General features: G+C 71.9%; 55 protein-coding genes, 2 tRNA genes and 1 pseudogene (1 of these 58 only partly in view). 35 read left to right on the top strand and 23 right to left on the bottom strand.

What is annotated here, in order from left to right; genetic code table 11:
- Positions 1–61 precede the first annotated feature (61 nt).
- Positions 62–574 carry a MarR family transcriptional regulator gene (locus AB0873_RS19025; RefSeq protein ID WP_366601001.1) on the bottom strand — a complete coding sequence of 171 codons (513 nt, stop codon included), beginning with the start codon at positions 572–574 and terminating at the stop codon, positions 62–64.
- Positions 575–675: 101 nt separating this feature from the next.
- Here AB0873_RS19025 and AB0873_RS19020 point away from each other — a divergent pair, with 101 nt between their 5' ends.
- Together AB0873_RS19020 and AB0873_RS19015 are read left to right on the top strand one after the other, a co-directional pair.
- Positions 676–1,257 (top strand): YceI family protein, encoded by a 582-nt coding sequence (locus AB0873_RS19020; protein ID WP_155329548.1) that lies wholly within the window; start codon positions 676–678, stop codon positions 1,255–1,257.
- Between the two features lie 264 nt (positions 1,258–1,521).
- Complete coding sequence (locus AB0873_RS19015) at positions 1,522–3,000, top strand: glutamate--cysteine ligase (RefSeq protein WP_366601000.1); 1,479 nt, start codon at positions 1,522–1,524, stop codon at positions 2,998–3,000.
- Positions 3,001–3,053: 53 nt separating this feature from the next.
- On the opposite strand, the gene AB0873_RS19010 is transcribed toward AB0873_RS19015, so the two are convergent.
- Positions 3,054–4,541 carry a hypothetical protein gene (locus AB0873_RS19010; protein WP_366600999.1) on the bottom strand — a complete coding sequence of 496 codons (1,488 nt, stop codon included), beginning with the start codon at positions 4,539–4,541 and terminating at the stop codon, positions 3,054–3,056.
- Positions 4,542–4,681: 140 nt separating this feature from the next.
- Between AB0873_RS19010 and AB0873_RS19005 the strand changes: the two genes are divergently transcribed.
- Complete coding sequence (locus AB0873_RS19005) at positions 4,682–5,329, top strand: PASTA domain-containing protein (protein ID WP_366600998.1); 648 nt, start codon at positions 4,682–4,684, stop codon at positions 5,327–5,329.
- Between the two features lie 225 nt (positions 5,330–5,554).
- On the top strand, positions 5,555–6,181 hold the full coding sequence (locus AB0873_RS19000) for a PASTA domain-containing protein (RefSeq protein ID WP_366601026.1): 627 nt from the start codon (positions 5,555–5,557) through the stop codon (positions 6,179–6,181).
- An 11-nt stretch (positions 6,182–6,192) separates the two neighbouring features.
- Here AB0873_RS19000 and AB0873_RS18995 read toward each other — a convergent pair whose 3' ends face one another.
- Both AB0873_RS18995 and AB0873_RS18990 read right to left on the bottom strand, forming a co-directional pair.
- Entirely contained in the window at positions 6,193–6,609 is a 417-nt protein-coding gene (locus tag AB0873_RS18995; protein ID WP_366600997.1) for a hypothetical protein, read from the bottom strand.
- A 101-nt stretch (positions 6,610–6,710) separates the two neighbouring features.
- Positions 6,711–6,998, bottom strand: a complete 288-nt coding sequence (locus AB0873_RS18990) for a hypothetical protein (protein WP_155329544.1) — start codon at positions 6,996–6,998, stop codon at positions 6,711–6,713.
- Positions 6,999–7,691: 693 nt separating this feature from the next.
- Here AB0873_RS18990 and AB0873_RS18985 point away from each other — a divergent pair.
- The 3 genes from AB0873_RS18985 (at position 7,692) to AB0873_RS18975 (ending at position 9,363) form a co-directional block, all read left to right on the top strand.
- Positions 7,692–8,573 (top strand): helix-turn-helix transcriptional regulator, encoded by an 882-nt coding sequence (locus AB0873_RS18985; RefSeq protein WP_366600996.1) that lies wholly within the window; start codon positions 7,692–7,694, stop codon positions 8,571–8,573.
- Positions 8,543–8,764: a DUF397 domain-containing protein gene (locus AB0873_RS18980; protein WP_366600995.1), complete on the top strand. Its 222-nt coding sequence runs from the start codon at positions 8,543–8,545 to the stop codon at positions 8,762–8,764. The genes AB0873_RS18985 and AB0873_RS18980 overlap by 31 nt, the downstream gene beginning before the upstream one ends.
- A 197-nt stretch (positions 8,765–8,961) precedes the next feature.
- Positions 8,962–9,363: a hypothetical protein gene (locus AB0873_RS18975; protein ID WP_155329541.1), complete on the top strand. Its 402-nt coding sequence runs from the start codon at positions 8,962–8,964 to the stop codon at positions 9,361–9,363.
- Here AB0873_RS18975 and AB0873_RS18970 read toward each other — a convergent pair.
- Complete coding sequence (locus AB0873_RS18970; RefSeq protein WP_366600994.1) at positions 9,331–9,933, bottom strand: hypothetical protein; 603 nt, start codon at positions 9,931–9,933, stop codon at positions 9,331–9,333. The genes AB0873_RS18975 and AB0873_RS18970 overlap by 33 nt on opposite strands.
- A gap of 219 nt (positions 9,934–10,152) precedes the next feature.
- Here AB0873_RS18970 and AB0873_RS18965 point away from each other — a divergent pair, with 219 nt between their 5' ends.
- Positions 10,153–12,024: a S8 family serine peptidase gene (locus tag AB0873_RS18965; RefSeq protein ID WP_366600993.1), complete on the top strand. Its 1,872-nt coding sequence runs from the start codon at positions 10,153–10,155 to the stop codon at positions 12,022–12,024.
- Positions 12,025–12,096: 72 nt separating this feature from the next.
- On the opposite strand, the gene AB0873_RS18960 is transcribed toward AB0873_RS18965, so the two are convergent.
- From AB0873_RS18960 to AB0873_RS18950, 3 genes are all read right to left on the bottom strand, one after another.
- Entirely contained in the window at positions 12,097–12,903 is an 807-nt protein-coding gene (locus tag AB0873_RS18960) for a WecB/TagA/CpsF family glycosyltransferase (RefSeq protein ID WP_366600992.1), read from the bottom strand.
- Entirely contained in the window at positions 12,900–13,973 is a 1,074-nt protein-coding gene (locus AB0873_RS18955) for an NAD-dependent epimerase/dehydratase family protein (RefSeq protein ID WP_155329537.1), read from the bottom strand. The genes AB0873_RS18960 and AB0873_RS18955 overlap by 4 nt, the downstream gene beginning before the upstream one ends.
- Positions 13,974–14,078: 105 nt before the next feature.
- Positions 14,079–14,164, bottom strand: a tRNA-Leu gene (locus tag AB0873_RS18950).
- A gap of 222 nt (positions 14,165–14,386) precedes the next feature.
- On the opposite strand from AB0873_RS18950, the gene AB0873_RS18945 reads away from it, so the two are divergent.
- From AB0873_RS18945 to AB0873_RS18935, 3 genes are read left to right on the top strand one after another with little or no spacing between them, the layout of a single operon-like run.
- A complete protein-coding gene (locus AB0873_RS18945) occupies positions 14,387–15,175 on the top strand; it encodes a DUF3662 and FHA domain-containing protein (RefSeq protein WP_155329536.1) in 789 nt (262 codons plus the stop codon).
- A 6-nt stretch (positions 15,176–15,181) separates the two neighbouring features.
- The gene (locus AB0873_RS18940; protein ID WP_155329535.1) at positions 15,182–15,667 is read left to right on the top strand and encodes an FHA domain-containing protein; all 486 of its coding nucleotides are present in this window, start codon (positions 15,182–15,184) and stop codon (positions 15,665–15,667) included.
- Positions 15,664–17,100: a PP2C family serine/threonine-protein phosphatase gene (locus AB0873_RS18935; RefSeq protein ID WP_366600991.1), complete on the top strand. Its 1,437-nt coding sequence runs from the start codon at positions 15,664–15,666 to the stop codon at positions 17,098–17,100. Before AB0873_RS18940 ends, AB0873_RS18935 begins: the two co-directional genes overlap by 4 nt.
- Positions 17,101–17,141: 41 nt before the next feature.
- On the opposite strand, the pseudogene AB0873_RS18930 reads toward AB0873_RS18935, so the two are convergent.
- Positions 17,142–17,246: pseudogene (locus AB0873_RS18930) on the bottom strand (IS5/IS1182 family transposase); the annotation flags it as partial.
- Here AB0873_RS18930 and AB0873_RS18925 point away from each other — a divergent pair.
- The 5 genes from AB0873_RS18925 (at position 17,240) to AB0873_RS18905 (ending at position 24,079) form a co-directional block, all read left to right on the top strand.
- Positions 17,240–18,616 carry an FtsW/RodA/SpoVE family cell cycle protein gene (locus tag AB0873_RS18925; RefSeq protein ID WP_230689145.1) on the top strand — a complete coding sequence of 459 codons (1,377 nt, stop codon included), beginning with the start codon at positions 17,240–17,242 and terminating at the stop codon, positions 18,614–18,616. The pseudogene AB0873_RS18930 and the gene AB0873_RS18925 sit on opposite strands and share 7 nt — an antisense overlap.
- On the top strand, positions 18,613–20,118 hold the full coding sequence (locus AB0873_RS18920) for a penicillin-binding transpeptidase domain-containing protein (RefSeq protein ID WP_366600990.1): 1,506 nt from the start codon (positions 18,613–18,615) through the stop codon (positions 20,116–20,118). Before AB0873_RS18925 ends, AB0873_RS18920 begins: the two co-directional genes overlap by 4 nt.
- 1 nt (position 20,119) lies before the next feature.
- Positions 20,120–21,499: a protein kinase gene (locus AB0873_RS18915; RefSeq protein WP_366600989.1), complete on the top strand. Its 1,380-nt coding sequence runs from the start codon at positions 20,120–20,122 to the stop codon at positions 21,497–21,499.
- The gene (pknB, locus tag AB0873_RS18910) at positions 21,496–23,316 is read left to right on the top strand and encodes a Stk1 family PASTA domain-containing Ser/Thr kinase (protein WP_366600988.1); all 1,821 of its coding nucleotides are present in this window, start codon (positions 21,496–21,498) and stop codon (positions 23,314–23,316) included. The genes AB0873_RS18915 and pknB overlap by 4 nt, the downstream gene beginning before the upstream one ends.
- A 67-nt stretch (positions 23,317–23,383) precedes the next feature.
- A complete protein-coding gene (locus AB0873_RS18905; RefSeq protein ID WP_366600987.1) occupies positions 23,384–24,079 on the top strand; it encodes an ElyC/SanA/YdcF family protein in 696 nt (231 codons plus the stop codon).
- A gap of 7 nt (positions 24,080–24,086) precedes the next feature.
- On the opposite strand, the gene AB0873_RS18900 is transcribed toward AB0873_RS18905, so the two are convergent.
- Genes AB0873_RS18900 through AB0873_RS18885 form a run of 4 tightly spaced genes read right to left on the bottom strand, consistent with a single transcriptional unit; the run spans position 24,087 to position 27,493 of the window.
- Positions 24,087–24,737: an aminodeoxychorismate/anthranilate synthase component II gene (locus AB0873_RS18900; RefSeq protein WP_155329529.1), complete on the bottom strand. Its 651-nt coding sequence runs from the start codon at positions 24,735–24,737 to the stop codon at positions 24,087–24,089.
- A 3-nt stretch (positions 24,738–24,740) separates the two neighbouring features.
- On the bottom strand, positions 24,741–25,016 hold the full coding sequence (locus tag AB0873_RS18895) for a hypothetical protein (RefSeq protein WP_366600986.1): 276 nt from the start codon (positions 25,014–25,016) through the stop codon (positions 24,741–24,743).
- Between the two features lie 6 nt (positions 25,017–25,022).
- On the bottom strand, positions 25,023–26,693 hold the full coding sequence (locus tag AB0873_RS18890) for a class E sortase (RefSeq protein WP_366600985.1): 1,671 nt from the start codon (positions 26,691–26,693) through the stop codon (positions 25,023–25,025).
- Positions 26,690–27,493: a DUF881 domain-containing protein gene (locus AB0873_RS18885; RefSeq protein WP_366600984.1), complete on the bottom strand. Its 804-nt coding sequence runs from the start codon at positions 27,491–27,493 to the stop codon at positions 26,690–26,692. The genes AB0873_RS18890 and AB0873_RS18885 overlap by 4 nt, the downstream gene beginning before the upstream one ends.
- 227 nt (positions 27,494–27,720) lie before the next feature.
- Between AB0873_RS18885 and AB0873_RS18880 the strand changes: the two genes are divergently transcribed.
- From AB0873_RS18880 to AB0873_RS18870, 3 genes are all read left to right on the top strand, one after another.
- Positions 27,721–27,984, top strand: a complete 264-nt coding sequence (locus AB0873_RS18880) for a cell division protein CrgA (protein WP_155329525.1) — start codon at positions 27,721–27,723, stop codon at positions 27,982–27,984.
- A gap of 304 nt (positions 27,985–28,288) precedes the next feature.
- Positions 28,289–30,484 carry a (Fe-S)-binding protein gene (locus tag AB0873_RS18875; protein ID WP_366600983.1) on the top strand — a complete coding sequence of 732 codons (2,196 nt, stop codon included), beginning with the start codon at positions 28,289–28,291 and terminating at the stop codon, positions 30,482–30,484.
- A 323-nt stretch (positions 30,485–30,807) separates the two neighbouring features.
- Entirely contained in the window at positions 30,808–31,818 is a 1,011-nt protein-coding gene (locus tag AB0873_RS18870; RefSeq protein ID WP_366600982.1) for an NlpC/P60 family protein, read from the top strand.
- Between the two features lie 108 nt (positions 31,819–31,926).
- Here the strand turns inward: AB0873_RS18870 and dcd are convergent, their stop codons facing one another.
- Complete coding sequence (gene dcd, locus AB0873_RS18865) at positions 31,927–32,505, bottom strand: dCTP deaminase (protein WP_155329522.1); 579 nt, start codon at positions 32,503–32,505, stop codon at positions 31,927–31,929.
- A 77-nt stretch (positions 32,506–32,582) separates the two neighbouring features.
- On the opposite strand from dcd, the gene AB0873_RS18860 reads away from it, so the two are divergent.
- On the top strand, positions 32,583–33,086 hold the full coding sequence (locus tag AB0873_RS18860; RefSeq protein WP_366600981.1) for a pyridoxamine 5'-phosphate oxidase family protein: 504 nt from the start codon (positions 32,583–32,585) through the stop codon (positions 33,084–33,086).
- Positions 33,087–33,164: 78 nt separating this feature from the next.
- On the opposite strand, the gene AB0873_RS18855 is transcribed toward AB0873_RS18860, so the two are convergent.
- Positions 33,165–34,166 carry a zinc metalloprotease gene (locus AB0873_RS18855; RefSeq protein WP_155329520.1) on the bottom strand — a complete coding sequence of 334 codons (1,002 nt, stop codon included), beginning with the start codon at positions 34,164–34,166 and terminating at the stop codon, positions 33,165–33,167.
- Positions 34,167–34,438: 272 nt separating this feature from the next.
- Between AB0873_RS18855 and AB0873_RS18850 the strand changes: the two genes are divergently transcribed.
- The 3 genes from AB0873_RS18850 to AB0873_RS18840 all read left to right on the top strand — a co-directional run bounded on the left by AB0873_RS18850 (position 34,439) and on the right by AB0873_RS18840 (position 36,118).
- A tRNA-Gly gene (locus tag AB0873_RS18850) sits at positions 34,439–34,512 on the top strand.
- Between the two features lie 382 nt (positions 34,513–34,894).
- Entirely contained in the window at positions 34,895–35,236 is a 342-nt protein-coding gene (locus AB0873_RS18845) for an HIT domain-containing protein (RefSeq protein ID WP_155329519.1), read from the top strand.
- A 354-nt stretch (positions 35,237–35,590) separates the two neighbouring features.
- The gene (locus AB0873_RS18840; protein WP_366600980.1) at positions 35,591–36,118 is read left to right on the top strand and encodes a GNAT family N-acetyltransferase; all 528 of its coding nucleotides are present in this window, start codon (positions 35,591–35,593) and stop codon (positions 36,116–36,118) included.
- 177 nt (positions 36,119–36,295) lie between these two features.
- Here the strand turns inward: AB0873_RS18840 and AB0873_RS18835 are convergent, their stop codons facing one another.
- The gene (locus AB0873_RS18835; protein WP_366600979.1) at positions 36,296–37,540 is read right to left on the bottom strand and encodes a DUF6596 domain-containing protein; all 1,245 of its coding nucleotides are present in this window, start codon (positions 37,538–37,540) and stop codon (positions 36,296–36,298) included.
- A 28-nt stretch (positions 37,541–37,568) separates the two neighbouring features.
- Positions 37,569–37,949 (bottom strand): YciI family protein, encoded by a 381-nt coding sequence (locus AB0873_RS18830; RefSeq protein WP_366600978.1) that lies wholly within the window; start codon positions 37,947–37,949, stop codon positions 37,569–37,571.
- 432 nt (positions 37,950–38,381) lie between these two features.
- On the opposite strand from AB0873_RS18830, the gene AB0873_RS18825 reads away from it, so the two are divergent.
- Positions 38,382–38,546 carry a hypothetical protein gene (locus AB0873_RS18825; RefSeq protein WP_366600977.1) on the top strand — a complete coding sequence of 55 codons (165 nt, stop codon included), beginning with the start codon at positions 38,382–38,384 and terminating at the stop codon, positions 38,544–38,546.
- A 49-nt stretch (positions 38,547–38,595) separates the two neighbouring features.
- Here AB0873_RS18825 and AB0873_RS18820 read toward each other — a convergent pair whose 3' ends face one another.
- Positions 38,596–39,465, bottom strand: coding sequence for an AraC family transcriptional regulator (locus AB0873_RS18820; protein ID WP_366600976.1), 870 nt, complete (start codon positions 39,463–39,465; stop codon positions 38,596–38,598).
- Positions 39,466–39,632: 167 nt separating this feature from the next.
- Between AB0873_RS18820 and AB0873_RS18815 the strand changes: the two genes are divergently transcribed.
- Positions 39,633–40,064 carry a cell wall-binding repeat-containing protein gene (locus tag AB0873_RS18815; protein WP_366600975.1) on the top strand — a complete coding sequence of 144 codons (432 nt, stop codon included), beginning with the start codon at positions 39,633–39,635 and terminating at the stop codon, positions 40,062–40,064.
- A gap of 89 nt (positions 40,065–40,153) precedes the next feature.
- Positions 40,154–41,047, top strand: a complete 894-nt coding sequence (locus AB0873_RS18810; protein ID WP_366600974.1) for an LLM class flavin-dependent oxidoreductase — start codon at positions 40,154–40,156, stop codon at positions 41,045–41,047.
- Positions 41,048–41,055: 8 nt separating this feature from the next.
- Here AB0873_RS18810 and AB0873_RS18805 read toward each other — a convergent pair whose 3' ends face one another.
- Positions 41,056–41,487 carry an ASCH domain-containing protein gene (locus AB0873_RS18805; protein WP_366600973.1) on the bottom strand — a complete coding sequence of 144 codons (432 nt, stop codon included), beginning with the start codon at positions 41,485–41,487 and terminating at the stop codon, positions 41,056–41,058.
- Positions 41,488–41,569: 82 nt separating this feature from the next.
- Between AB0873_RS18805 and AB0873_RS18800 the strand changes: the two genes are divergently transcribed.
- Positions 41,570–41,920 carry an alpha/beta hydrolase gene (locus tag AB0873_RS18800; protein ID WP_366600972.1) on the top strand — a complete coding sequence of 117 codons (351 nt, stop codon included), beginning with the start codon at positions 41,570–41,572 and terminating at the stop codon, positions 41,918–41,920.
- Between the two features lie 93 nt (positions 41,921–42,013).
- On the opposite strand, the gene AB0873_RS18795 is transcribed toward AB0873_RS18800, so the two are convergent.
- Positions 42,014–44,008 (bottom strand): cell wall-binding repeat-containing protein, encoded by a 1,995-nt coding sequence (locus tag AB0873_RS18795; protein WP_196255798.1) that lies wholly within the window; start codon positions 44,006–44,008, stop codon positions 42,014–42,016.
- Positions 44,009–44,200: 192 nt separating this feature from the next.
- Entirely contained in the window at positions 44,201–44,752 is a 552-nt protein-coding gene (locus tag AB0873_RS18790; protein WP_366600971.1) for a phosphoribosyltransferase, read from the bottom strand.
- Positions 44,753–44,948: 196 nt separating this feature from the next.
- On the opposite strand from AB0873_RS18790, the gene AB0873_RS18785 reads away from it, so the two are divergent.
- From AB0873_RS18785 to AB0873_RS18765, 5 genes are all read left to right on the top strand, one after another.
- Positions 44,949–47,138 (top strand): N,N-dimethylformamidase beta subunit family domain-containing protein, encoded by a 2,190-nt coding sequence (locus tag AB0873_RS18785; RefSeq protein WP_366600970.1) that lies wholly within the window; start codon positions 44,949–44,951, stop codon positions 47,136–47,138.
- Between the two features lie 245 nt (positions 47,139–47,383).
- Complete coding sequence (locus AB0873_RS18780; RefSeq protein ID WP_366600969.1) at positions 47,384–48,013, top strand: septal ring lytic transglycosylase RlpA family protein; 630 nt, start codon at positions 47,384–47,386, stop codon at positions 48,011–48,013.
- A 100-nt stretch (positions 48,014–48,113) separates the two neighbouring features.
- Positions 48,114–49,241 carry a PP2C family protein-serine/threonine phosphatase gene (locus tag AB0873_RS18775; RefSeq protein WP_366600968.1) on the top strand — a complete coding sequence of 376 codons (1,128 nt, stop codon included), beginning with the start codon at positions 48,114–48,116 and terminating at the stop codon, positions 49,239–49,241.
- A gap of 165 nt (positions 49,242–49,406) precedes the next feature.
- Positions 49,407–51,263 (top strand): acyl-CoA dehydrogenase, encoded by a 1,857-nt coding sequence (locus AB0873_RS18770; protein ID WP_366600967.1) that lies wholly within the window; start codon positions 49,407–49,409, stop codon positions 51,261–51,263.
- A gap of 391 nt (positions 51,264–51,654) precedes the next feature.
- Complete coding sequence (locus tag AB0873_RS18765) at positions 51,655–51,924, top strand: DUF6458 family protein (RefSeq protein ID WP_155329506.1); 270 nt, start codon at positions 51,655–51,657, stop codon at positions 51,922–51,924.
- 61 nt (positions 51,925–51,985) lie between these two features.
- Here AB0873_RS18765 and AB0873_RS18760 read toward each other — a convergent pair whose 3' ends face one another.
- Positions 51,986–52,522 (bottom strand): histidine phosphatase family protein, encoded by a 537-nt coding sequence (locus AB0873_RS18760; RefSeq protein ID WP_155329505.1) that lies wholly within the window; start codon positions 52,520–52,522, stop codon positions 51,986–51,988.
- Between the two features lie 116 nt (positions 52,523–52,638).
- Here AB0873_RS18760 and AB0873_RS18755 point away from each other — a divergent pair, with 116 nt between their 5' ends.
- Positions 52,639–52,923, top strand: a complete 285-nt coding sequence (locus AB0873_RS18755) for a DUF6458 family protein (RefSeq protein WP_155329504.1) — start codon at positions 52,639–52,641, stop codon at positions 52,921–52,923.
- A 61-nt stretch (positions 52,924–52,984) separates the two neighbouring features.
- On the opposite strand, the gene AB0873_RS18750 is transcribed toward AB0873_RS18755, so the two are convergent.
- Positions 52,985–53,662, bottom strand: a complete 678-nt coding sequence (locus AB0873_RS18750; RefSeq protein ID WP_155329503.1) for a hemolysin III family protein — start codon at positions 53,660–53,662, stop codon at positions 52,985–52,987.
- Positions 53,663–53,771: 109 nt separating this feature from the next.
- Here AB0873_RS18750 and AB0873_RS18745 point away from each other — a divergent pair, with 109 nt between their 5' ends.
- Positions 53,772–54,434: an allophanate hydrolase subunit 1 gene (locus AB0873_RS18745; RefSeq protein WP_366600966.1), complete on the top strand. Its 663-nt coding sequence runs from the start codon at positions 53,772–53,774 to the stop codon at positions 54,432–54,434.
- Positions 54,431–54,576 carry the beginning of a biotin-dependent carboxyltransferase family protein gene (locus AB0873_RS18740; protein ID WP_366600965.1) on the top strand. 733 nt of this gene lie beyond the right edge of the window, so the window shows 146 of its 879 coding nt (coding positions 1–146); its start codon is at positions 54,431–54,433; the stop codon falls past the right edge of the window. Before AB0873_RS18745 ends, AB0873_RS18740 begins: the two co-directional genes overlap by 4 nt.

Genomic DNA, 54,576 nt, shown 5'->3' with positions numbered 1-54,576 from the left:
GCCTATCGCCCGGGTGCACGGCAGTTCTGCCGGTCTTTCTGCCGGTGGCCGGCAGAGCCGGTCAGCACCGGCCGGCGGGCGCCGTGTGTCCGGTCGGGAGCGGGTCGGTGCTGCCGGCCGTGGCGCCCGGGTGGACGGCGTCCCGCACGCGGCGCAGGCCGTCGAGGAGCGCGTTGAGCGCCTCGGGCTCGAGTTGCCCGGTGAACCACTCCTCGATGATGCGCAGGTGGCCCGGGAGCACCTCGTCCAGCCGCTTCAGGCCGGTGGCCGTGACCACCGCGTACGAGCTGCGGCGGTCGGACGGGCAGGCGCGCCGGGTGAGCAGCCCGTCCCGCTCCATCCGGTCGACCACGCGGGTGACCCCGCTCGTGGACAGGGAGGTCTGGGCGGCGAGGTCGGTCATCCGCAACTGGTTGCCCGGGGAGCGGGCGAGGCGGGTGAGCACCTCGAACTCGACCGGTGACAGGCCGTGCTCGTCGAACTGCGCGGCGAACCGGGCCGACAGCCCGGCGTGCGCCTCGACGAGCAGGCCTACAGCGGTGATCCGGGGATCGTCGAACACGCTCTGGTTCACTGGGCCATCCTAGCAGTCCTTGACACACGGAATATTGTCGCCGCTATAGTTGCTGAGACAGTCGTTGGCCTACTCAACGATTTCCCCGGAGGGAAGCACTCATGACCAGCAGCACCGAATCGGTTACCCGCGACTGGGAGGGCCTCACCATCCCCGCCGCCGGCACCTACCTGCTGGACGTCGCCCACAAGCGCGTCGGCTTCGTCGCCCGGCACATGATGGTGAGCAAGGTACGCGGTGAGTTCACCGACGCCACCGCGACCATCACCGTCGCGGAGGACCCGATGCAGTCCTCGGTCACCGCCACCATCCAGGCGGCCAGCATCGACACCGCCCAGGCCGACCGCGACGCGCACCTGCGCAGCCCGGAGTTCCTGGACGTCGAGCAGTACCCGACGGTGGAGTTCCGCAGCACCGGCGTGAAGTCCCGTCGCGGCAACGAGTTCGTCCTCTCCGGCGAGCTGACCATCCGGGGCGTGACCCGCCCGGTCGACCTGGCGGTCGAGTTCGAGGGCGTCGGCCGCAGCCCGTTCGGCCAGGACATCTTCGGCTTCTCGGCGAGCACCGAGATCGACCGCGAGGACTTCGGCCTGACCTGGAACGTCGCCCTGGAGACCGGCGGCGTGCTGGTCGGCAAGAAGATCAAGATCGAGATCGAGGGTGAGGGCGTCCGCCAGGCCTGACCGCCCCGGACGTACCCGAAAGGCCCGCGCCACGGCGCGGGCCTTTCGCGTCGGTGCGATTTGTCACGACATATTCGTGGGTCGCGGCGATGCTCAGCCGCCCAACCAGGGTAGGGATCCCCCAGGAGCACGTACGGCCGCCAGCCCCGGCGCACCGGGCGCCGGCTCAGCCTCTGGCCCGCCGCCGTGGGCGCTCTTACCGTGGATGGTTCACAATGCGCTGCGGAACAACATCGTTCCGTCGCGCCGGCGCCGGGAGGACACATGGGCAGGGACGTCGAGCAGGGCGCCTTCTCCCGGGAGGACCGGGTCCGCTACCGGCAGAAGGTACGTCGCTGCCTGGACGTCTTCGCGCTGATGCTGGACGACTTCGGGTTCGACGCCGACCGGCCGATGACCGGCCTGGAGATCGAGCTCAACCTGGTCGACTCCGCCGCCGAGCCGGCGATGCGCAACGACCAGATCCTCGCCGACATCGCCGACCCGCTCTTCCAGACCGAGCTGGGGCAGTTCAACCTGGAGCTGAACGCGCTGCCCCGGCTCATCGAGGGCACCGGGTTCGGCGACTACGAGCACGACCTGCGGAGCAGTCTCACCCGCGCCGACGAGCGGGCCGCCAAGTCGGACGCGAGGATCGTCCTGGTCGGCATCCTGCCCACGCTCACCGAGCGCCACCTCGTCGCCGACAACCTCTCCACCAACGAGCGCTACCGGGTGCTCAACGACCAGATCGTCGGGGCGCGTGGCGAGGACATCGAACTCGACATCCGGGGCGTCGAGCGGCTCCAGACGCACACCGACTCGATCGCCCCCGAGGCCGCCTGCACCAGCCTCCAGTTCCACCTCCAGGTCGCGCCGGACAGCTTCGCCGACTACTGGAACGCCTCCCAGGCGATCGCCGCCGCGCAGGTGGCGATCGGGGCGAACTCCCCGTACCTGTACGGGCGGCAGCTCTGGGCGGAGACCCGGATCGCGCTGTTCCAGCAGGCCACCGACACCCGGCCGGACGAGCTCAAGGCCCAGGGCGTACGGCCCCGGGTGTGGTTCGGCGAGCGGTGGATCACCTCGATCTTCGACCTGTTCGAGGAGAACGTCCGCTACTTCCCACCGCTGCTGCCGATCTGCGAGGACGAGGACCCGGTGGAGATCCTGCACGCCGGGGGCGTGCCGCAGCTCGGCGAACTGCGCCTGCACAACGGGACCGTCTACCGCTGGAACCGGCCGGTGTACGACATCATGGACGGCCGCCCGCACCTGCGGGTGGAGAACCGGGTGCTGCCGGCCGGCCCGACCGTGGTCGACATGCTGGCCAACGCCGCCTTCTACTTCGGCCTCGCGCGCGGGCTGGCGGAGGCGGACCGGCCGATCTGGAGCCAGCTCACGTTCAGCTCGGCGGAGGAGAACTTCCACGCGGCCGCCCGCCGGGGCATGGACGCCGTCCTGTACTGGCCCCGGCTCGGCGAGGTGCCGGTGACGAAGCTCGTCCTCGACGTCCTGCTGCCGACGGCGGCGACCGGGCTGGACCGGTTCGGTGTCGCCCCCGCCGAACGGGACCGCCTGCTCGGGGTCATCGAGCAGCGCTGCCGGACCGGCCGCAACGGCGCGGTCTGGCAGACGGAGACGGTGTGGGCGGCCGAGCGGCACCGCAACATGGGCCGGGACGCCGCCCTGCACCACATGGTGCAGCGGTACGCCGACCTCCAGCGCAGCAACGAACCCGTCCACACCTGGCCGGTCAGCTAGCACCGGGCCGCGGGCGGCCGCGGGCGTGACCTTGGCAAGGCCGACGCCGGTGGTCAGTGGTCGCGGCGGGGAGGCCGGGCACGGCGGCCAGCCGGTCGAGTCGACGTCTCGTCCGCTGTCCCGGCACCGTCGGCCGCGTCGGACGTCGCGGCGGAAACCTGCTCGGCCTCGGCTCGCTGGGTGGGCAGCCGGTCGGTGACGGTCGCCTTCTTCCCGGTCGCTCGGGCGGCTGTGGTCCGGCCGCGCCCGGTGCCGCCCGTGGCATCACCGGCCGACATCGACCCGCCCGGTGCCGCCTCCGCGTCCCCGCCCGTGCCGCCCGCCGCCCCGCCGCCCGATGAGCCGGCCATGTCCCGGCCCCGCGTCGCGCCGACCGCCTCGGCACCGCCAGCCACTCCGGTGCCGTCGGACGCCGGCCCCCCGGCGGCCTCGTCCGGCCCCCCGCCGAACCCGGACGCGGTGCGCTGCCGGGGCACGCGTACGGCGGCACGACGACCGGCTCGCTGGCCGAGCGTGGCGACCAGGGCCGAGCCACCGAGGCCGACGATGACGGCGTACGGGGCGATGAGGTGCGCCGACACCTGCTCCGGGCCGATGGCGGTCAACCCCGGGACGGCGAGCAGGTAGGCGACCGCGACGAGCAGCGGGCCGGCCGCACCGGAGGTGGTCGTGCCGACCCCGCGGTCGGGGTCCCGCCCCGCGCGGCGCGCGGCCAGGATGCCGATGAGGAGCGCGGAGCCGAGCGACAGCAGCGCGCCCGGCCAGTAGAACCAGTCGCGGATCCAGAGCCCGTCGCCGCCCGCGCTCAACTGCCAGATGCCGAGCTGGGCGCTGGTGAGCCCGCGTCCGGCGAGGACGCCGTCGACCACGGCCACCACGGCGAGCAGCCAGAGCCAACCGACGGTGGCGATCACGTTGCCGGCGGCGGCCCGCGAGTGCAGCGCCCACCCGGCGATCGCGACTCCGACCAGCACGCCCAGCGCGGCGTAGACGGCGGCGACGTCGCGGGGCGCCGAGATGTCCGGTACCACGGCGACCCGCGCCGGTACGGCCACCAGCAGCACGGTGATCAGCGCGCCGGCCCCGGCGGCCACGGCCAGCGCGATCCAGCCCAGCGTCCCGCCGTCCGCTGCCCGCCCGGCACGGACGTCCGCCGTGCCGGTGGTGCCGGGACCGGCGGTCGGGACGGTGCCGGTGGCGGACGAACCCGCCGCCGCGGCCGCGCTGTCCGCGCCGCCGGTCGACGAGCCGCTCGCGGCGTCGGAGGAGGCGGCCCGGGAGTCCCCGGCAGTGCTGTCGGGCTCGGCCGGACCGCGCGCCCGCAGGCGCTGCGCGCAGACCGCGCCGAGCACCGTGGACGTGGCGGCGATCCAGGTTGCCCAGATCAGACTGGCCGTCCAGGCTGTCGCGGCGGCCGCCCCGTCAGGAGGCGGAGCCCAGTTGATGATGCCGAGCCCGTAGCCGAAGCCCAGCTGCGCGGCACCCGCACCGGCCGCGACGCCGAGCGCGGTCGTGATCGATCCTCCCCAGCCCCTGGCCATGCCGGGGAGCGTAACGTCCCGTGGTCGGCGCGGCGAGTGGTGACGGTCGACCGTCACGCTGCGCGGTTGGTCGGGCCGGGTACGGTCGCCGATGACCGAGAGGCCGCAGGTTTCCCGGCGGACCCGGGGAGCGGTGGGCGATGACGGACGGCAACACGAAGCCCAGCACGGGGCACGACCGGGTGACGCTGGTGCTCGGCGGTGGGTTGGCGACCGTGCTGCTCGCCGCGATCGGCGCGACGACCGGTTGGATCCTGGCCGGCGAGGACGACCGGCGGGCCACGTCGACGGCGGGTGCGAGCGCCACGCCGACCACCCGCCCGGTCACGGCCACGTCGTCACGGTCCACGCCGCCACGGTCCACCCCGTCGCGTCCGGTCGCCACCGGGCCGACCGTGCCGAACCTGGTCGGCCGCGACTTCGACGACGCACGGGACGACCTCGAGGAGCGGGGGCTGCGGTGGCGCCTCGTCTTCCAGGGTGGCAGCGGGCGGGCCGTGGAGCGCACCTACCCCAAGGCCGGCACGGCGGTCAGCCCGGGGCGGACGATCACCCTGTACGTGAGCGGCCCGCCGCCGGTCGTACGGGTGCCCGACGTGGTGGAGGACGACTGCGCCGAGGCGGCCGAGGAGCTCGCCGGAGAGGGGTTCCGCGTCGTGTACACGCTGCGCCGCAGTGGCCCGGTGCGCAAGCAGGAGCCGCCCGGCGACAGCCAGGCTCCGTGGGGCGACCCGGTCGCCCTGTGGTGCGGTGATCCCGCCGACGGCAAGCCGTCGCCGAACCCGTGACGCGCTGATCCCGGCCGATTCCCCTCCGTCCAGCTAGGTTGACGTCAGGCCGCGAGCGGAGGACGTGCGATGAGCGACGATCGTCAGGAGCCACCCGCCGGAGAGCACGACGACCGGACCCGGCCGCTGCCCCCGACCGGTGGCGAGCCCGCCGACCGTACCCAGCGGTTGCCGCGACCGGAGGACCGGCGACCGCTGGGGGCGTCCGGCGACGAGACCCGGCCGATGCCCGCCGACCGCACCGCGCCGATGGACCGCACCGCGCCGATACCGCCGGAGGCGCGTGGCCCGGCGGCGTGGTCGGGGCGGGCCGGGGTACCACCGCCGCGGCCCACCGAGTACCGGGAGACCACCGAGTGGTACGCCGAGGACCAGGGGGGCCGCCGCTGGTGGCTGCCGATCCTGTGGGGCGTGCTCGTCCTGCTCCTGCTCGGCGCGCTCGGCGCCGGCCTGTGGTTCGCCCTGGCCGCCGACGACGACGAGCCGATCGGTCCCGAGCCCTCGCCCTCGGTGTCGGTGACCCGGGCCTCTCCCACGACGGCCGCGCCGACGACCTCGGCCGCGCCGACGACCGCCTCCCCGTCGCCGTCGCCGACCGAGGCGGGTGAGGTGCGCATGCCGCCGGTGGTCAACCTGCCGCTGGCGACCGCCCGCGCCATCCTCGACCGCGCCGGGGTGGATTACCGCATCGAGTACCGGACGTCCGACCGGCCCGCCGGGACGGTGCTGGACACCGAGCCGGACGCGGGCGACCTGGTGGGGGAGGACGAGGAGGTCACCCTGGTGGTGTCCCGACCCGAGCCGTCACCGACCACCGCCACGCCGAGCCCGGAGCCGACGCCCACCGCCTGAGCGGACGCCGCTCACCACATTCGGCGTCTCGTGCCGACCAGGCCCAGCCCGGCGAGCGAGATGGCCAGTCCGAAGATCCCGGACCAGAACAGGGAGCGCCGGACGTCGTCCGGTGAGTGCGACGCCGCCTGGGCGCCACCCCCGCCGGCGGCCGGCCCGGCTTCGGCCGGCGGAACCTCGGTGGGTACGCCGAGATCCCCGACGGGGGCGTCGGGATCCGGGTCGCCCCCGAATCCGTGGACCGGCTCCTCCTCGACCACGGTGATCTCCGGGGCGGGGACCGGCGTGGTCAGTCGGGTGGAGGAGAGGGCGGGGTCGCGTACCACGACCACGAGGGTGGTTGCGGCGCCGACGAGCGCCAGGAGTCCGAAGGCGTAGGCGATACGGGAGCGGTGCCGCCGCACGGCGGGCTGATTGACCATGGCCATCCCAGGTTCGGGGTCCTGGTCGCGCGGGGTGGAGCCGCCGGGGTGGGCGTACCGCTGATTCTATGGCCGCGGCACGCCCTCCGGCGGCGGATCGCGGGAGGTCAGCCCACCCGGACGGGGGTACGGGTGACCGGCCGGCGCACCGTCCGAACGGTGTGCGGCCGGTGCTGGGGAGCGGCCTGGACCTGGTGCAGGCCGTCCCGCTGGACGAAGATCGATCGCCGGCTGACCGCGTCCCCCGATGCGTTCAACTCGTAGCCTTCGAGCCAGAGCCAACCGTCGTAGGTCGGCCAGTCGAGGACCCGGATCACCCGGAAGGTGATGGGCCGGAGGAACTGGACACTCGCCGCGCGAGTCACGTGCAGTACGTCACCGGAGCGGGGAAGCACATGGGCTCCTGGGAGGGAAGGCCGGCGGACGGGCCGGCGGGAGCTTGATCGGGGGACGTCTCTGGTCCGGCCTCGGGGTCGTGCCCTCGGGGAACCGGTGGTGCTGGTGGTGGTCGGGCCGTACCCGCTGGTGGCGCGCCGCCACCCGACCAACACCCGGCTGCTCCGGGTCTCGCTCCCGCCGCCGCAGCCTTCGGGCGTGCAGCGGTGGGGTCCTCATCCCGGGGCAGGTCTGGTTGCCGTGGCGCGGGTGCGCCCACCGCCTCGCGTCCCACTGGTGGTGATCTCACCACGGCGGGGGATCGGACGGAGACGGTGAGTGACCCGTGCCATACGGACAGAGTGCATCAGCGGCGTGCGACATGCAAGTTGCACGTCGACTTTGCCGATACGCGAGCGGCTCGCGCAATGCAACGCTTGAAGCCGTTCGCATTCGGACGGCACACTGAGGACCGGTTTCGCCCGTCGCGGCCGGTCGACGACCGGCACCACCCCACCCCGCCGCGAACGCCCGTCCTTCGGCGCTCCTGCCGGCGCGACGACACGGGTGGGCGGTGTGTCGAGGTGGAGGGGGACGGGGTTGGCCAGCAGCCGGCGGTCCGACCAGCAACCGAGGTGTCGCCGTGAGTGCGAGGAGTGAGCCGGGTCGCCGCCCCGCGGTCCCCGGTCGTGGCGTGAGCGCGGGGTGGTGCCATGACTGAGCGGCGGAGCCCGACGATCCGTCGCCGACGGCTCGGCGCGGAGCTGCGCCGGCAGCGCGAGGCGGCGGGCATCACCATCGAGGCGGTCGCGGAGCAGCTCGAATGCTCGGCGTCCAAGGTCTCGCGCATCGAGACGGGCCACACCACGGCGACGCCGCGTGACGTCCGGGACATGCTCCGGATCTACGGCGTGGTGGGCGCCGAGAGCGACGAGCTGGTGCAGATCGCCCGGGAGGCCCGGCAGAAGGGCTGGTGGCATCCGTACAGCACGGTGCTGGTCGGGGCGTACGTCGGGCTGGAGGCGGCCGCCAGCTCCATCCGGGCGTACGAGCAGCAGGTCGTGCCCGGGCTGCTGGAGACCGAGGAGTACGCGAGCGCGATGATCCGCGCCGCCCGACCCGACTTCACGCCGGAACAGGTCGCACAACGTGTCCGTGTCCGGCTGGGTCGACAGTCGTTGCTGACTCAGGATGATCCGGTCGATCTGTGGGTGGTGCTCGATGAGGCGGTGGTGAGCCGGCCGGTTGGCGGGGACGCAGTGATGCGTGACCAGCTCAAACGGCTGGTGGAAGTGGCCGAGCTGCCGAACGTGACGTTGCAGATCCTGCCTTTCGAGGTGGGGGCGCACGCCGGCATGGACGGCACCTTCACGATCCTGAGCTTCCCCGAGCCCGGTGATCCGGATGTCGTGTACGCGGAGAACGCCACGGGTGGGCTCTTCCTCGAGAAGAGCGACGAACTGCAGAAGTACAGCTTCATCTTCGATCACATCCGCGCGGCGGCCATTCGTCCGGAGGAGTCCATCGCACACATCGCGAAACTGGTAGAGGAGCCGCTGTGGAAATGGCGACCAAGGAGTTCCCCGTGGACCTGACGCAGGCCACCTGGTTCAAGAGCTCGAAGAGCGGGCCGAACTGCGACAACTGCGTGGAGGTGGCGTACGTGACGGGGGCGGTCGGCGTGCGGGACTCGAAGGACAAGTCGGGTCCGGCCCTGATCTTCAGCCCGGGTGGGTGGCGTTCCTTCGTCACCGGCGCCCGGGGTGGCGGCTTCCACCGGGACTGACCGACGACCCTGTGTCCCCGTCCGGCGCGGACCGGACGGGGACATCGGCATGCCCTGACCCGCCGCCGGTGGGCGGCGCCGTGCACGACCGCGCGTGTCCCCGTCGCCACATCGGTCCCGTCTCGTTGAACCGGTCGGTACGGCGTTGGTCGACAACCGCCGCACGGATCGGCGACCGAGCGAGGCAGGCGAGACGGATGACGACGATCGGGTCAGAGAACCTCACCAACGGACCGGGCAAGCCGGAGCGGTTCGGGGGCAAGTACCGGGGGGCGCGCCGGGACACCGTGCTGACCGAGGTCGTGTCGTCGGACGCCGAGGTCGGTGAGCGGGAGGCGCCCGCTCCGGAGCCCGCCGGCCCGCCGCTCACCCTGCCCTCGCTGGACCCGAACCCGCTGACCGAGCCGTCCTACCCGCCCGGCGGCTGGCGGCCGGAATCCCACGAGTCGCTCGTCGACCACCCGCTGCTGCGTGGCCTGCTGATGGAGTTGCCGCCGAAGGGCAGCGTGCCCCCGCCGGGCTGGCTGGACCGCTGGTTCGAGGCGACCCGGGCCATCCTCGAACTGCTATACGTGCAGGGCTCCGGCCGGTCGCGCTGACCCGGGCCGGGCCGGGGGCGTCGCCCGCTCCACCAGGCGGTTGTGGCGCAGGGCGTGACGGACGCCGATCACGACGACGCCGAGCGCGCCGACGGTGATCGCGGGACCGGTCGCGCCGTCGCCGGTGAGCACGCCGGGAGCGAGCGCGGCGGCCAGCGCCGGGAGGATCGCCAGGCCGGTGAGCTGCACCGGGAGCCCGACCAGCGGATGAGCCGCGGCGGCGCGCAGGCCGTGCGGGGCGGGGGTGGCCGGCGCCGCCGCGAAGGCACCGGCGCCCGCCCACAGGCGGCGGACGCGGCGGACGGCGCAGGCCGCGACCGCGATCGCCGGGACCACGGCGAGGCCCAGCCCGGCGGCGGCCCGGTCGGCCGGGGACGAGCCGCCGCCGGAGAGGCCGACGACCAGCACGGTCGCCGTGAGGACGAGGCCGGTCGCGGTCAGGGCGAGCACCCGGCCGGCCTGCCGGCGCAGGTCGCGGGCGTACGTCGCCCCGGGCAGCCGGTCCGCGAGCCAGCCGGCGGCCAACCACACCACGGCGAGCGGAAGCAGGACGACGAGCTGACTCTCCATGGTGCACAGCCTTGCCCGATCCGGCGTCGCGCGGATCCGGGCCGGTCCCCCGTTGACCCCGTAACCCGGCCCCGTAGGGGTCATCCTGCCGGTGTTATGGACAACTCGACATGTTCAGTTCGCGGTTCATCGCGCTCTACCCTCAGCTCGATCGGCGGTCATCGATTCACTCGCCACGAGCGGGTGGACGGTCGACGGCCGTTCGGAGGGAGGTAGGAGATGGGTATCCCACGCAGGTCCGTCCTGGTCGGGGTGGCCGCGCTGGCCATGGTGGCCACCGCGACACCGGCTCTCGCCGCCGAGCCGGTGGGTACGGTCCTCAGCGCCGGCGGCGCCACCGCCGTCCGGGACAGCTACATCGTCGTCTTCAAGGACAGCGCGGTGAGCCGGGCGGCCGTCGGGTCGTCGCTGAACCGGCTGGTCGGCAAGCACGGCGGCACCGTGGCCCGGACGTACAGCGCGGCCCTGCGCGGTGCCGAGCTGCGGATGAGCGCGCAGGCGGCCGCCCGGATGGCCGCCGACCCGGCGGTGGCGTACGTCGAGCAGAACCACACCGTGACGATCGCCGGTACCCAGACGAACCCCCCGTCCTGGGGCCTCGACCGGATCGACCAGCGGAACCTGCCGCTGAACAGCTCGTACACGTACCCGAACACGGCGGGCAACGTGACGTCGTACGTCATCGACACCGGCATCCGGACGACGCACTCCGACTTCGGCGGCCGGGCGACCTGGGGCACCAACACCGCCGACAGCAACAACACCGACTGCAACGGCCACGGCACGCACGTCGCCGGCACCGTCGGCGGTACGGCGTACGGCGTCGCCAAGGCCACCCGACTGGTGGCCGTCAAGGTGCTCAACTGCCAGGGCAGCGGCACCAACGCCGGAGTCGTCGCCGGCATCGACTGGGTCACCGCGAACGCGGTCAAGCCCGCCGTCGCCAACATGAGCCTGGGTGGCGGGGCGAACACGTCCGTCGACAACGCCGTGATCAACTCGATCAACTCCGGCATCACGTACGCGGTGGCCGCCGGCAACGGCGACTTCCTCGGCAACCGGCAGAACGCCTGCAACTACTCCCCGGCCCGCGCCGCGCCGGCGATCACCGTCGGTGCCACCCAGAACAACGACGCCGCCGCCAGCTTCTCCAACTTCGGCACCTGCGTGGACATCCTGGCGCCGGGCGTGAGCATCACGTCCGCCTGGCACACCAACGACACCGCGACGAACACGATCAGCGGCACCTCGATGGCGTCGCCGCACGTCGCCGGCGCCGCGGCGCTGGTGCTCTCGGCCAACCCGTCGTGGACCCCGCAGCAGGTCCGGGACTACCTGGTCACCAACGCCACCCCGAACGTGGTCACGAACCCGGGCACCGGCACCCCGAACCGGCTGCTCTACGTGGTCAACGGCGACACCCCGCCGCCGCCCAACGACTTCTCGGTCTCGGTGTCGCCGACCTCCGGCTCCACCGCGCCCGGCGGCTCCGTCACCGCGACCGTGGCCACCGCCACCACCAACGGTTCCGCCCAGTCGGTGAGCCTCTCGGCCAGCGGTCTGCCGTCCGGCGCCACCGCCACGTTCAACCCGGCGACGGTCACCTCGGGCGGGTCGTCGACGCTGACCATCAGCACCTCGGCCAGCACCCCGGCCGGCACGTACCCGGTGACCGTGACCGGCACGGCCGCCTCCGGCACCCGGACCGCGACGTACACGCTGACGGTCACCGGCACCGGCGGCGGTTGCTCCGGCACGAACGGCAGCGACGTGGCGATCCCGGACACCGGCGCGACGGTGGCCAGCACGATCACGATCTCGGGCTGCAACCGGAACGCCTCGGCGACGTCGACGGTCGCGGTGAACATCGTGCACACCTACCGCGGTGACCTGGTCATCGACCTGGTCGCCCCGGACGGCTCGTCCTACCGGCTGAAGAACAGCAGCTTCTGGGACGGCACGGACAACGTCAACGCCACCTACACCGTGAACCTGTCGAGCGAGGCGGCGAACGGCACCTGGCGACTCCAGGTGCGGGACGTCTACTCCGGCGACACCGGCTACATCAACACCTGGACGCTGACCCTCTGAGACCTGGTTCCCACGGGCCGAGGCCCCTTCCGGAGCACCGGGAGGGGCCTCGTGCCGTCCGGGGACGGCTGGTCAGACCGCGAAACCGGCGGGGCGCTTGGTGGCGGGGGCGGGTGGCTCCGCCTTCCACACCCCGGTCTTCTGCGCGGCCAGCCGGGCGAGGTACACCGGGTTGAGGATCACGTACCGGCGCCAGAGGCGCTTCGGCTCCAGGCCGAGCCGCCAGAACCATTCGAGGCCGGCCCGCTGCATCCACGGCGGCGGCTGCTTGAGCAGGCCGGCGTGGTAGTCGAAGGCCGCTCCGACCGCCATCAGCGGCATGTCGAGCAGCGGCCGCATCGCGTACGCGAAGACCTCCTGGCGGGGGCAGCCAAGCCCGACCAGGACGAGCCGGGCCCCGCTGGACTTGATGCGGTCGGCGATCTCGGCGTCCTCGCCGGGCTGGACGGCGCGGAACTTGGACGGCTCCACCCCGGCAATCTTCAGGGCCGGGAACATCCGCTCCAGCGCCGGGATCAACCTGGCGAGGGTCTCCTCGGTGGACCCGTACAGGTAGACCGGCAGCCCCTCCTCGGCGAAGCGGCGGAGCACGTGCAGGGTCAGCGTCGGGCCGTAGACCCGCTCGGTCAGGCCCGCGCCGTGCAGCAGGTTGAGCGCCCAGCGCACCGGCTGCCCGTCGGGGGTGACCAGGTCGAACGAATTGAGCCGGGCGTTGTGCGCGGGGTCGAGCACCCCGGTCATCACGCCGTGCACCGCGAGGGCGGTGAGTGCCAGCGGCCGGCGCTCGTGCGCCGCCGCGACGACCGCCTCGGTCGCCTCGGCGTAGTCGGTGGCGTCGACCAGGACACCGAGGACGTTCCGCTTGCCGCGACCACTCATGCCTGGGGCACCCACTTGTCCACGTTGGCCTCGTAGATCTCACGGAGGATCATCGGCACGTCGTAGCTGATCTTCCAGTTCGGGTAGTGCTCCTCGAACCGGGCCATGCTGCTGACGTACCACTGGTGGTCGCCGGTCCGGGCCTTCTCGACATAGTTGATCCGCGCCTCGCGGCCGGCGATCTCCTCGGCGATCCGGAACGCCTCGATGTGCGAGGTGTTCGAGTGCCGGCCGCCACCCAGGTTGTAGACCTGAGCCGACCGCGGCTCGCGGAAGAACGCCTCGAAGGCGGTCAGCACGTCACGGGAGTGGATGGCGTCCCGAACCATCTTTCCCTTGTAGCCGAAGAGGTTGTACGTCCGGCCCTCCATGACGCAGCGCATCAGATAGGCCAGGAAGCCGTGCAGCTCGGCTGCCGAGTGGGCGGGACCGGTCAGGGTGCCGCCCCGGAAGCAGGCGGTCTTCATGTCGAAGTACCGGCCGTACTCCTGGACCATCACGTCGGCGGCCACCTTCGAGGCTCCGAAGATCGAGTGCAGCGACTCGTCGATCGACATGTCCTCGGGGATGCCCTCGTAGTACGGATGGTCCGTGGGCAGCTCGTACCGGGTCTCCAACTCGACCAGTGGCAGGCTGTTCGGACGATCGCCGTACACCTTGTTGGTCGAGCAGTGGATGAAGGCCGCGTCGATCGCGTACTGGCGGGTGTTCTCCAGGACGTTGAGGGTGCCGCCGGCGTTCACGTCGAAGTCCGTGAACGGCTCCTTGGCGGCCCAGTCGTGGCTCGGCTGCGCGGCGCTGTGGATCACGACCGCGATGTCGGAGCCGTACTTCTTGAAGATCTTCTCCAGGCCGGCACGGTCCCGGATGTCCACCGAGTAGTGGGTGTAGGCGTCGCCCAGGTCGGCGGTGAGGCGGGCCAGACTCCAGGACGTCGAACCATCCTTGCCGAAGAAGTACTGCCGCATGTCGTTGTCGATACCGACCACGTCGAGCCCGAGGCCGGCGAAGTGCCGGACCGCCTCGGAGCCGATCAGCCCGCCCGACCCGGTCACGAACGCGACACTCACACGACACCCCATCGTCCGTCGGTGGCAGAAACCATCGGAGCATAGCGTGACGTACGACATGCCCCGATACGCCACGAGGGCCCCGCTAGCGCGGAGCCCTCGTCATGGTGGGGAAGGGGGGAGTTGAACCCCCACGCCCTTTCGGGCACACGGACCTGAACCGTGCGCGTCTGCCATTCCGCCACTTCCCCGTGGCTTCGACCCGGAACACTGTACTGCGTCCGACCCACCGTCTCCAGCGGGCCCGGCCATCCTACGCGGCTCCCGGTCGTTGCCGCGAACCGTTACCCTGTGTGGCGGTTACCGTTCGCGGCGGACGAAAGACTAGCACGACGAAATCGGCCCGGCCGAACGGGCCGCCGCCATCCGGCCGAGCGGCGTGTGAGCTGCGCGCGCGCCGGCCGGATACCATCATGTCCTCGGGACCCGAGGAGGAGCCGGTGAGCGTGCTGCAACGCTTCGAGAAGCGTCTGGAAGGCCTGGTCGAAGGGGCCTTTGCCAAGGTCTTCAAAGGGGTGGTCCACCCCGTGGAGATCCTCAACGCCATGCAGCGGGAGGCCGAGGCGCACAAGGCGATCCTGGCCGGTGGGCGCACGTTGGTGCCCAACCGCTACGTGATCGATCTCTCGCCGTACGACCACAGCCGTCTGGCGCCGTACGCCGCCGCGCTGGCCCAGGAGCTGGCCCAGTCGCAGGCGGAGTTCATCGGCGAGCAGGCGTGGACGGTCTACGGCGACGTGATCGTCGAGATCGAACGGGGTGAGGGCCTCGACACCGGCATGTTCCGGGTCACCGCCGAGGTCTACACCGGCGGCGAGGTCGCCCCGGCGCCCGCCCCGGGCTACGACGCCGGCCCGCCGGCGTACCCCGCGTACGACCAGGGCGGCGGCTACGGCCAGCCGCCCGGCCACGGCGGCGGCCGCAACGTGCGGCTCGTCTCCGGTGACGGGCGCACCTACCCGCTCCAGATGGGCTCGACCGTCATCGGCCGCGGCGACCAGGCCAACCTGCGCCTGCCCGATGTCGGCATCTCCCGCCGGCACGCCCGGCTCGACTTCGACGGCGGTCAGGTCGTGCTGACCGACCTCGGCTCGACCAACGGCACGATGGTCAACGGCCAGCGGGTCTCCGCCGTCGCCCTCAACCCCGGTGACATGATCCAGCTCGGCACCACGACGCTGACCTTCCGCGTGGACGGCTGATCCGCCTTGCCGGAACTCGTCATCACCGTCGCCCGGTTCGGGTTCCTGATCCTGCTGTGGATCTTCGTGTTCACGGTGGTCGGAGTGATCCGCCGCGACCTCTTCGCGGGGGCCCGGTCGGGCCGGCTGGTGGCGGCGCCCCGCGGCGTCGGCGCCTCCCTGGGGCAGCCGTCGAAGCCGGCCAAGGTGAAGCGGGGACGGGCGGCGCACCAGCTGGTGGTGACCGCCGGCCAGCTGGCCGGCACCCGCATCACGCTCGGCGAAGCGCAGATCACCATCGGTCGCGCCGAGGACTCCACCCTCGTCATCACCGACGACTACGCCTCCGCGCGACACGCCCGGCTGGTGCCGCGCGACGGGCAGTGGTTCGTCGAGGACCTGGGTTCGACTAACGGCACGTACCTGGATCGCGCTAAGGTCACCGGACCAACCCCCGTCCCCCTCGGCGTGCCGATCCGGATCGGCCGCACTTCACTCGAATTACGGCCATGACTCTGACCCTGCGCTATGCGGCCCACAGTGACCGCGGTCTGATCCGAGACGGTAACCAGGATTCCGTCTACGCCGGGCCGCGGCTGCTCGCCGTGGCCGACGGCATGGGCGGCATGGCTGCCGGTGACGTCGCCAGCAACATCGTCATCGGTGCCATGGCGCCACTCGACGAGGACGTCCCCGGTGACGCCCTGGTCGACGCGCTCCGCTCGGCCGTCAACAACGCCACCCAGCAGCTCCGCGAGACCGTGGACGCCAACCCCCAGCTGGAGGGTATGGGCACCACGCTCACCGCGATCCTCTTCTCCGGCAGCAAGCTGGGCATGGTGCACATCGGTGACTCGCGGGCGTACCTGCTGCGCCAGGGCGAGTTCGCCCAGATCACCAAGGACGACACGTACGTCCAGATGCTCGTCGACGAGGGCCGGATCAGCGCCGAGGAGGCGAGCAGCCACCCGCAGCGGTCGCTGCTGACCCGGGCACTCGACGGCCGGGACATCGACGCGGAGTACTCGGTCCGTCAGGTGCTTCCCGCCGACCGCTACCTGATCTGCAGCGACGGTCTGTCCGGCGTGGTCAGCGCGGACACCATCGCCGAGACCATGCGCGAGTACACCGATCCGCAGCAGTGCGTCGAGCGGCTGGTGCAGCTCGCGCTGCGCGGCGGCGGCCCCGACAACATCACCGTGATCATCGCCGACGCGACCGACCAGGACATCGTCGAGGCGAGCCCGATCGTCGGCGGTGCCGCTTCCCGGGACCGGGGCATGGCCACGTCCGCCGACGTCTCCACGCCGGCGGCCCGCGCCTCGGCGCTCTCCGCACCACGGCCGGCCGCGCCGGAGGAGCCGGCGGCCAGCGCCGACGACGAGCCGGAGCGCCGCCGGCACCGGCCGGTGCGCGCCGCGGCGATGACGCTGGCGCTGCTCGTCCTGCTGGGCGGGGCGGTGTTCGGCGGGTGGAGCTACACGCAGCGGCAGTACTACGTGGGGGCCACCGAGGAGGGCCAGGTCGCCGTCTTCCGCGGCATCCAGGGTCAGATCGCCGGCATGGACCTCTCCACCGTGCACTCCACCAGCCCGGCCGACCTGGAGGACCTGACGCTCGCCGCGCAGGAGCAGGTCAAGCAGGGCATCCCGGCGAAGAGTGAGCCGGACGCGGAGCGCCGCCTGGCCGAGCTGACCGCCGACACGCCGACGAACCCCAACCTGAAGCCGACCTGCCCGCCGAGCCCGACCCCGAGTGCGGTCGCCGTCACGGCCACCCCGACGCCGACCGTGGCGCCGGGAACGGCCACGCCCACCGCCAGCGCGGCGCCGACCACGCCGGCCGCGACCGGGCTGCCGGCGGCCCCGACCACCACGCCCGACGCCCTGCCCTCGGACCCGGTCACGCCGACCGTCGACCCGGCCGCCTGCCGGTCGCCCGAGTGAGCGTCGGCTCGACCCGTCAGGACGTTCCGTGACCGCAGCGGCCACCCCGGCATCCCCGCCCGCCACCGCGGGCGGGCAGCCCGGTGTACGCCTGGCCCGGTCCCGGCGCAACGCCGAGCTGTCCCTGCTGCTGGTCGCGATGGTGCTGGTCGCCGCGTACGCGGCGATGGTCGAGGCGAACGTGCTCGAAACCGTCACCCCGGACTTCTGGGTGCCGGCCGCCGCGCTCAGCGCGGTCTTCCTCGCGCTGCACGTGGCGATCCGGTTCCTGGCCCCCTTCGCCGACCCGGCCCTGCTCCCGGCGGTCGCACTGCTCAACGGTCTCGGAGTCGGGTTCCTCCGCCGGCTCGACCTGGCCCGGGCCACCCCCGCCGAGCGGGCCGACCTGGCGATCTTCGCCGGTACCGGGGGCCGGCAGCTCGCCTGGACGCTGGCCTCGGTGGTCCTCGCCGCCGGGCTGCTCCTCGTGGTCCGCGACCACCGCTCGATCTCCCGCTACGCGTACACCCTGGGGCTCGCCGGCATCGTGCTGGTGATGATCCCGGCGGTGCTGCCGTCGAGCATCTCGGAGATCAACGGCGCCAAGCTCTGGGTCCGCGTCGGCGGCTTCTCCATCCAGCCCGGCGAGTTCGCCAAGCTGGCCCTGCTCGCCTTCTTCGCGTACTACCTGGTCCGTAAGCGGGAGGTGCTCTCGCTGGCCAGCCGCCGGATCCTCGGCGTCGACTTCCCGCGCGGACGGGACCTGGGCCCGGTCGTGGTGGTCTGGCTGATCAGCCTCCTGGTCCTCGTCTTCGAGAAGGACCTGGGCACCTCGCTGCTGTACTTCGGCATGTTCGTGGTGACGCTGTACATCGCCACCGAGCGGGTCAGCTGGCTGCTCATCGGTCTCGTGCTCTTCTTCGGCGGCGCCTACCTGGCGTACGTGCTGGGCAGCACCGTCGGCGGACCGTTCGCCAACTTCTACCTGCGGGCCGAGATCTGGCTGGACCCGTTCGCCGACCCGTACGAGGACGGCTACCAGCTCGTGCAGGGTCTGCTCGCCCTCGGCACGGGTGGCCTCTTCGGGGCCGGGCCCGGCGGCGGCCAGCCGCTCAAGCTGCCCGAGGTGCAGAACGACTTCATCTTCGCCGGCATCGGAGAGGAGATCGGACTCTTCGGCCTCTCCGCCCTCCTGGTGATCTACCTGCTGATCGTCGAGCGGGGGCTGCGCGCCGCCCTGGCCGTGCGCGACTCGTTCGGCAAGCTGCTCGCCGGTGGCCTGGCGTTCACGCTCGGCCTGCAGGTCTTCGTGATCGTCGGCGGGATCAGCAAGTTGATCCCGCTCACCGGCCAGACCACCCCCTTCCTCTCCGCCGGTGGCTCCTCGCTGATGGCGAACTGGCTGCTCATCGCGGTCCTGCTCCGGGTCTCCGACGGCGCCCGCCGGCCGGTGACCGGCGGCGGCGGGGTGACCCGGCCGGCGGGTGGTCCGCCGGAGCAGCTGCACGGTGCCCCCACGGAGGTGATCAAGCCGTGAACGCACCCCTGCGCCGCGTCGGCGTCGTCGTGATCGTCCTGTTCGGGCTGCTCTTCGCGAACCTGAACTGGATCCAGGCCTACAAGGCGGACGAGTACCGCAACAGCGACTACAACGGTCGGGTCCAGGTCGCCGAGTACAAGCGCAAGCGCGGCAACATCGAGGCCGGCGGTACGGCGTTCGCGGTCAGCAAGGAGACCAGCGGCGAGCTGACCTACCTGCGCACGTACCCGGGCGGGGCGCAGTACGCCCACGTCCTCGGGTACAAGCCGGTCAACCTGGCCGACCGCGGCATCGAGAAGTCGGAGAACGACTTCCTCGCCGGCACCAGCGACCAGCTGATCGCCAACCGGGTCAAGGACCTGTTCACCGGCGACCAGACCGCCGGCGGCAACGTGCTCCTCACCATTTCGAAGCGGGCGCAGGACGTCGCGTTCAAGCAACTGCGCGACAACCGCAACGGCGTGACCAAGGGCGCGGCCATCGCGATCGACCCGCGTACCGGTGCGGTGCAGGCGCTGGTCTCCATGCCGAGCTTCGACCCGAACCCGCTGGCCAGCCACGACACCGACGAGGCCGCGGCCGCGTTCAACGAGCTGGAGCGGAACCCGGACGGCCCGCTGAAGAACCGGGCGCTCGGCGAGGTGCTTCCCCCGGGCTCGACCTTCAAGATCGTGGTGGCCGCCGCCGCCCTGGAGAACGGGGTCACCCAGGAGACCCAGATCCCCGCCGGGGCCAGCTACACCCCGCCCACCTCCGGCACGCCGATCCGCAACGCCGCCCAGTCGATCTGCCCCGAGTCGCAGGTCCCCCTCAAGGAGGCGGTCCGCGAGTCGTGCAACACCGGCTTCGCCCAGCTCGGCGTCCGGCTCGGTGCCGACGCCATCAAGGAGAAGGCCCGGCAGTTCGGCTTCGAGCAGGACGACCTGACCGTGGGGCGGCTCGGTGAGGGTGGCCACCCGGTCGCGGCCAGCCGGACCGGCAGCATGGAGAACGCCGACGGCGGCGACGACCCGGCGGCGCTCGCCCAGTCCTCCATCGGGCAGCGCGACGTGCGGATGACCCCGCTCCAGGGCGCCCTGATCGCGGCGACCGTGGCCAACGGCGGCAGCCAGATGCGGCCGTACCTGGTCCGCCAGCTCCTCGGCCCGGACCGCACCACCGACTACTACACCGCCCGGCCGCGCGAGCTGCGCAAGCCGGTGAGCGGCCAGGTCGCCGCCGACCTGCGCGAGATGATGGTGAGCGTCGTCGAGGACGGCACCGGCCGGAACGCGCGGATCAGCGGCTACACGGTCGGCGGCAAGACCGGCACCGCCCAGTCCGGCCCGAACACCCGCGACCACGGCTGGTTCATCGGCTTCGCGCTGGACAAGGACGGCAACCCCGTCTCGGCGGTCTGCGTCCTGCTGGAGGAGGCCGGCGACGGCGGCAGCGCCGAGGCGGCCCGGATCGGTGGCCAGATCATGCGGGCGGCGATCGCCGATCCGGGGAGCCGTTGACATGCTCAGCCCCGGGGTGAAGCTCGGCAACCGCTACCGGCTCGACGAGCGGATCGCCAGCGGCGGCATGGGCGACGTCTGGCGCGGCACCGACCAGGTGCTCGGCCGGACGGTCGCCGTGAAATGCCTGCTCCCGGCCCTGCTCGACGACCCGGACTTCGCCGAGCGGTTCCGCGGCGAGGCGCGGACGATGGCCACCATCAACCACCCCGGGGTGGTCGACGTCTACGACTTCGGCAGCGACCAGCAGATCGCCTTCCTGGTGATGGAGTACGTGGAGGGCGATGCGCTCTCGGCGACCCTCAGCCGGGTCGGGCGGCTCACCCCGGCCCGGACGATGGCGCTGGTCGCCCAGGCCGCCGACGCGCTGCACGCCGCCCACGTCAAGGGCATCGTGCACCGCGACGTGAAGCCCGGGAACCTGCTCGTCCGGCCGAACGGCACCCTGGTGCTCACCGACTTCGGCATCGCCCGCTCCGACCTGGTCGCCCAGCTCACCGCCGCCGGGTCGGTGCTCGGCACCGCCTCGTACATCTCGCCGGAGCAGGCCATCGGCGGGGTCGCCACCCCCGCCTCGGACGTGTACGCGCTCGGCGTCGTCGCGTACCAGTGCCTCGCTGGCCGGCGGCCGTTCGAGGGCGACAACCCCCTCGAGATCGCCATGCGGCACGTCCAGGAGACGGCCCGGCCGCTTCCCGCCGACATCCCGCCGCAGGTGCGCACCGTGGTCGAGCGGGCCATGGCGAAGGACCCGGCGGCCCGCTGGCCGAGCGCGGCGGCGCTGGCCGGGGTGGCCCGCCAGTTGAAGGTCCAGCTCTCCCAGGCCGCCCGCGCGTCGGGCCGGGCGAACCCGGTCTCGCCGGCGTCGCCGGCTCCCGGCCGGGCCCAGGTGCCGCCGCCGGCGACGGCCCGGCCGCCGGTGGCCCACCGTCCGCCGGCGGCCGCGTCGCCGGCACCCCGCCCGCCGGTCGCACCGCCCCGCCCGCCGGTGGTGGCGGCCACGTCGGCGCCGAGACCGCCGGCCGCGCAGCCCGTCCGGCCGCACGGCGCGGCGGCGGTGCCGTCGGCGCCGACCCGACCGGGGTACGCTCCGAAGCCCGCTCCTCCGCCGCCGCCAGCGCGCCGGTCCCGGCCCGGGATGGTGTTCCTCGTCATCCTCCTGGCCGTACTGGTACTGGTCTGCTCCGGCGTGATTTCCTACAACCTGCGGTCGTCGGCGCTGCCCGGGGAACCCGGCACGCCGGCACCGCGGACGGTGACGTCCGGCGTGCTGCGGCTCGACGGACGCGACGAACCGGCTGGGACGTCGTACCGTCGACAGCAACTGCCGCGGCCGGGCGGCGACGTGACGACGACGAGCGAAGGACGACAGACGCGATGACAGCGCAGGCCCGCCTGCTCGGTGGCAGGTACCAGGTCGGCGAGCTCCTCGGCTACGGCGGCATGGCCGAGGTGCACCGCGGTCGCGACCTGCGGCTCGGTCGGGACGTCGCGATCAAGATGCTCCGGACGGACCTGGCCCGGGACGCCACCTTCCAGATGCGGTTCCGCCGGGAGGCGCAGAACGCCGCGTCCCTCAACCACCCGGCCATCGTCGCTGTGTACGACACCGGCGAGGAGCAGGCGCCCACCGGGGAGACGCTGCCGTTCATCGTGATGGAGTTCGTCAACGGGCGGACCCTCAAGGAGGTGCTGGGCGCCGAGGGCCGGCTCCAGCCGCGGCGGGCGCTGGAGATCTGCGCCGACATGTGCGCGGCGCTGGAGTTCAGCCACCGGCACGGCATCATCCACCGGGACATCAAGCCCGGCAACGTCATGCTGACCCAGACCGGTCAGGTCAAGGTCATGGACTTCGGCATCGCGCGGGCCCTGGCCAGCGGTGCCACCACGATGACGCAGACCAGCGCCGTGATCGGCACCGCGCAGTACCTGTCGCCGGAGCAGGCTCGGGGCGAGGCGGTCGACGCCCGCTCCGACGTCTACGCCGCCGGCTGCGTGCTGTTCGAGCTGCTCTGCGGGCACCCGCCGTTCGTCGGTGACAGCCCGGTCAGCGTCGCGTACCAGCACGTACGGGAGGCGCCGCCGACGCCGAGCGACCTCAACCCGGAGGTCAACCCGGCGGTCGACGCGATCGTGCTCAAGGCCCTGTCGAAGAACCCGCTGAACCGCTACCAGAGCGCCGGCGAGATGCGCGCCGACCTGCTCCGCGCCGCCGCCGGCCGCCCGGTGCTCGCCACCCCGGTCATGCGCGAGGAGGAGACGACGCACCTCGCCCCGGCCGGCGCCGGCTACCCGCCCGCCGCGGTGGGTGGCCCGCGGACCCAGCAGATCCCGGCCCGGGTCGGCGACCCCCGCCGCCGCAAGGCGTCGTCCTGGCTGATCGCCACCTTCGCCGCGCTCGGCGTTCTCGCGGTGATCGCCCTGGTCGCCGCGCTGCTGTGGAACCGGGAACCCGCCCAGGCCATCGTCCCGATGGTGACCGGGATGAACCAGGAGGCGGCCTTCGCGGAGATCCGGAAGGCCAACCTGACGCCGGACGCCGGCGACCCCGTCTTCAACGCCACCTGCAAGAAGGGGCAGGTGACGGACCAGTCACCGGGCCCGGACGCCCGCCTGGAGCCGAGTCAGGTCGTCACGGTCCGGGTCTGCGGCGGTCCGCAGGAGGTCTCGATCCCCAACAACCTCGTCGGCGGCCAGTACGACAGCGCCGCCGAACGGCTCAAGGAACTCAAGCTCGTGCCCAAGCGGAAGGACGTCGACAACGACCAGCCGAAGGGCATCGTCGTCAAGGTGACGCCGGACTCCGGCACTGCGGTGGCGGAAGGCACCGAGGTTGTTCTCGAGGTTTCGAAGGGCAACGTCCGCGAGGTGCCGGACGTGGTGGGCGAGACCCGCGAGGACGCGGAGGACGAGCTGCGGGACGCCGGCTACAAGGTCCGGGTCCAACGGGGAGACCCGGTGCCGCCGGAGGAAGCCGGACGGGTCGTTTCGCAGGACCCGAAGGCGGGCAGCCCGCTCGCCAAGGACGGGACGGTGACGATCGTGGTGACGGTGCCGCAGGAGGAGCCGACCCAGGAGCCGACGCAGGATCCGACCTCGACCCCGACGACCCCGCCGACCACCCCGCCCCCGGGTGGCGGCGGAGGCGGCCTCCCGCTGTTCCCGACCACGCCGCCGGCTCGCCAGAGCGCCGACTGACGCGATCCACGCCGGTCATCGGGAGGACGCGCGGGATGTGCTGCGCATTTCTCGGCGGGTTCGTCCGGTGATCGCGGTTGCCGCACCCGGGGGTCACGCGTACCGGTGGCGGCGGCGCTTGGCGCGCGGGGCCGTCCTGGGCCTGACTGCGCTGCTCGTCGCCAGCCTGCCCTGGTTGTGGACGACGGCCGGCGCCCGCGGCCACGTGTACGACGAGGCCGACGCCCCCGCCGCCGACGTGGTGATCGTCCTGGGCACGGCGGTGGCGGCGGACCGGCGGCACCCGGAGAACCGGCTCGCCGGCCGGCTGGAGACCGCCGCCGAGCTGGTGCACAGCGGGCGGGCCCGGGTGGTGCTGGTGTCGGGCGACGGGGGCGGCGCGTCCGGTGACGAGCCGGCGGTCATGACCACCTACCTGACCGAACGGCTCGGTGTCGACCCGCGTCGGATCGTGGCCGACCCGTACGGCCTGGACACCTACGACAGCTGCGCACGGGCGCGTGAGGTGTACGGAGTCGAGCGGGCGCTGGTCGTCACGCAGTCCTGGCACGTCTCCCGCGCGGTGACGCTCTGCCGCCACCTCGGCCTCGACGTCGACGGGGTGATCGCCCGCTGCCCCGGCTGCGGGACCGCCCTGTTCGTCGAGAAGACGATCCGGGACTACCTGGCCAGCGGCAAGGCGGCGTGGGACGCCGTGCCGCGTCGGCCGCCCGCGGTCCACTCGCCCGCGGATTCCGGTGTCCGGGACGCGCTGACGAGCTGACCGCCCGTCAGCCGGCGCTGAAGGCGGCGCGGCGGCGGGCTTCCACCTCGGCGGCCAGCTCGGGCGCGCGCGTCAACGCCTCGGCGTACCCGCAGGAGGCCAGCCAGTTGGCCAGCATCAGGTGACCGCCCTCGGTCAGCACCGACTCGGGGTGGAACTGGACGCCCTCGATCGGCAGCGTCCGGTGCCGCATCGCCATCACCACGCCGGAGCCGGTCCAGCCGGTGACCTCCAGCTCGTCCGGCAGGGTTTCCGGCAGGACGGCGAGCGAGTGGTAGCGGGTGGCCGTGAACGGATCCGGCAGGCCGGCCAGCACGCCGACGTCGTGGTGCCGGACCTCCGAGGTCTTGCCGTGCAGCAGCTCGGGGGCACGGGCGACGGTCGCGCCGAACGCCTCCCCGATCGCCTGGTGACCGAGGCAGACGCCGAAGAGGGGCAGCGTGCCCGCGTACTCCCGGATGACGTCGAGGCAGATGCCGGCGCGGTCCGGGCTGCCCGGCCCGGGGGAGAGCAGGACGCCGTCCGCGCCGACCTTCCCGACCTCGGCGACGCTGATCTCGTCGTTGCGGCGTACCTCGCAGTCCACGCCGAGCTGGCCCAGGTACTGGACGAGGTTGAAGACGAACGAGTCGTAGTTGTCGATGACCAGGACGCGCACGGGTCACTCTTCCGGGGAGGGTGGCGGGGTGTTGTTCTCGTCGGTGTCGTACGGCAGGTCGTGCTCGTCGCCGGCGGGCGTCTCCCCGTCGGCGGGCAGCGGATCACCGGGTACGCCGGAGTCCTGGGTGACCTGCACGTCGTCGAACGGCAGCAGCGGTTCCGCCCAGGGGAAGACCACGTACCAGAGCAGCGCGACCATGGCCGCGGCCAGCAGCAGGCTGCCGGTGAGCTTGCCGGGCAGTCCGAACGGCAGTTTCCGCCAGATCCAGGCGTACATGACCCCTCAGTTCCCCAGCTCCGCCGGGCGACCCGCCGACTTGGCCTGCTTCCGGGTCAGCTTCGCGTGGATGATCAGCCGCTCGTAGTTGTCGAACTTGGGGTTGCAGGTGGTGAGGGTGAGCATCGCCGTGGTCGGCCGCGCACTGGGCTTTCCCGGCACCGGCGCCACCACCTCCACCTGCGTCGGTGTGACGATGTGGTTGCGTGTCACCTGGTAGACGTACCAGTTGTCGCGGTCCTCCACCACGATCGTGTCGCCCTCGTTCAGCTCGTCGAGCCGCCAGAAGGTGGCCCGGTTGCGGTGGCCGGCGACGGAGAAGTTGCCGACCTGGCCGGGCATGGCGCTCTTCGGGTAGTGGCCGGGTGCGTACCGGATGTCCTTCTGGGTGACGCCCTCGACGACGATCCAGTTCTTGTCCAGCTTCGGGATGTAGAGCCCGGCGATGGGCCTGCCCTGGACCGGCGTCGGCGGCTTGGCGGACGCCGACGGACCGGCGGACGGCGCGACGGTGGGATCGCCGGTCGGGCCCCAGGCCTGGGCAAGCTGCTGGCTGAGGTCGTTCTGGTGGGCGTCGACGATCGCCGACTTGCCCCAGACCTCGTACCCGGCGAACAGGAGCACCACCAGGCCGAACGTGATGAGCAGTTCCCCGGTGACGCGGATGCCGCCGCGCAGGCGGGAGCCGAGCGTCGGGCGGGTCAGCTCCGAGTAGACGCTCTTGTAGCCCTCGCCGGTCTGCTCGGGGCGCAGCTTGACGACCCGTTCGCCCCGGCGCGGCGCGGGCGGTTCCGGGGGGCCGCCGTCGCCGGCCGGCTCCTCGGTGTGGGGCGGGCGGGGGACGGCTCCCATCAGGGCGGTGAAGTCGAGCGCGGGCGCCGGCGGCGTACGGCGAGGCACCGCCGGGATCAGCGCGGTGGCGTTCGGGTCGCCGGGCGGCGCCGGAGAGGCGGGAGCGGAGTCGGTGCGCGGGTTCCCGCCGCCTCCGCCGGCACCCGGGCGCGCGGCCGTCGCGGCCGGGATGATCGCGGTCGGGGCGTCACCGGGCGGGCCGGCCCGGTCGCGGGGCGGCCGCGGGGCCTCTCGGTCGACGCCGGGGCCGGCGGTGACCGGCCGTACGTCGTTTCCGGGGCGTGGCCGCTCCACCGGCCTGGCCGCGTCGCCGGGAGCCGCGGGCCGCTGCGGGGCCGGCTCGGGCGGGACGGACGGCACGGGGCCGGGCTGCGGGGGCGTGCCGGGGCGGGCGGCCTCGGGACGGTGCCCGAACGGGTCGGGGCGGGCGGCCTCGGGGCGATGCCCGAACGGGTCGGGGCGTCGCGTGGCGTCCTGCGGTGGCGGGGGAACCGGTGCGGCCCCGGTGCCGGGCCACCGTGGCGGGGCGGCGTGACCGGGCCCGGGACCGCCGGCGAGCGGGGACGGGCGGTCCGGTGCGGGCGGCCGGGGCGGCACCATCGGCTCGGGCCATCGTCCGGCCGGCCGGTTCGCCGTGTACGGCGGTGCGCCGGACGGCTGCGGTGGCTGGTTCGGCGGGGGGCCGGGAGCCGCCGGCGGGGGCTCCGGACGGTGGGGGTCGCGGGTCGGGCGGTCGACCTTGCGAAGGAACGCCGTGGGCTCGTCGCTCCGGTCCCGGTGCCGGCCGTCCCGATCGTCCCACCAGTCGTCCGGCGTCCTGGTCACCTGGGCACCGTCGCGGAGCGCAGGGTCGTCGAGCCATCGAACGCCGGCACCGTGACGGTGGAGATGGTCTCCGAGTATCCGAGCTTGTAGGTGTCGACCAGGTCCCTGAACAACCGGACTCCCTCAGACTCGGCGAGGGCCCGCGTGAGGGCGGCGGGATCACCGATCGCTACGATCTTGAACGGAGGGGAGTACACCCGGCCGTGCAGCAGCAGGGTGTTACCGACGCAGCGTACCGCGCTGGTGGCGAGCACGCGGACGTTCATGATTGACATGGCCTCCGCGCCGCCGGCCCAGAGCGCGTTCACCACGGCCTGCACGTCGCCCTGGTGGACGACCAGGTCGTCGTTGGTCGCCCCGGCGGGGAGAGTGCCGTCCCCACGGCGCGGAGCGTCGTTGAGTTCCACGGCCACGCCGGGCCCGGTGAGCGCGGTGAAGCCGGCCGCTTCGCGGCTGGCCGCCGCCCGGTCCTGCTGCTCCTTGATCGGCCCGTCCGATTGGGCGAGGGCGGTGGTGCGGCCCTCGACCTCCTCGCGCAGCGCGGCGGCCTGCTGCTCGTTCGCCGCCACCTCGTCCCGGCGGTCCTGGATGAGCTGGTTGAGCTGGGGGCGCCGGTCCTCGCGCAGGGTCGTTCCCCCGGCGGTGGTGGCGGTCGTGGTGAAGAGCAGCCCGGCGGCTGCCGCGATCAGCGGCACGCCGATCGACCATCCGGGGCGTCGTCGCCGGGGGCGCCGCAGCAGCGCCGCGCCGGCCCGCCGGAGGGCCTTCTGCCAGGAGGCCGCGCCGGATGTGTACTCCACGGGGCGTTCCTTCCCCTCGTCACGTTGCCAACCTGTCCCGGCGACACTGCCGGCCGGCGACCCGTCCGACCCCCGATCGGGGAGGTCCGAGCACCGGAGAAGACCCTTTCGTGGCTTGGACGGGTCTTCGGGACTACGCTAGCTGTCGAACATTATTGGCCAAGGACCGTCGCCCTCGCGCCCGGTTGTCAGGCCGGACGAGGTCGTCACCCCCTCTGGAGAGCGTCGTGCCCAAGTCTCAGGTCCGCAAGAAGAAGGTGTACACCCCGCCGACGGACGTACGTCCGACGGCGACGGCGGCGACGCGCAAGCCTAGCCCGGTCTGGCTGCCCATCACGGCGGTCGCGCTCATCGTCGTCGGCATCGGCTGGCTGGTGGTCTACTACCTCTCCGAGCAGGAGTACCCGGTCATGTCGTGGGGTTACTGGAACCTCGCGGTGGGCTTCGGCGCCATGGTCGCCTCCCTGATCCTGCTCTCGCGCTGGCGCTGACCTCCCTGGATCTCCCCGTCCCGGTCGAGGCCGGGAGGAACCACGTCACTCGGCGCGGCCCCTGCCCGGCAGCGCCGGGCGGGGCCCCCTATGGTGTGCGCAGGGCGGCGTGGCCGAGGTGCGAGAAGACTCACGTTACCGCTGGGTAACCTTGCGCGTAGGCTGCACTGCATGACCGAGCGGAGCGAGGTCATCGACCGGTCCGGTCGAGGGTGCGGCAGCGGCGATCCGCCGACCGCCCCCTGATCCGGGAGCCGGTCGCCGAGCCGCTCGACGCAGCAGCAGACCGGGGAGGGCCGACTCGATGGGCAGCGTCCAGATCGTCACCACGATCGTCGCGGCCGCCATCACCGCCGTGGCGGTGTGGCTCGCCGTACGCGCGGTCATGAAGATGACGGCAGTCATCCGGCTGGGTCAGCCCGACCCGACGCGCTTCGGCGACAAGGCCACCCGGACGAAGACCATGCTGGCCGAGACCGCCGGCCACACCCGGATGCTCCGGTGGAGCGTCGTGGGCGCCGCGCACTGGTTCGTGATGGTCGGCTTCATCGTGCTGTCACTGCTCGTGCTCGAGGCGTACTTCGAGGTCGTCTCGCCGACCGGCGGGCTGCCGCTGGTCGGCGGGTGGGCCCTCTACGGTCTGGTCACCGAGTGGCTCGGCATCCTCGGCATCGTCAGCATCCTGGTGCTGATCACGATCCGGCTGAGGAACCGCCCGACCCGGCCCGGGGGTAAGTCCCGGTTCACCGGCTCGACCATGTGGCAGGGCTACTTCGTCGAGGCCATCATCCTCGCCGTCCTGATCATGGGCTTCCTCATCCGGGGCTTCAAGGTCGCCACCGACCACTTCGAGTACCCGGTCTGGGCGGCCCCGCTCAGCCACGCGGTCGGCGGCCTGCTGCCGAACTGGGACGCCGGCGTCAGCGTGGCCGCCGTCATCAAGATCGTGATCTCGATGACCTGGCTCATCGTGATCTCGCTGAACGTGACCATGGGTGTCGCCTGGCACCGCTTCCTCGCGTTCCCCAACATTTTCTTCAAGCGCAACCCGGGCCGGAAGGGCTCCGGCCTCGGCGCACTGAAGCCGATGACCAGCAACGGCAAGCCCCTCGACTTCGAGGAGGCCGACCCGGAGAAGGACCAGTTCGGCGTCGCGCAGGTCGAGCAGTTCACCTGGAAGGGCCTGCTGGACTTCAGCACCTGCACCGAATGCGGTCGCTGCCAGTCGCAGTGCCCCGCGTGGAACACGGGCAAGCCGCTGTCGCCGAAGCTGCTGGTGCTCAGCCTGCGCGACCACGCGTACGCGAAGGCCCCCTACCTGCTGGCCGGCGGTGGCAAGGACCTGACCGGTGAGGAGAAGGCGACCGCCGCGCAGCTCGCCCACATGGACGTGCTGGCGCTCGCCGAGGCCGACAAGCCGCTGATCGGCACCGCCGAGGAGAACGGCGTCATCGACCCGGACGTGCTGTGGTCCTGCACCACCTGCGGCGCCTGCGTCGAGCAGTGCCCGGTCGACATCGAGCACGTCGACCACATCGTCGACATGCGCCGCTACCAGGTCCTCATCGAGTCGAGCTTCCCGTCCGAGGCCGGCGTGATGCTCCGCAACCTGGAGAACAAGGGCAACCCGTGGGGCGCCCCGCAGAACACCCGCGAGGACTGGACCAAGGGCCTGGACTTCGAGGTGCCGCGGGTCGGCGAGGTCGACGACTTCGAGTACCTGTTCTGGGTCGGCTGCGCCGGCGCCTTCGAGGACCGGGCCAAGAAGACCACCCGGGCGGTCGCCACGCTGCTCAACGAGGCCGGCGTCTCGTTCGCCATCCTGGGTGAGGGCGAGACCTGCTCCGGCGACCCGGCCCGCCGGATCGGCAACGAGTTCGTCTTCCAGATGCTCGCCCAGCAGAACGTCGAGACCCTGAACGAGGCGTTCGAGGGCCGTGAGAAGAGCAAGCGGAAGATCGTCGCGACCTGCCCGCACTGCTTCAACACGCTGGGCAACGAGTACGGCCAGCTCGGCGGCGAGTTCGAGGTCGTCCACCACACCCAGCTGCTGGCCCACCTGGTCGCCGCCGGCAAGCTGACCCCGGTGCAGCCGGTCGACGGCGGCGTCACCTACCACGACCCCTGCTACCTGGGCCGGCACAACCGGGTCTTCGCCGCCCCGCGCGAGGTGCTGGGCGACGCCATCAACGGCGAGATCACCGAGATGCCGCGGAACAGCGAGCGCTCCTTCTGCTGCGGCGCCGGCGGTGCCCGGATGTGGATGGAGGAGCGGATCGGCAAGCGCATCAACGTGGACCGGGTCGAGGAGGCCATGGCCACCGGTGCGAAGACCGTCGCGGTCGGCTGCCCGTTCTGCTCGACGATGCTGAACGACGGCGTGAACGGCAAGGGCGCCGGCGAGCAGGTCGAGGTGGTCGACGTGGCCAGCGTGCTGCTGCGCTCGGTCAAGCCCCAGCAGGCGCAGGGCGAGAAGGCGAGCGAGCCGGTCGCCGGCTGACACGTACCGCTTCGACGGCGGCGGCACCCGACGGTGCCGCCGCCGTCGTCTCAGGACGTGGTCGGGACGATGACGGCCGCGGTGGCGGCGGAGCTCGCCAGCAGGAGGGCAGCCCGGGTCTCGGTGTCGTATGGACACTGTCACCGTCCCCGACGTCGTGCACCCGCTGTACGCGGGCGGTCGCAGAGCAGTGATGGGGACGTTGGCCGTCTTGATTCCGTTACGGACGTTCCCTAATGTGGGTCGTCGGCCGCTGTGGATCGTCTGCCTCGCCCCTCTTCCCCGTCGCGAGGCGCCCGGCGGTCAGGTTGCAAAAGGAGTCGGTGCCGGTGGCAACCACGCCCCCTCGTCGTCCCGTCCCGGGACGGTCCCGCCGCCCGGGCGGCCTGCGCCGGGCCGTCCACCGTCTGCTCACCCTGGTCGCCGCCGTAGCCATCGGTGCCGGCGCGCTCGCCGCACCCGCGTACGCCGAGCCGTCGGTGGACGAGATCGAGGCTGCGATCGACAAGCAGTGGGAGCGGTTGGAACCCACGATCGAGCAGTACAACAAGGTCCGGGCTCAGCTCAAGGTCAACAAGAAGAAGTCGGACGAACTGCAGAAGAAGATCACGCCGCTGGCTCTCGAGAGCGAGCTGGCGATGAACCGGGTGGGCGACCTCGCCGCCCGGTACTACATCACCGGGCCGTCGCAGGAGATCGGCGCCCTGCTCGTCAGTGGCAAGCCCGATCTGCTCGGCGAGCAGGTCACCATGCTGGACCGGCTGGCCGCCCAGGAGCGCAAGGAGCTCGAGGGCGTGCTGGCGGTGCGGAAGAAGTACGACGACCAGAAGCAGAAGCTCGACGCGCTGATCGCCACCCAGGAGGCGCAGCAGGCCGAACTGGCCGCCCGCAAGAAGCAGATCGACGCCGAGATCAAGCGCCTGCAGGCGTCGCTGCCCAAGACGACGGTCAAGGTGACCGGCTGCCCGACCATCAACGGCGTGGTCAGCGAGGCCGCCCGGATCGCCATCAGGACCGCCTGTGCTCAGGTCGGCGACCCGTACGTCTGGGGTGCCACCGGGCCGAACTCGTTCGACTGCTCCGGCCTGACCCAGTACGCGTACAAGGCGGCCGGCATCTACCTGACGCACTACACCGGGGCGCAGTGGAACGAAGGTCGAGCCGTGAGCCGATCCGAGGCGCGCCCTGGTGATCTGGTCTTCTGGCCCAGCCACGTCGGCCTCTACCTCGGCAACGATCTGATGGTGCACGCGCCGCGGGCCGGCAAGCCGGTGCAGGTCGCGAGCATCAACCGGATGGGTCAGACGATCAAGGGCTTCCGTCGCCCGGGCTGATCCACAGGTGAGTTCGACGCGGCCCCGGTCATCGTGACCGGGGCCGCGCGTCGTCTCCGACTCAGTGGGCGTACGGGTGGGTCGGCGCGGGCTCGCGCCCGCCGTGTGTCAGCGGGTCGGCCAGGTGCGCCAGCTCTGCCAGGAGCGGCTCGGCGTCGGCCCGCGCTGCCCCTGGTACCGCGAACCGTAGACCGCGGATCCGTACGGGTGCTCGGCCGGCGAGGAGAGGCGGAAGATGCAGAGCTGGCCGATCTTCATGCCCGGCCACAGCGTGATCGGCAGGTTCGCCACGTTCGACAGCTCCAGCGTCACGTGGCCCGAGAAACCGGGGTCGATGAAGCCGGCGGTCGAGTGGGTGAGGAGCCCGAGCCGGCCGAGCGAGCTCTTGCCCTCCAGGCGACCGGCGAGCTGGTCGCCGAGCGAGATCACCTCGAGCGTCGAGGCGAGCACGAACTCGCCGGGGTGCAGGACGAACGGCTCGCCGTCCGGCACCTCGACCACCGACGTCAGGTCGTCCTGCTGTCGGGACGGGTCGATGTGTGTGTACAGGTGGTTGTTGAAGACCCGGAAGAGCTTGTCCAGCCGTACGTCGATGCTCGACGGCTGCACCAGCGTGGGGTCGAACGGCTCCAGCGCCAGCGTGCCGGCCTTGATCTCGGTGACCAGGTCGCGGTCGGAGAGCAGCATCGCACCACCATAGCGAGCACGACGGTCGAGTCCGGCGTCGGCGTGCTGTTCGTACATTTGTTCGATAGAATGCCGGCATGGCTTCCTGGTCCGAATTCGCCGCCGACGAGCCCCGCCTCGCCGACGGGATCCGTCGTCTCCTCCAGCAGTACGGGCCGGGCCTGGCCTACCTGGCCACGGTCCGTGCCGACGGCGGGCCCCGGGTGCACCCGGTCTCTCCCGTCGTCACCGACGAGGGCCTGTTCTGCTTCGTGATCGACTCGCCGAAACGGCGCGACCTGGAACGCGACGGGCGCTACGCGCTCCACTCCTTCCCCGCCGAGGACAGCGACGACGAGGCGTACGTCGCGGGCCACGCCCGCCCGGTGACCGATCCCGCCCGGGTGGCCCGCCTGGCCCAGCTGCACCGCGCCGCCTCCCAGGTGGACTGGCGGCTCTTCGAGTTCACCGTCGACGTCGCGATGCTCGCCCGCCACGACTCCGTCGGCGGGCTGGGGCGGCCCGCCGTCCAGGTCTGGCTCGATCCGGGCGCCCGCCGCGCTTCGGACGCCCACGTGGCGCTCGCCCGCCGGGCGGCCTGAGTCCTCGGCTTCGGCCCGGAAAACGCCGGTGCCGGCTCCGAAGGTTCGGAGCCGGCACCGGATCGGGTACGCCGGGAGCTACTTGGCCCGGTACGCGTTCCAGGCGGTCAGCATGCGGCTGGCCTGGCCCGGCGTGAACTGGTACATGCAGTCGTCGTACGTGTAGTCCATGAAGTTGGTGATCGGGTCCAGGCCCGGCGCGGTGCAGGTGTCGCGACCCGTCGGGCACTCGAAGGCCGGGGAGGCCTCGGCCGGGGTGTCGCTGACGCTGTCACCCGAGCCGCCGCACCCACCCTGGAAGGTGTGGTAGAGGTTCAGCCAGTGGCCGACCTCGTGGGTGCCGGTGTCGCCGCGGTTGTAGTTGGTCGCGCTGCCGCCGGGCAGCGACTCGCTCAGCACGACGACGCCGTCCATCTTGTCCAGCGACCGCTTCGGGAAGGTCGCCCAGCCGAGCAGGTCGTCGCCCAGCGCGCCCAGGTAGACGTTGAGCGTGCTCTTGCCGCCCGTGCGCAGCGAGGTCTTCATCGACCGCTCGGCCGAGGAGCCCTGCACGATCGGGTACCAGCTCGGGTTGGTCACCCGGTTGATCTTCTGAAGCGAGAAGGCGAAGGCCGTGGACGCGCCGCCGGTCGCCCCGCTGAACGACTGGTTGAGCACGTTGATCTGCGAGGTGATCATCGAGTCCGGGATGTTGCCGCCGGCGCGCGTGCTGTCCTCCTGGATCACGTGCACCACCACCGGAATGGTGATCGACGCGGCGGCGGCGGTGGTCTGCGAGCGCAGGCCGTTCCGCTTGGCGCGCTCCTGCACCAGGTCGGCCAGCTCGGCCTCCCGCGTGTGCACCTGGGCGAGGGTCAGCTGGTTCGGGTCGTGCTTGGTCACACCACCGGGGCGCTTCTTGGACTTCGCCAGGGCGCCGGCCGGCTCGCACACCTCACTCGCCGCGGGGGCGGCGAGCGGCGTGCTGGCGGGGGCGGCGGTCGGCAGGAGACCCACCGTGGCGACACCGAGGAGCAGGGCGAACGACGTCGACGCGATGCCGGCGTTACGACGAGTCAGCAGGTTGGGACTGAGTCCCATGGGCCCACCTCTTTCTGGCGGCGCGGCAGGGGGTGTGTCGCGCCGTGGCTGGAAACGTGTGGCAGACGTTACAACCCATCGACAGATTTGAGAACGGCCATATGTTGCCGGGAAGAAACTTTTTCCTGTCATGGGTCGACTCATGATCGATGTTCGAGGGGCTGCTGTCCACCCCGTCCCGACCCCCGGGCGCACCCGCTCGGCGGCACCGGCCGTGTCGCCAGGTACCTGGGTGCACGGAGGGCGCGGCCTCAGGTACAGTGGTGCCGCCTGCGGGTGTAGTTCAATGGCAGAACATCAGCTTCCCAAGCTGACAGTGCGGGTTCGATTCCCGTCACCCGCTCCACGATCGAGGCCCTGGCCAGGACGACAGTCCCAGCCAGGGCCTTTCGATGTTCCAGGATCAACGATCATTCGGCGTGCCATTGGCGTGCCATCAGCCCCGGTCGGAGGAGGGGCATCTTGCATGCGAAGCTGACCCGGGACGAGGCGGTTGTCCTCGTCGAGCGGATCATGCGGCTCGACTATACGGACGACGCCTAGCTGAACGACGGGCTGTCGACGTCCTGCCGCTCTGATCTTCTTCTCATCCCAAGGCCCTCCGTCGGTCTCCGCCTGTTCCCAGCGAGGCTTGCGGCGACTCGTGACGACCATGGCACGGTGCTAGCGTGACGGACCCCGAAGATCATGAGATGAGTGGCAGGCCAGGGCTCCAGGGAACGGGTGCGATGACCGAGGATTTTTACTGCGACGAGGCGCTCAGTGGCCGTACCGAAGTGACCGTGGTGGTGGAAACCGAGGACGTGTTGGCCTTCGAGCACACCCGGCCCTTCTGGCCGGTGCATATCGTGGTGGTGCCGAAGCGTCACGTGCCATCCCTGGTGGACCTGGGTGATGCCAGCCAGGATCTCCTGCAGCGCGTCGTCGAGGTGGTCCGCCAGGTCGCCGCCCGCGTCGAGCGCGAGCAGGGTGCCTGCCGGGTGCTGACCAACCTCGGCCGGTACCAAGACTCGAAACATCTGCACTTCCACGTCTGCAGCGGAGCGCCTCTCCGGCCCGACACTGCTTAGGGCCGGCGGCGCCATTAGCGTGCCATTGGGCGAGGACAGGCCGGGGCCAGCCGAGGCCATGAGGGACCGCCGGGACCAGGTGGCCAACCCGCTAGACAGGCGGACATCGGCAATTCCCAAGCTGACAGTGCGGGTTCGGTTCCCGTCACCCGCTCCAACGTGAGGCTCCAGTTCAGGACAGGTTTCCTGGCTGGGGCCTCGATCGTTGCTACCGCTTCTTGCGTCGGCCGTGCCCGCTACGTGCCCGGTCCCTGACCGGGGCGGCGCCTGGCTTCAACTCCGAGAGGCCCCTCGGCAATGGGCCTCTAGCAGACTGCATCACTGGGCTCCGCCACGCACCGAGAATGGACTTTCATGATCTACCAGATACGCCGCATAGTCGCCGGAGAATGGCGGCAGTTGAAGTCCATCCGGCTGGAGGCACTTCAGGACGCACCGACCGCGTTCAGCACGCCACTCGCCGAGGCGACCGCCTTCAGCGACACCGTCTGGCAGCAGGAGGCGGCCCGCGAAGCCGACTCCGCCTCGTCAGCGACATTCGTTGCCACCGACGAGGCAGGCGATTGGGCCGGGATGGCTGCCGTCGCGCCGCTTGCCGAAGTCCCCGACCACGCCCACGTCCACGCGGTCTACGTCACCCCGGCGCACCGCGGCCCGGCTGGACCCGCCGTCGCCCTGATGGCTGCGGCGATCCGCTTCGCCAGCGACCACATCGACGTGGCGTCGCTGACCCTCGGCGTTCACGAGGGCAATCCCCGGGCCCGGGCGTTCTACCGCAAGCTCGGGTTCACCGAGACTGGCAAGGCGATACCCTATGCCCTGAACCCGTCCCAGAAGGTGCACATCCTGGGCTACCAGGACTTCCGCAGCGCGCGGAGATGATTGAGTCCCATCACCCGCAGCGGGTTCCTGCGCCCGCCGCCACCCCGGCGGTCTGCGGCCGCTCCATCCGAAAAGGGCCCCGGGTAAGGACGCGAGCCCCAGCCAGGGCCTTCGATGATGCTGCGGTCAGTACACCCTCATCCGTCGCGGACGGTGCGGGAAGCCTCCACGTGTCGGTCAGCCGGCGAGCTGGTCGCGGCGGCGGGTGAGGTAGGCCCGCTCCGCGGGGTTGCCGGCGAGGCCGATGGCCCGGTCGTACGCCGCCCGCGACTCGCCGCCGCGCCTGAGTCGCCGCAGCAGGTCGGCGCGCGCCGCGTGGAAGGCGTGGTAGCCGTCGAGGACCTCGGCGAGCCGGTCGATCTCGGCGAGCCCGACCGCGGGGCCGTCGACCTCGGCGACCGCGACCGCCCGGTTGAGCCGCACGATCGGCGAGGGGTCGAGCAGCACCATTCGGTCGTAGAGGGCGACGATCGTGGACCAGTCGGTGTCCCGCGCGGACGGGGCATCCGTGTGCACCACGTTGATCGCGGCCTGCAGCTGGTAGCGCCCGGGTGGGGCACCGCCGGCCGCCACCGCCGCGAGCCGCTCGCGGACCAAGGCGTTGCCCTCGGCGATGAGGGTGCGGTCCCATGCGCCGCGGTCCTGCTCGTCGAGGGTCACCAGCTCCCCGGTGCGGGACACGCGCGCCGGCCGCCGGGCGTCGGTGAGGAGCATCAGGGCAAGCAGGCCGGCTACCTCGCCGTCGTCCGGCAGGAGAATTCGGAGCAGGCGGCCCAGGCGGATCGCCTCATCGGTGAGGTCGACGCGCACCGGGTCGTCCCCCTCGCTGGCGAGATAGCCCTCGTTGAAGACGAGGTAGACGACCGCCAGCACGCCGGCGAGCCGCTCGCGGATGTCGTCGGCCCGGGGCACCCGGTAGGGAATGTGTGCCGTCCTGATCTTCGCCTTGGCGCGGGTGATCCGTCGCGCCATCGTGGTCTCCGGCACCAGAAAGGCGCGGGCGATCTCGGGAACGGTGAGGCCGCCGAGCAGACGCAGGGTGAGGGCCACTCGGGCCTCCATCGCGAGCGCCGGGTGGCAGCAGGTGAAGACCAGTCTGAGCCGGTCGTCCTCGACCGGGCCGGTCGGATCAGGAGGGGTGTCGTCGTACACGAGCCGGGCCTCCTGATGTTTGGCGTCGCGCTGCGACTCGCGACGGAGCCGATCGATTGCCTTGCGGGTCGCCGTGGTGGCGAGCCATCCGCCGGGATTGGGCGGTACGCCCTCGCGCGGCCACCGCTCAGCAGCCGCTACGAACGCCTCGGCCGCCGCTTCCTCGGCGACGTCGAGGTCGCCGAAACGGCGCGCGAGGCCGGCGACCACCCGCGCCCACTCCTCGTGGTGGACACGGGTGATCGCCTGCTCCACGGTGGTACCAGCCACGGTGCCAGCAGCGCGGACGGCACCGCGCTCACTTCTCCCCGGAGCCGTCACGCCGGGCCTCCCCGGGACCTCGGAACCGGTGCACCTCCTGCGGCCAGTCGAGCACGGTCGCGAGCCTGCCGGCCCAGTAACGCGCCGCCGCGTCGTCGGGCACGTCCACGACGGCGAAGCCGCCGAGGTGCTCCTTGGTCTCGACGTACGGACCGTCGGTGAAGACGGGCTTGCCGTCGACCGGCTCGACACTGCACACCGCGGTGGACCGGTCGAGCCCGCCGTTGCTGAAGATCAGGACACCGGCGGCCCGCATCTCCTCGATCACCGCGCGGCCGGCCCTGCCCTTCTCGCGCAGCTCCTCCGCCGTGTGGTCGGGCACCCACTCATCGTTGAAGGTGATCAGGTACTCCGTCATGGTCGTCTCCTCTCGGTCCCCGGACGAGGGCCCCTCCCGACTCCTCGTGTCCGGCGGCCGGCCGGCCGCCGCACACTGGTTCCACGAACGGCTGCGCCTCGATACGACACCATCCCGGAATTTCCTTCCCCTCGCAGCCCCGGGGGCGTGGCGACTGAGGAAAGGACCGACCTCGTCCTTCGCCGCGGTCTTTGGGCACCCAGCAAGGGGAATGAGCCGCTTGAGAGGCGCCTACTGTGGCCCCGTGGACGATGATCGCGTGCGCCCGTCGCTGCTGGCCGGCTTCTGGTCCTTCCTGGCGGGCGGCCTGGTCCTCGTGGCCGTGATCGTGGCCTGGATCCGATCACCCGCCGAGAGGAGTGCCCGAACTACGGGGCCGCCGGCAACGCGAGCGCCTTCGCGGATCCGGTCTGGGACCTGTACCTGCCGTTGATGGCCCTCGCATGGATCAGCTTCGTCGCCGTGGAGCAGACCCTTCCGGTCACCCGACGCCACCGCAGCCGGGCGGCCTGGGCGTCCCGGGCGGCTGCCGCGCTCGTCCTGGCCGTTGTTGGTTCGTGCTGCCTGGTCGTGCCGCTGGGCATCGTCTGCCACTGACGGCACGGCGACCGGCAGCAGTCCTCATGACTGTGAGCCTCGCGGTCCGTCACGTCGGTTCGACGGGTAGCCACAGCTCGCAGGTCGCGGTGCTGAAGTCGTCCGCGCGCTCCAGGACCGCAACGATCGAGGGACCCGGCCGCAGACGCCACGGGTTGGAGGGGAACCATTCGGTCGCCGTCGCGGCCCAGGTCGTCTGCAGGGCCTGCGGATGGGGCCCGGCGGTGCGGAAGACGGCCCACATGCCGGCCGGCACCTCGATGACGTCGAGATCGTCGGGGGCCGGGGTGTCCCGGTCGACGGCGACCCCGTGCAGGTAGGTCAGCTCGCTGCCCTCGGTGCCGTCCGGGTCGAGGTCGTCGCTGACCTGCAGCAGGCCCCCCGGCTCGGTGTCACCGAGGGCCTTCAGCCGGACGTGCTCCTCCGGCGGCAGTGCGGTGATGTGCCGCTGGATGTGCGGGTTGACGCCGTGGTGGATCAGCGGAACCCGGGCTGCGTGTCCGACGAGCCGGAACGCGGGTCGGTCGACGATACGGGTGTCCATGGCAGTGCTCCCTTCGACGGTCAGGCGGAACCTGAGCTGCGACTGTGTGCGAAGGGGGCCTCCGTCGCGGCGAACGTCACCGGGGCCGGCGCCGTGGACCGCCCGGAACGCACGGCCGAACGCCTCGGTCGAGCCGTACCCGTGCCGGACGGCGATGCTCAACAGGTCGTCCTCGCCCCGGACGACGTCGGCAGCGGCGACGGTCATGCGGCGCCGACGCACGTACTCCGACAACGGCATGCCGGCCAGCGACGAGAACATCCGGCGCAGGTGGTACTCGGTCGTGCCGAGCGCGGTGGCGAATCCGTTGACGTCGAACTCGTCGGTGAGGTGCTTCTCGACCAGGTCGACAAGCCGGTTGAGTGCCGGGATCACGAGGCCTCCCTTCGCCGTCAAGCCTGGTTGAACGACCCCGGGCCGCGCCCGACCGCTGCGGTCCGATCCGATCACACGCCTGGCTGCATGAGTCGGATCTTCCGGTCGAGGATCCGCATCTCGTCCTGCCCTCCGTCAACCGGGGGGTCGAAGCGGTACGTGAACACGTGGCAACGCGACGGGGTCCGGAGGATCGGCCGGACCCCGTCGGGGTCGCGACCGGCATCAACTGGCCGGACGCCCTCGCCGGTGGTGCGCTGATGGGCCTGCTCAACGGCCCGCTGATGCTCACGCCGGGCACGGCCACCGACTTCGGTCTCGACGCTCTTTACCTGCTCGGTCAGTCCGCCGGACCCACCCGGGAGGTGCTGATCTTCGGCGGAGCAGGGGTGGTGACCGATCGGCAGCGCGACCAGGCCCGGTACTGGATCAGCGGGCCGCTCGGCGCAGGGTTCGTCAACAACCCGACCGACCTCGCGGCGTCTCGCAGCGGCGCGGGTCTGCGCGCGGCGGGCACGCAGACCGCTCAGCCTCGTACCGCCGAGGAGGCGGCCGAGGCCGCCAGGACGGCGCGGGTGGGCCTCGACGCCCTGCGCTGATCGCTCCATCAGAGAGGAAGGGCCCGGCCGTGGTGCGGCCGGGCCCTTCCTCGTCGGAGACTCCTCGTTGGTCGGGCGACGGCTAGGGTGTGATCATGCGGATCGGCATCGTGATCCTTCCGGACCAGCGTTGGTCGGAGGCCGCGCGTCGCTGGCGGCGGGCCGACCAGTGGGGCTTCGACCACGCGTGGACGTACGACCACCTCGGCTGGCGGGACCTGGTCGACGGGCCGTGGTTCGACTCGATGAGCACGCTGACCGCCGCGGCGACCGTGACCAGCCGGATCCGCCTGGGCACCATGGTCGCCTCGCCGAACTTCCGCCACCCGGCCGCCTTCGCCCGCCAGGTCACCGCCCTCGACGACGTGTCCGCCGGGCGGGTCCTGCTCGGCCTCGGCGCGGGCGGTATCGGGTTCGACTCGGCCGTGCTGGGCGGGCAGACCCTGCCGCCGCGTCAGCGGGTGGACCGGTTCACCGAATTCGTCGAGCTGCTCGACCTGGTGCTGCGCGAGGACGGTACGACGTGGCACGGCGACTGGTTCGCCGCGGTCGACGCCCGCAACAATCCCGGCTGCGTGCAGACCCCACGGGTGCCGTTCGTGGTCGCCGCCAACGGTCCCCGCTCGATGCGGCTGGTCGCCCGCTTCGGCCAGGGTTGGGTCACCACCGGCTCGGGCGGTGACGACCTGGACACCTGGTGGGGCGGCGTGGCTGACCTGGCCGCCCGGATGGGCGAGGTTCTCGCGGCGGCCGGCCGTGACCCGGCCACGCTCGACCGGTATCTGTCGCTGGATGCCGCGCCGGTGTTCTCGCTGCGCAGCGCCGACTTCTTCGCTGAGCAGGTGGACCGCGCCGCAGCGCTCGGCTTTACGGACGTGATCACCCACTGGCCCCGGGAGAGCAGCTGGTATGCGGGGGAGGAAGCCGTCTTGGTGGACGTGGCCACGCGCCTCCTACCCGAGCTGCGTGGTGCGACTGGGTGAACGCGCCGTTACGTGCCGAGGTCGCCGGTGGTGATGCCGCCGTGTCCGGCGGAGACCAGCCGGAAGCGGACGCACACGATCGCGGTGTCGTCGTCGACGGGCGTGCCGGCCCGGGCCCAGAAGCGCTGGTGACCGGCCCGCCACTCCTCGATCGACGCGTCACCCTCTCCCTCGGAGCGGGCGAAATCCCAGGAGACCTGGGCGAAGCGGACCACCTCGACACCGGTGACCTGCACGACGGCGACCAGCCCGTCGTGGTCGTCGACGAGCGCCAGCCGCTCACCGACGTGCTCCAGTTCCTCGCCCTCGCGCTCGTACTCGCTGAGCAGCCCGGCGGTAGCCTGCTTCACTCCGGCGAGCACGAGCGTGTTCAGGTACGTCCGCAGCTCTCCGGGCGTGCCGAGGTCGAGCGTGCGCAGTCCACCGATGCGAGGCCACATCCTGCCGAGGCTACCGGCGGCCGCCGCCCCAGGCCGGGCCGGTGCGACGGTACGGTGACGGATCCGCGGGCACAGGGCGAACATGGCGGATCGGCGGGTAGCGCTCATCCCGGGTCGGGGCTACGACACGTGGTACGCGCTCCCTGGCCGCGGAGCGCGGCTGCCCGCCGTCTGGCTGACGTCGTTGCTGCACCGTCCCGAGGTGGTCGACGCCCTCGATCGGGCCACCGCGCCCTTCCTGCCGGTGGGCGGCACCGCCGACTCGTCCTGGAACGGTCCACTCGCCCAGCGGCTCACCCCGTACGTGGTCGAGATCACCGACGCCGACCACTCCCTGATCGTGCCGGGGCCGTTGGCCCGCTCCGCCGAGGCGCTCGGACGGGTCTGCACCGCCCTTGAGGACTTCCTGGCCGGACGGGCGCTCGCGCACTGACGACGCCACCCGCCAGAGGTGCTGGAGCAACACCCGCCCCGACAACGCGACGGGGCCCGGCCGATCGGCCGGGCCCCGCTGCTGTAGCCGGTGTCAGCGGTGCTTTTCGGCGAACCGCTTCGCCGCAGCCTCCGCGGCCGCCTTGAAGTCCGCCACCGTACGCGGAGTATCGGCCGCAGCCGCTCCCCGCTTGGCGGTGACGTCCTGGGCGCCGGTGGTGGCGCGCCGCACGTCCGTCGGGTTGCCGGCGGTGCTGAAGCCGGCGGGACCGCTGATGGTCAGGCCGAGGCCGTCCCGCTGGATGTCGTTGAGCACAGCGGAACCACCGAACATGATGCCGGTGTGGATGGAGCCGGCGTGCTCGTCGCCGACCTCCCACATGTAGTAGCCGACCTGCGCGCCGTTGCCGGGGGCCAGCACCAGCGGGGCGTCGAGCGACGCCATCAGGGCACCACCCGAGAGCGCGTCCGGCCAGTTGCCGCCGGTCGCCACGCCGAGGTGTTTGTAGCCGCCGAAGAAGACCCACGCGACCAGCGCGGCCGTCTCGTAGCGATCGGTGCCGACCAACGACGCCGGCAGGTAGGCCTGGGTCGCCAGGTCGGCGGAGCCGCCAACGCTGAAGATCCCGGTGCTGTCCGGCAGCGCGTCAAGGTAGGACTTCGTCGCCGGGGTGAGGCCGCCGCCCTTGGTCAGCACCACGACGGCGGAGACGCCCTTGCCGGGCAGGTTCTGCGCACCGGCGGCGGCACCGGCGGCGAGCGCGTCCGGGAAGTTGGCGCCGGTCGCCGCGAGCACCATGTCGGGCGTCGGGTCGATGGCGTTCGCGATGGAGATCGAGGTGGCGTAGCGGTCGGCACCGGAGAGTCGTACGGTCGGGAAGCCCAGCGCCTTCACCTGGTTCTCGACGGCGGTCGAGAGCGCGCCCGTCCCGCCGAGCAGGTAGACCGTGCGGCCAGGCGCGAGGACCCGGGTGAGCTCGGCGGCCGTCGCCGGGTGCAGCCCCGCCGGCTTGGTCATGAGCAGCGGACCGTTCTTGGCGGCGGCGAGCGCCGACCCACCGAGCGCGTCCGCGAAGTTGTCCGACCGGGACAGGACCACGGCGTTGGCCTTGGCCCGCGCGTCGGAGGCGTTGCTGTGGGTCGCCCAGTGCGACTGGGAGATCGCCGTGGCGGTGGTGAACCGCTCCGATCCGGCGAGCCGGACCACCCGGTCCTTCTTGGCGGGCCGGTAGTCCGGCACCCCGGAGAGGCCATTGACGACGGTCGGGGTGGCGCCGGCGGTGGTCGGCGCGGTCGCGATGGCCGAGCCCTGCGCGAAGGCGACCTGCGTGCCGTCGGCGTTGAGCACAGGGTCCGACTTGGCGGATCCGCCGGAGGTCACCTGGACCTCGGTGCCGCCGGCCGCGTTGGCGGTCCACACCTGGCCGCCGCGGATGAAGGCGACCTTCTGGCCGTTCGCGGAGATGGTCGGGCTGGCCGCGTCCGTGGCGATCAGCGTGAAGTTGCTGCCGTCCAGGAAGCCGATCTCGGGCGTGCCGCTCGGGTTGCCGCCAGCGTCGCTCTGCCGCTGCACGACGATCCGCTGGCCGCCGTTCGTGTCGGGCTCCAGGTAGTGCTTGCCGTCGTTCGGCGAGCGCCGGACGGACCCCCAGTCCTGGCCGGCAAGGGCTTCCTGGATCTGCCACTGGCCTCCGGCGGCCCGCTCGGCCCAGATCACGGTGGAGCCGTCACCCACCCACTCCGGGGTGGCGCGCTCGACCCCGTCGAAGTTCTGGTCGATCGGGTAGACGATCGCGGCCCCGGCCAGCGGGGACTTGCCGATCGTCGCGACGTCGCCCTGGTCGTTGATGAAGACCGCGCGACTGCCGTCGGGCGACCAGGCCGCGTCCGAGATGGTGTAGCCATCCTCGGAGACGATCGGGGCGCCGCTGGTGGTAGCGATGGTGAACGTGCCGTTGCTCGAGGTGAGGACACCGCTCGGGCCGTGGGTCGCGTATGCGGCGTTCGCGCCGCCGAACAGCGTGGTGGCGCCGATGGCCAGCAGCGTGGCGCACGCTGCCGAACGGCGCGACAGGGAGGATCGAAGCAAGGAAGCTCCTCGAGATCGATTCGCGCCGCAGCTATGGGATCGGGGGCCGGAGAACGGCCGGGGCGGCGCCGCTTCACTGTAGAGGACGTGGGCCAGCCCGCGCTGTCCCACGTCGCGGAACCGGCCAAGACCGACCTGCGGGCGCCGCGAGGCCGGGCCGTGGACTCCCGCCCAGCTCAAGCGTCGAGTCTCTCAGCTCGCCAGGTCGGCGCCGGCGACCAGACCCCGGACGCGCAGCTCGCTGGCGACCTCCGGCGGGCAGTCGACCACCACCGCCGAGGTGCCCAGGGTTTCCGCGCCCCGCGCCGCACAGATGTCGTAGAGGGCGCGGACCTGCGCGCCCGTGGCCACCCAGTCGTCCACCACCAGCACCCGGTCGTCCCGTCCCAGGTGCCGCTCCCGGACGGCCAGGTCGACCCGCCGGCCGCGGAAGTCCGGCGGGCTCTGTGCCCAGGTGAGCGGACCGGCGGGCAGGCGGCCGTCGCCCGGTTTGTGTGCCGGTAGGAAGCCCACGCCGAGCGCGGTCGCGGCGAGGGGTCCGAGCAGGAACCCGGTGACCGCCGGCGAGACGACGACCGTCGGCCGGGCGGCCCGGAACGGCTCCACGAGCGCCGGACCGAGGGCAGCGAGCAGGTCCGCGTCGCGCCACCAGCCGGACACGTCACTGACCAGGTGCGTGGAGCCCGGCCCGGGGTCGATCCAGCGACAGCGGGCGATGAGGCGGTCGCGCAGGTCGGTAGCCACCTCACCATCCTGCCGGAGGCCGGACGGTCCGCCCGGGAGATCCGGCATCGGCTGATCGACCGATCAGGAGAGTTCGTTCGGATTGAACCTTGCCGTGCGACGGCTGATTCCGCGCCCAGTCCTGCTCCACGGGTCGGTACGCGAGCCCGCCTCACTCTAGGGTCCTCCACGATCCGAGCGACTGAGGGGGACAGTCATGTCTGACGAGCTGAATCCGGACGGAGTCTCGCGACGCCGGGTGCTCCGCAACGGGGCGGTCATCGCGGCCGCCGTGCCACCGATGCTCATGGTGGATCCCGGCACCGCGTCGGCCCAGCAGGCCCAGGCGGTCACGATCGACCCCCAGCAGCGGTTCATCCGGCTGGTCGGCGGCGGCAACGGTGTCATCTACGCCATCCAGGCCGACGGCGGCCTGCTGTGGTACCGGCACCTGGGGTGGCAGACCGGGACGGCGACCTGGGCAAGCGGCTCCGGCCGGCGGATCGGCTCGGGCTGGCACGAGTACCGGGCGGTGTTCGGTGGCACCAATGGGTCCCTGTACGGCGTACGGGCCGACGGGACGGTCCACCTCCACCGGTATGCGCTCACCGACTCGCTCTCCGGTGCCGGATCGTGGATCGAGGAGGGCGAGGTCGGCCGGGGCTTCGACCGCTACCCACGGTTGGCCGGCTTCAACGGCAGTATCTACGGCCAGGACAACAAGGGCCGGCTGTACTGGCACCACTACGTCCCGGCGCTGCGGAGATGGGCAGCCGCGGGGCAGTACCTCGGCAGCGGATTCCAGGGCGGCGTACTCCAGGCGGACGAATTCAACGTCATCTACGCCTACCGCTACGGCAACCTCCACTGGTACCGCCACCTGGGCGGCCCGCGGTGGGCGACCGGTTCCGGTTTCCAGTTCGGTAGCGGGTTCCGCGACATGGCCTACAACGACGGTCTGTGGTTCGCCGGCCAGGGCATCCTGTACGCCGTTCCCCCGGACCCGCCTACCGGCACCCAGACCGGCACCCTTCTCCAGTACCGCGTGTTGAACTACCGGTCCGTTGGTCCGGACAACCGGGTGGTCTGGGCCAACAAGGGAGTGGCGTCGAAGGTGGGGCGCGGCTGGACCATGCAGAGCCAGGCCGCGCTCCAGGGCTACCCCAACACCCCGAGCGTCAAGCAGGGGGAGACGGTCCGGGTGGCGGTGTCGACGGGCTTTACGTCGCTCACCGCGTCTCTGGTCCGCCTGGCGCCGAACACCGGCGAACCGACGGTCATGACGGGCCCGATCCCGGTCGCCGGAGGCATCCAGCAGCTTCCACCCGGGTTCGTCAAAGCGGGTTGCGGCTGGGCGGACCGGATCACCCAGCAGATTCCCGGCACCTGGAAGCCGGGTCTCTACGCGGCCCGCCTTGAGGGGCCGCACCGGCTCCGCCGGTACGTGCCGTTCGTCGTCCGCCCGGCTCAGGTGACCAACCCGATCGCGGTCCTGCTGCCCACCTTCACCTACAACGCGTACAACACCTGGGGCGGACACAGCCAGTACTGCAAGGACCTGGCCGGTCGCCGTCCGTTCACCACCCGCCGGCCGTCGTCGGAGTGGAACGTCGACGACCCGGCAATGCGCGACCACACGCTCTTCTCGGACCTGATGCTGCTGCGCTGGTTGACCCGGCAGGGCCTCGAGTACGACTGCTACGAGGACATGGACCTGCACGCTTCCGGAACGTGGCTGACGCAGTACCGGGTCCTCGTGCTGGCCAGCCACCCGGAGTACTGGTCCGACGCGATGCGCCAGAACCTGGTCAACTACCAGGCCGGCGGTGGCCGGATCGTCTATGCCGGCGGCAACGGCCTGTACGAGCGGGTGCAGGTCGACGCCAGCCGCACTGTGGTGACATATCGCAAGTCGGACGGGCTGCGCGACGTCTACACGGCGCTGGGACTGCCCGCCTCCCAGCTGGTCGGTGTCAACTACTCGAACCACAGCACGTACGCCTCATACAAGGTCGTGCGCGACCACGAACTCCTCGCCGGCACGGGCCTGAAGGTGGGGAGCACCTTCGGTCGCGACGGCTACAACGGCGCGGCGAGCGGCTGGGAGACCGACGCGATGGTCGGCCTGGCCGGCGAGGCGACCGAGAGCCAGGTGATCGCCCGTGGGCAGAACCCGGGCGGCGGCGCGGCCATGGTGTTCATCGAGAAGCCGAACGGCGCGTTGGTCTTCAGCGCATCCTCGATCTCCTTCGTTGCGGCGCTCGACAGCGATCCGGCGATGTCGACCCTCTTCCGCAACGTCTTCGACCGGATGCTGGAGCCCGGCCCGGCGGTCAGGGCCACGACGGCGCCGATGGAGCGCACCCGACCCGCGCCGGCGGTCCCGGAGCCGATGCACCTCGACTGATCACAGCCGGCTGGCGGGCCGGAAGGAACACCTCGGTCCGCCAGCCGCCGCCGGGACCCGCCGGCCTCCGCCTCGGCGTTGTTTCCGCAGCTCACGGGTTGGCTGAGCGGTCCAGTCGGGGTCGGATGATCGGCTACACGTTCCACCGCAATTCCGACCATACCTTCATGATCACGTTGACTTCGGCAGTGCTTCTCTCGTTACGGTCCGACCCGGTTTGTTCCGATGACGAAAGGACCGGGCTGGTGGCTGGCAGGCACTCGCGTCCCCGGAGGTTCTCCTCCCCGACCGGCATCGCGGCCACCGCCGCGCTCGGTGTGCTCCTCGCGGTCGGAGGCACCGTCGGCGCCGTGCAGCTGACCGCCGGCGCGGAGACCGAGCGTCCGGCCGCCGTTGACCTGGCGCCCACCGGCGTGGCGACCAGCGCCGACCCCGGCTCGCCGTCCGCGTCGCCGAGCACCAGCGCCTCCCCGAGCCCGACCGCGAGCCCGAAGGTCACCCGTTCGACGCAGGCCCCGTCGCGGAGCAAGCCGCGCACCGCCACGCCGAAGCCGACCGCCACGAAGAAATCCAGCACCGCCCGTCCGGTCGTGGACACCGGCTCCTGCGGCGCCTCCTTCTACTCGGAGGGGCAGCTCACGGCCAACGGCGAGACGTTCGACCCGTCGGCGATGACCGCCGCGCACAAGACCCTGCCGTTCGACACGAAGGTGCGGGTCACCAACCCGGCGACCGGCAGGTCGGTGACTGTCCGGATCAACGACCGCGGCCCGTTCATCGAGGGCCGGTGCCTGGACCTGTCCCGCGCGGCGTTCGCGGCGATCGCCTCCCTGGACGCGGGCCACGTCGAGGTCCGGTACGAGGTGCTGGGCTGAGCGGGTGCGGCACGGCGATCGGGCCGGTGGCGGGGACCGCCCGGCCAGATCCACCTCGGACGTCGGGCCAGGTTCATTCACCGTTTCACGTCGATCAGGCATGCTGTCCCTCGTACGCACGCACGCCTTCCAGTCGGGCCGCGGCCCACTGAGCCCCGGATCCCGCGCCGGCCTCGGCGCGGCCCTCGGCCTGCTCGCGCTCGTGTCCGCCGTGGAGTTGGCGGACGGCCGGGGTGCGAACTACATCGCCCTCATGGTCGCCGCGCCCTTCCTGGCCGCGGCCCTGGCCTCGTGGCGGGTCGTGCTGGGCGTGGGCGGAGCCGCCAGTGTCCTCGGCGCGAGTTTCGCGCTGGGCGAGCAGACCGTCTCGCTCTCCACCGCCGTCGCGGTCGCGGGGATCGCCCTGGGCACGGCGCTCGCCGCGGCCACGGCGGCGGTACGGCAGCGACAGGCCGAGCAGATCGCGGAGCTGTCGAAACTCGCCGCGGTGGCCCAGCAGGCGGTGCTCCGTCCGCTCGGCCCGCAGGTGGGGTCCCTCGCGGTCGCCGCCCGCTACATCTCGTCCACCGCCACCGCGGAGATCGGCGGGGACCTGTACGAGGCGCTCGACACCCCGTACGGCGTACGCATGATCATCGGTGACGTCCGGGGCAAGGGCCTGGACGCGGTCCGACTGGCGAGCATCGTCCTGGGTTCGTACCGGCACGTGGCGTACGAGCGGGCCGACCTGCGGGCCGTCGTCGCCGACCTGGACCGGGCGGTGGCCCGCAGCGTGGGCGACGAGGACTTCGTCACCGCCGCCCTGGTCGAGGAGCGGGGCGGCACGCTGACGATCGTCAACTGCGGGCACCCGCCGCCGCTGCTGCTGCGCCACGGCGCGGTCATCCCCCTCGAACCGCCGGCCCCGGCGCCGCCGCTGGGGTTCATGCCGGTGGTCCGGCCGCGGGTCGAGCGGCTGGAACCGGGTGACCGGCTGTTGCTGTTCACCGACGGGCTGGGCGAGGCCCGGAGGGACGGGGAGTTCTTCCCGACCGCCGACCGGGCCTGGCGGCTCCTCGGTCACGGGACGGTCGCCGACGGGCTTGCGTCCCTGGAGACGGCGTTGGTGGAGTGGGTCCACGGCCGGCTCGACGACGACATCGCGCTGGTGCTGATGGAGTACACGGGCGCCCGCAGCGGGGTGACCGCCGCCGTGCCGAGCTGGGAGGTCGGCGCGGCCGAGGGCTGAGTTGCCGTGGCGTTTCCACCCCGTTGCGGTCCGTGCCGGCGCACCTGAACGGAAGGTGTGTAATGGTCGTCACTTCGTCGATCGGCTTGTCGCTTCCTACCCGCGAGTAATACAGTCGGGGTTACTGATCGGTAACACACCTGTCCGGAAGCGGGGCCAGCGAGCATGACCCACTACAAGAGCAACCTTCGGGACCTCGAGTTCAACCTGTTCGAGGTCTTCGGGGCGGACCGGACGTTCGGCCAGGCGCCGTACACGGAGCTGGACGTCGACACCGCCCGCAGCTTCCTCTCCGAGGTCGACCGCCTGGCCCGCGAGGACCTCGCGGCCAGCTACACGGACAGCGACCGGAACCCGCCGGTGTTCGACCCGGCGACGCACACCGCGCCGCTGCCCGAGTCGTTCAAGAAGTCGTACAAGGCCTTCATGGACTCCGAGTTCTGGCGGCTGGACCTGCCCGAGGTGCTGGACGGTTCCAACGCCCCGCGCGCGCTCTGGTGGTCCCTCGCCGAGCTGGTGCTCGGCGCCAACGCCCCGATCTGGATGTACGCGTCCGGCCCGTCCTTCGCCCACGTCCTGCACGTCGAGGGCACCGAGCAGCAGAAGAAGTGGGCCAAGCTCTTCATCGACAAGCAGTGGGGCTCGACGATGGTGCTGACCGAGCCGGACGCCGGCTCGGACGTCGGCGCCGGCCGCACCCGCGCCATCCAGCAGCCGGACGGCTCCTGGCACATCGAGGGTGTCAAGCGCTTCATCACCTCGGGTGAGCACGACCTCTCCGACAACATCGTCCACTACGTGCTGGCCCGCCCGGTCGGCGTCGAGGGCGTGGGCGGCCCGGGCACCAAGGGGCTCTCGCTCTTCGTCGTCCCGAAGTACCACTTCGACGAGGAGACCGGCGAGCTGGGCGAGCGCAACGGCGTCTTCGCCACCAACGTCGAGCACAAGATGGGCCTGAAGGTCTCGAACACCTGCGAGGTGACCTTCGGCGAGCACGGCGTTCCGGCCAAGGGCTGGTTGCTGGGCGAGAAGCACGACGGCATCCGGCAGATGTTCATGATCATCGAGTATGCCCGGATGATGGTCGGCACGAAGGCGATCGCCACGCTCTCCACCGGTTACCTGAACGCACTCGAGTACGCCAAGAACCGGGTGCAGGGCGCCGACCTGACCCAGATGGCCGACAAGACCGCGCCGCGGGTGGCCATCACCCACCACCCGGACGTGCGCCGCTCGCTGCTGCTGCAGAAGTCGTACGCCGAGGGTCTGCGCGCGCTGGTCTGCTACACGGCCAGCTGGCAGGACAAGGTCGCCATCGCGGAGACGGCCGGCGACGAGAAGGCCACCAAGCTGGCCAAGCGGGTCAACGACCTGCTGCTGCCGCTGGTGAAGGGCGTCGGCTCGGAGCGGGCGTACGAGCTGCTCGGCCACGAGTCGCTCCAGACCTTCGGCGGTTCCGGCTTCCTCCAGGACTACCCGCTGGAGCAGTACGTCCGGGACGCCAAGATCGACACCCTGTACGAGGGCACCACCGCGATCCAGAGCCTCGACCTGCTCTTCCGGAAGATCGTCCGGGACAACGGCAAGGCGCTGATGGCGGTCGCCGGCGAGATCCAGGAGTTCATCGCCACCGAGGGCGGCAACGGCCAGCTCAAGGAGGAGCGGCAGGCGCTGGGCAAGGCGCTCGCCGAGATCCAGACCATCCTGGGCGTGATGACCGGCTGGCTGGGCGAGGCGCAGGGCGGGGACACCCGCGCCCTGTACAAGGTCGGCCTCAGCAGCCGCCGGTTCCTGCTGGCGGTGGGTGACCTGGTCGTGGGCTGGCTGCTCCAGAAGCAGGCCGACGTCGCCCTGAAGGGGCTCGCCGGCGAGGTGTCCGCGTCCGACAAGGCGTTCTACACCGGCAAGGTGGCCGCTGCCCGGTTCTTCGCCCGCGAGGTGCTGCCGCGCATCGGCGCGGACCGGCGGATCATCGAGAACGCCGACCTGGACGTCATGGACCTCCCGGAGGAGGCGTTCTGAGTCACGCCGTACCGCTCAGCGGTGTGGTGAGCCCGGGCCTGATCCGGGAGTGAGCTGGTCACGACGGCCGGCGGGTGTCGACCCGCCGGCCGTCGTGTTTCCGTTCCCTCAGCGCGGCCCGGGCCACGACCCCGTCGGTGGTCCCGCGGACGCCGAGCTCGGGCGGGGCTGCTACCTCCCTTTGCTCTGCTTCAACGGACGCAACGCTCCGGTGCCGGAACCTGTGCGTGGGTTGAAGCAGAGCAAAGGGGGCCGAAGGGCGATGGTCGTCCGGGCCGACGGCGGCCCATGATTTCGGGTGTTGTGCGGGTAGCCGCAGCTCACGACGGGTATCCACCGCGGACCACGGCAGAGAACGCCCAGAGCCACCGCACGGGGGAGTGCAGCGCACATGGGCATTGGTAGCGGCATCTTCCTGATCGCCGTCGGAGCGATCCTCACCTTCGCCATCCGGGCCAACGTCTGGTGGCTCGACCTACGCGCGGTCGGCTGGGTGTTCATCCTGGCCGGGCTCGCCGTTCTGCTCACCACGCTCTGGTTCTGGCAGGACCGTCGCAAGCGGGCACGAACGCTGATCGTGGAGGAGAACCGGCTGTCGCACCCCACCGCGATGATGCCGCCGCCTCCCGACCCGCCGCCGCCCACCGCGCCGCCGTCCTGACCCCGCGACGACACACGCCCCGAGCCGCGCACCGACCGGTGCGCGGCTCCGGCGTGGTTCGTCAACCCCGTGCCGTGTGCCGCGCGGTGATGACGCTTCCCGCCCGGCCCAGCTCCGCCCACTCGGCCGCCGTCCGATGCACCGCGATGTCGCTGGTGCGTAGCCCGTCCTGGTCCGCCCGATCCGGGTCGAGCAGCGCCGACAGAAGCGAGATGCCGGGATTGTGGGCGACGAGCAGCACCGTTCGGGCATTCGGATCCACTCGCCGCACCAGCGCCAGCAGGTCCTCCGGGTGCGCCTCGTATGCGTCCGCCGCATAGTGGACGGCGGGCGCCGGCCCGGCGGACCCGCCCTCGGGCGGCGTCCCGGTCATGCCCAACGCCACAGCGTGCCAGGTCTCGCGGGTGCGCCGCGCCGCCGAGCAGATCACCACGTCGGGCAGGAGCGCGTGCTTGGCGAGCCACGCGCCGGCCGCCGCCGCGTCCGCCCGCCCCCGCGCCGCCAGCGGACGCTCCACGTCCGGTCCGTCGTCGGGCGGCTCCGCCTTCGAGTGCCGGAGCAGCACCAGCGTGCGGGCCTGGGCGTACGGGTCCGTCATGTCCCCAAGCTTGCCCGATTGGCGATCTCACCGCCTGGGTAAGTCGATGGCTGCCGCAACCTCACCGATGGCCGCGGCGACCGGAACGCCAGGTGACATGCCGAGGAGGCGACGACATGGGCATTGGTGGCAGTATCTTCCTGATCGCGCTGGGCGCGATCTTCGCGTTCGCCGTCGAGGCGAACCTGGGGTGGCTCGACCTGGCCGTGGTCGGCTGGGTGCTGATGCTCGCCGGTGTGGCGGGCCTGCTGGTCACCCTCTACTTCTGGAACTCCCGCCGCCGCACGGTGGTCGCCCGGCCGGTCCGCGAGGAGCGCGTCGTGGCCGACCCCGTCGTGCCCGCGCAGGACCGGGTCGTGCAGGAGTACCGCGAGGTCCGCCGGCCGGGCCCGACGGTCTGACGGCTGTTAGGAAGGGCCCCTTCCTCTACCGGAGGCGTTAAGGAGGGGCCCTTCCTTCGCGTCAGACGAAGAGGGCGAAGTAGATCGCGATGTGGTGACAGATCGCGGCCACCAGCGTGCAGGCGTGGAAGAACTCGTGGTGGCCGAAGACCGTCGGCCAGGGGTTGGGCCGCCGCAGCGCGTAGAAGACGGCACCGACGCTGTAGATGGCGCCACCGACGATCAGCAGGACCAGGGCGGTCACGCCACCGACGCGGAGGATGTCCGGCAGCATCGCCACCGAGACCCAGCCGAGCGCGAGGTAGAGCGGCGCCGAGACCCAGCGTGGGGCGTGCGGCCAGACGAGCTTGAGCGCGACACCGCCGAGAGCCCCACCCCACACCAGCGAGAGCATCACCGTCGCGGGCCGCGGCTCCAGCAGGAGGACGCAGAAGGGCGTGTACGTCCCGGCGATGAACACGAAGATCATCGAGTGGTCCATCCGGCGCATGATCTGGTAGCCCCGCTCGGACCACACCCGACGGTGGTAGAGGGCGCTGGTGCCGAAGAGGCCGCAGACCGTGAGGCTGTAGACGAGGCAGCTGACCAGCGGCGACCAGCCGGGCCGGGCGGCGGCGACGGAGCAGAGCACGATGCCGCAGACGAGTGCGACGAAGAACGCGTACGTGTGGAGCCAGCCGCGCATCCGCGGCTTGCCGATGTCGACCGGCTTGAGGCGAAGCGGTGCGGAGGTGGTCACGCCAACAGGTTACGGCACCGTAGGTTACTTAGAAGTAGTGCGTCCGGTCACGCCCGATGAACGCGCGCCGGGGAAACAGCGACGCGGTGCCGTCCGGAAGGATGGCGGGATGCGGATCCGACCGGTCGGGGCCCACGCCCTGCTGCTCGACTGCGCCGGCGAGACCGACCCGGCTGCCGGGGACGACGTGACCGGCCCGGGTGGAGCCGTCGCTGCGCAGGTGGAGGCGTGGCGGGCCGAGCTGTGGCGCCGCCGGGAGCGGGGTGAGCTGCACGCCGTCGAGATCGTCCCGGCCGCGACCACCGTGCTGCTCGACGGCGTACGCGATCCGCAGCGCACCGCCGTGCTCGTCGCCGGGTGGACCCCGGCACCGGCCGCCACCGCCACCGCCGCCGCCACGGTCGAGGTGCCCGTGACGTACGACGGGGAGGACCTGCCCACCGTCGCCGGCCACTGGCGGGTCGACGTGCCGGCCGTCGTACGGCGACTCACCACCACGGAGTTCCGGGTGGCCTTCTGCGGCTTCGCCCCCGGGTTCGCGTACCTCACCGGGCTCCCCGCCGCGCTGGCCGTGCCCCGGCTGCCGAGTCCCCGTTCCCGGGTGCCCGCCGGCTCGGTCGCCCTGGCCGGCCCGTACGCCGGGATCTACCCGACCGCATCACCCGGCGGCTGGCTGCTCGTCGGGCGCACCGACCTGTCCCTGTTCGACGTGCACGCCGACCCGCCGGCCCGGCTCGGCCCCGGCACCCGCGTCCGGCTGGTGCCCGCGTGACCGCCCCGACCGGCGGGCCCGCCGGCACCGTCGAGGTGCTGCGGGCCGGTGCCCTCACCACCGTGCAGGACCTCGGCCGGCCCGGCTGGGCGCACCTCGGCGTGCCGCGCTCCGGCGCCCTCGACCCGGCCGCCCTCCGGCT

This window comes from Micromonospora sp. NPDC047707 (assembly GCF_040704235.1).
Taxonomy (GTDB): domain Bacteria; phylum Actinomycetota; class Actinomycetes; order Mycobacteriales; family Micromonosporaceae; genus Micromonospora.
Note: the sequence above shows the minus strand (reverse complement) of the source record. Positions and strands in the feature narration are given on the sequence as shown.

What these genes read in the sequence shown, in the direction of transcription:
- AB0873_RS19020 (WP_155329548.1), top strand. Translation starts at nt 676, where the DNA reads ATGACCAGCAGCACCGAATCGGTTACCCGCGACTGGGAGGGCCTCACC.
- AB0873_RS19015 (WP_366601000.1), top strand. Translation starts at nt 1,522, where the DNA reads ATGGGCAGGGACGTCGAGCAGGGCGCCTTCTCCCGGGAGGACCGGGTC.
- AB0873_RS19010 (WP_366600999.1), bottom strand. Translation starts at nt 4,541, where the DNA reads ATGGCCAGGGGCTGGGGAGGATCGATCACGACCGCGCTCGGCGTCGCG.
- AB0873_RS19005 (WP_366600998.1), top strand. Translation starts at nt 4,682, where the DNA reads ATGACGGACGGCAACACGAAGCCCAGCACGGGGCACGACCGGGTGACG.
- AB0873_RS19000 (WP_366601026.1), top strand. Translation starts at nt 5,555, where the DNA reads ATGCCCGCCGACCGCACCGCGCCGATGGACCGCACCGCGCCGATACCG.
- AB0873_RS18995 (WP_366600997.1), bottom strand. Translation starts at nt 6,609, where the DNA reads ATGGCCATGGTCAATCAGCCCGCCGTGCGGCGGCACCGCTCCCGTATC.
- AB0873_RS18985 (WP_366600996.1), top strand. Translation starts at nt 7,692, where the DNA reads ATGACTGAGCGGCGGAGCCCGACGATCCGTCGCCGACGGCTCGGCGCG.
- AB0873_RS18980 (WP_366600995.1), top strand. Translation starts at nt 8,543, where the DNA reads ATGGCGACCAAGGAGTTCCCCGTGGACCTGACGCAGGCCACCTGGTTC.
- AB0873_RS18975 (WP_155329541.1), top strand. Translation starts at nt 8,962, where the DNA reads ATGACGACGATCGGGTCAGAGAACCTCACCAACGGACCGGGCAAGCCG.
- AB0873_RS18970 (WP_366600994.1), bottom strand. Translation starts at nt 9,933, where the DNA reads ATGGAGAGTCAGCTCGTCGTCCTGCTTCCGCTCGCCGTGGTGTGGTTG.
- AB0873_RS18965 (WP_366600993.1), top strand. Translation starts at nt 10,153, where the DNA reads ATGGGTATCCCACGCAGGTCCGTCCTGGTCGGGGTGGCCGCGCTGGCC.
- AB0873_RS18960 (WP_366600992.1), bottom strand. Translation starts at nt 12,903, where the DNA reads ATGAGTGGTCGCGGCAAGCGGAACGTCCTCGGTGTCCTGGTCGACGCC.
- AB0873_RS18945 (WP_155329536.1), top strand. Translation starts at nt 14,387, where the DNA reads ATGTCCTCGGGACCCGAGGAGGAGCCGGTGAGCGTGCTGCAACGCTTC.
- AB0873_RS18935 (WP_366600991.1), top strand. Translation starts at nt 15,664, where the DNA reads ATGACTCTGACCCTGCGCTATGCGGCCCACAGTGACCGCGGTCTGATC.
- AB0873_RS18925 (WP_230689145.1), top strand. Translation starts at nt 17,240, where the DNA reads ATGGTGCTGGTCGCCGCGTACGCGGCGATGGTCGAGGCGAACGTGCTC.
- AB0873_RS18915 (WP_366600989.1), top strand. Translation starts at nt 20,120, where the DNA reads ATGCTCAGCCCCGGGGTGAAGCTCGGCAACCGCTACCGGCTCGACGAG.
- pknB (WP_366600988.1), top strand. Translation starts at nt 21,496, where the DNA reads ATGACAGCGCAGGCCCGCCTGCTCGGTGGCAGGTACCAGGTCGGCGAG.
- AB0873_RS18895 (WP_366600986.1), bottom strand. Translation starts at nt 25,016, where the DNA reads ATGTACGCCTGGATCTGGCGGAAACTGCCGTTCGGACTGCCCGGCAAG.
- AB0873_RS18875 (WP_366600983.1), top strand. Translation starts at nt 28,289, where the DNA reads ATGGGCAGCGTCCAGATCGTCACCACGATCGTCGCGGCCGCCATCACC.
- dcd (WP_155329522.1), bottom strand. Translation starts at nt 32,505, where the DNA reads ATGCTGCTCTCCGACCGCGACCTGGTCACCGAGATCAAGGCCGGCACG.
- AB0873_RS18860 (WP_366600981.1), top strand. Translation starts at nt 32,583, where the DNA reads ATGGCTTCCTGGTCCGAATTCGCCGCCGACGAGCCCCGCCTCGCCGAC.
- AB0873_RS18855 (WP_155329520.1), bottom strand. Translation starts at nt 34,166, where the DNA reads ATGGGACTCAGTCCCAACCTGCTGACTCGTCGTAACGCCGGCATCGCG.
- AB0873_RS18845 (WP_155329519.1), top strand. Translation starts at nt 34,895, where the DNA reads ATGACCGAGGATTTTTACTGCGACGAGGCGCTCAGTGGCCGTACCGAA.
- AB0873_RS18840 (WP_366600980.1), top strand. Translation starts at nt 35,591, where the DNA reads ATGATCTACCAGATACGCCGCATAGTCGCCGGAGAATGGCGGCAGTTG.
- AB0873_RS18830 (WP_366600978.1), bottom strand. Translation starts at nt 37,949, where the DNA reads ATGACGGAGTACCTGATCACCTTCAACGATGAGTGGGTGCCCGACCAC.
- AB0873_RS18825 (WP_366600977.1), top strand. Translation starts at nt 38,382, where the DNA reads ATGGCCCTCGCATGGATCAGCTTCGTCGCCGTGGAGCAGACCCTTCCG.
- AB0873_RS18805 (WP_366600973.1), bottom strand. Translation starts at nt 41,487, where the DNA reads ATGTGGCCTCGCATCGGTGGACTGCGCACGCTCGACCTCGGCACGCCC.
- AB0873_RS18800 (WP_366600972.1), top strand. Translation starts at nt 41,570, where the DNA reads ATGGCGGATCGGCGGGTAGCGCTCATCCCGGGTCGGGGCTACGACACG.
- AB0873_RS18785 (WP_366600970.1), top strand. Translation starts at nt 44,949, where the DNA reads ATGTCTGACGAGCTGAATCCGGACGGAGTCTCGCGACGCCGGGTGCTC.
- AB0873_RS18775 (WP_366600968.1), top strand. Translation starts at nt 48,114, where the DNA reads ATGCTGTCCCTCGTACGCACGCACGCCTTCCAGTCGGGCCGCGGCCCA.
- AB0873_RS18770 (WP_366600967.1), top strand. Translation starts at nt 49,407, where the DNA reads ATGACCCACTACAAGAGCAACCTTCGGGACCTCGAGTTCAACCTGTTC.
- AB0873_RS18765 (WP_155329506.1), top strand. Translation starts at nt 51,655, where the DNA reads ATGGGCATTGGTAGCGGCATCTTCCTGATCGCCGTCGGAGCGATCCTC.
- AB0873_RS18760 (WP_155329505.1), bottom strand. Translation starts at nt 52,522, where the DNA reads ATGACGGACCCGTACGCCCAGGCCCGCACGCTGGTGCTGCTCCGGCAC.
- AB0873_RS18755 (WP_155329504.1), top strand. Translation starts at nt 52,639, where the DNA reads ATGGGCATTGGTGGCAGTATCTTCCTGATCGCGCTGGGCGCGATCTTC.
- AB0873_RS18745 (WP_366600966.1), top strand. Translation starts at nt 53,772, where the DNA reads ATGCGGATCCGACCGGTCGGGGCCCACGCCCTGCTGCTCGACTGCGCC.